This window comes from Sphingopyxis sp. EU05-FHT14B03, from assembly GCF_058790875.1.
In genome coordinates, this window is record NZ_JBYTDC010000005.1 from 1 (window position 1) to 54,249 (window position 54,249).

Sequence of the window (54,249 nt, forward strand, 5' to 3'; positions counted from 1 at the left end):
AACCAGCATCATATTATCCGAAAAGGGGGTCCCTCTTCGACGCCGATCGGGGGTCCCTTTTGAACGCCGTTTGACATGCAGGCAGCGCCCGATATTGCCATAATATGATCCGCCAAGGTCGACGTCCGCATGCGCAGGATCGATCACCTGCTCGATCGAAAGGCCTTTCAGGAAATATTGAAGGGCAGGGTCGATCGCTCCTGAATCGCGTTGGGCGAGGGCCAAGTGATGTGCACTCGAATAGCTCGTATCGACGCCGGATTCCTTGAGCTTTTCGCCTTCCACCCCCCATTTGATCGCGATCGGAAATTCGCCGTTCATCCAATGCAGATAGCATTGCAGGTCGCAGTAGTGGATGTAGCGCGCATCCTTGCCCTCGAGCGTCTCTTCATAGTCGGACAACGCTTCCGCCGCAGTCGCGATCTGGCCGAGGTTCGCGAGAAGCTCGACGTAATTTCCGTAGACATGGTCGAAATCCTGATGCTTCTTTAACGTGGCAAGGTCAGCCTGCGAGAAGAGCCGCTGCGCGATGCGAACGAATTCGCCGGGTGGCTCGCGCCAGCGCACCGTTTTGCACACCGTGCGCAGCCGTTCGAGAGCCTCTTCGGTGCGCTCGGCGTTGATGCAGAGTTCTGCCGCTTCCAGTGACCGGGCAACGGCCTCGGGCGCATTGCCCGATCCGAGTTCAGACAGGAAAGGGGCCAGCCATGCGACATATGTCTGCAGAATTGCGAGGATATAGGGAACTCGCTCTTGCCTGGGAAAGGTCATCTGGATGAATGTCCGGATGAGCGGATGCAGTTCGAACGTGTCGAGTTGACCCACGCGCGCTTTCAAAACTACGAGATTCAGATCGCGGAGCAGATTAATCGCCTTTGCGACCGCGTTGTAGTTGATCTCGCGGCGGACATAATCAGCCAGTTCCATTAATGTGGCGGGGCGCATCCCCTCGGCGAGCGCTTGCAGTGTTACCTGCTCGCGAGGACGCAAACTGTTCCAGATCGATCGCAGCGTTGCATCCGGGATTTCTCCCGTCCCCTCGGAGATCGACTGGAGAAGCTCGTCCAGCTCGACAACGGGTGACCGTTTCGCGACCTGAGCCGCGAGCAGATCGAGCCAAAATGCGTGCCCCTTGGTCGCGACATGCGCACGAGCAATTGCGTCTTCGCTTGAACCGGCGCGTCTTAGCGCAAACAGCTGCTTGGCAGCGTCGAGGTCGAGACCTTCCAGATGATGAGTAAGCATTGGTGCGGCATCTCCGCGAATGGGAGGGCGACAGGTTAGAATGAGCCGAGACGCGGTGTCGAGCGTCAGCAGTCGATCGATGAACTCGCCAGCCGATCCAATAAGCTGGAGCCGCTCCAGATCGACATAGTGATCGACGTTGTCGAAAATGATCAAAACCGGAGCATCCGCTGTCAATTGGACGAACAGTTCGGCCAGATCTTCCATTGGCTGCTTTGCGAGCTCGGCGCCCATTGCCTTTCCGGCACCGAGCGCTTCGATAATCGCGATGATCTGATCTTCAAACCGCGCGCTCCGCTCGCGGCAATCGCGCCAGATGCGCAGCGCAAATCCTTTCGTAGCGATGTCGTCTGCGAAATATTGTGCGACCAGCGCTGATTTTCCTTGGCCACCGAAGCCTGTTACGAACGCGACGCGGAACTCGGAGCTGCGGAGCAGCTCGATGTCGTCATCGCGCCCGACGAGGAATTCCACGACCGGCGGACTATCCTCGCGGACGATCTTTTCGACCAATGGACCTGTATAGCCGGACGCTTCCGCCGCTTTTTCCTGATCGGCTGGTTTGTTCGCTGAAGCGGTGTCAGCCGGTTGCTGTTCGCCTACAAGGTCATCGTCTCCGGCTTCCGGGGCGAGTGCGGGCATGACAGGCGCATCCCACGCGTCGGCGAGCGCGGGCAGGAAATTGTGGGCGTTCACCCCGGAGTAAAGTGTGACGCGGCCCCGTGTGATCCCCGGGCGGAGCATGGCGTCGAACTCGGGTGTCAGCGTCGGCTTGTCGTTATAGAAGCACCAGATGATCTCGGGGAACGAACTGTCTTCGAGGACGACACTCATCATCGCTTGAGTGAAAGCGTCGTCCCAGCCGCCGTACGCCATGACCACAACGATATGACCTCGTAACAGATGCGCAAGCGAAGCGCGAAGTTGAGGGCGCTCTTGGAGCAGTTGCTGCGGCGTGTGCAGCGTATCCGATCCATACCAATATCCGTGGAGATGCACGACGTGTGTGCCGGGACCGTCGATCTGATTGAGCGACCCGTCACGATAGAGGAAGGACCGGAAACTGCTACCACCGTGCGCAGCGATGGACGCGCCGATGAGCGGATCGAAATTGGTCGTGACCACCATTCGTCCGAAAGGAGACTGCGGCATCGCGGCGAGCCGCCCGAGCCCCTCGACGCCGGGCGTCAACAGCCAGCCGCTATGGTCGTTATCGAAGCCGCGACAACTTTCATCGGCCGTCGCCCCCGTAATCTCGTAACCAGCCTTGCCGTCGATGCCGGGCATGGGGCGCCGCGCATGAGCGACCGCTTTCTTGATGATGCCATTTGCTGCTTTTTGCCCGCGCTGACCAAGAAGGAACCGAAAGGCTTCCTGATACGGATTTGTCGCTTTCGCGATGGCGTCCTCCAGCTTCGCGCGCTCACGATCCTTTGTGAAAAGTTCGCGAATGAGGTCGATGACCCCGCCTACGCCGGGCACGCCGGGGCCTCCGGGCTCGGCTGGACAGGTCAAGCCCGAACCGACGACAAACACAACCGGCGTTTCCTGATCACTAACCGCGGTGAGCCGATCGAGAAGCGCTTCGCTATCATAAAAATCGAGTGTGTCAGACACCGCTATGCCCCGCTTAGCCGTAATTATTGGCCGAATGCGACCCGCCTACCGGATTACGGCACCTTTTCTCGACAAGGTACACACGCCGCTGCTGGAGGCGTAACTGCATACTATGTCAGGTAACTGTGCCCCCGCATTCCCCTCCCGATCGACTGGCACGCGAACGGCGAACGAGCAAGGATCGATTGACTTCAATCCGGTTCGTTCCCTCTTTTGCTTTAGATGGATGTTAACGCCACCAGGAGGGTGCGGAACATCGCATTTGAATGTGCAATAACGACTCTAGAGGCCAAAACCGCACAAGTACCAAGAACCCGATGCTACGCAGCCTCATGCTTACGGCTTTGGTCACGCTAGCCCGGAAATAATCCGGGCCTTACTCATTCACCGCCCGGACGAGCGAGCTTCCGCAACGGGACGGTCGGAATAATACATTCGCCTTCATCCTCTTTTCCTTCGCGGGTGAACACCGGGTAAGGCTCGTTCGTGATTCTTACCGGAGCGCCCATCCACTCGCACTCTGTGCAGAACGGTCGCTCCCATACTTCTTCTGGGGCGTTCGGGTTCTCTGCGCGAAGTGGGGTGAACCTATGGTCCCTGCACTGCGGACACTCATTGGGAACCTGTCGAAGATATAGCGTGGCTGCGTTTGTGCAGAGTGAAATGGCCGATTCCGTCGCCTGAACGCCGGCTTCGGCGTCGTGCCAGTTCGAGGAGTTGCTGTGGGTGAGCCAATTCACGAACGTCCAAGCCGCGTCGGCCTGCGTTTTGAAAAGCTGGCGGCGGTATTTGTTGCTCTCTCCTGCAAGGACGATCGAGCAGATATGTTCTACCCATCCTTTGAAATCCGCCTTCTTCGGCGCCTCGGCTTTCTTCTCCCAAGGAAGTGCAATCTGAGCGATTGCGACAAACGCCAGCAAAGCTTCGCGGCAACGGACGCCCACCGTTTGGTAGTCAGATACTTTGTGGGCTTGACCGAGCGCATCTTGCGCTGCGGCTGCTGCTTCGAAGGCTTTCATAAACGGCTCAATGCCTCCTTCAGCGATTGAAGGACGCTCCGAGCGCGGTAACCTCAGCATCAGTCCGATATGGAACGTGACAGCTAAATCCATGTTAGGGAACGTATCCTGAGAATACAGGTTCGTCGGATTTGTGATGACCCACCAGCGGTTTTTCGTAGTATGCACATCCCAGATATCGTGCTTGTGGCTAAGCACACTCTCGCTATAAATCTTCTGGCAGAACGTCACTTTGAGGTCTGGCGCCTGCCATTCTACATACTCGGTGATGGCCGAGATTTCTTCGTCGGTAGCTGGTAGCACGTCGAACCCTCACTTCTCTGGTAAGGCTTTAGAGCGTAAATCGGCGCAATGCATGGACTATCATCTAGCTTGACCCTTTCAGCTCCATAGCCGCGTAGTGTCTGCTTCTTATGACCGACGCCCAAAAGCAGACCGTCGGTAACCGGCCACACCGCGACGCGGTCAAATAGCTGCGAACGGCGATCTCGCGGCGGCCCGGAAAGTCAGCGTCCGGCAGGCTTGCACGATCCGGTAGAGATCGTTGGCGACCCGATCGCGTGATTATGTCGTTTTGAAATGCTCATGTCAGTCAAATCCAGAAGATAACCCGACGCTTTGACCTTGTTGACGAAGAGGAATGCCGGTCCTTCGGGTATGACGCCTCCGGGCAAGTGATATTCGCCAACCTCCGCGCCGGCATCAATTCTTATTTTCAGCGAGAATTGAACTGGTTTCTGCTTCCCGTTGCGGCTTTCAACGACATCGCATTTGAGGTCGAGCTTGATGGCTGTGGCAGCGGGCTGTGCAGCCACATGGGTCGCTGAGAGGGCGAGGGCAATCGTGGCGGCGACGCCAAAATGCCTGGAAAACCCGATATTCTTACGCACAATCATCGCTTTTTCCTTTCGCTGTGATTTCCGGCACCCCGAAGCACCTGGTCGGGACCTTGGCACTCATCGATTATGCCGTTCATGGCCCTGGCGGCTTGCAGGCGCTGATCTTCGGATAGTTGAGCGGAGAGGGCGAGATACTGCTGTTCTCCCCGACCAAGGAACAGCAGTCGTCCTTCCTTGTCGATTTCCGCCGACCTGAAACTGCCCATCGAGATCATACCGCCTTCGCGGGCTTCTCCGGACCAGTAGAGCATGCATGGGCCTCGCCAATAGCGGACGCGGAAAGAGCGGCTGGACGTCGCATGCCCGGTGTCGACAAAGGCTGTAAATGCTCCCTGTTCGCCAAGCGCTGTGATCGTGTCTCGCGCATTCCAGCCGCGCTCGCTGCCCCGGGCCGGATCGACATTGCAGGCAGCAATCGACAGGAGCAGAATGAGACTATGTCTCGATGTCGGCAGCATGACACAGCGCTCTGCTTAGGTCTGGATGAATGACAGATTGGCCGCGCGCCGGACAGCGGCCTGGCGGCGTGACATAGCTGAAGCGGTCATCCCCGGCGCCCGTGCGGATCGGGACGGGGCAGCTTGATCATCGGAACCCTGCCAATCGCGCAGCGATTTCGACCTGGCTTGTTACACGCATCTTGGCAAAAATACTTCGTACCTGACTGCGTACCGTCCCGACGCTGACCTGCCGCCCGGCGGCGATTGCGATCGCCGTATGGCCGAGCGCAAGCTGCGCTGCGATTTCGGCTTCCGCGAGCGACAAGCCAAAACAAAGCTGGGCGGCCGCTGCAACGCGCACTTCGTCGGCTGGTGGTTCATGGATGATCAGCAAGGCCGAGGAACCGCTCGACAGCGGGTGCGACGAGGGGATGATTGACGCTTCGGCCAAGCGAACATCCTCGCCGCAGCGCGAGCGGAGGGCGAGGGGTTTCATTGCGCCCGCGCCGCCACTTGCGGCATCCGCGAGCATCTGCTGCAAATCGGCGGTGCAGCTCATCGCAGCGGCTGTGAGCCGCCCTTTCTTCATCGTGAGAAAACGTGCCTCTGCAATCATTGCTTCGGCCGACGGCGTCATCCCGCGCAGTCTCCCTTCCGCACTACAGATGAAAGCGGTTGCCCGGACGGCGGCGAGCCCCGTGATGACGCCAGCAAGCTGCTCCCGTTCGAGCGCCAAAGATGTCCGCACTGCGCGGCGGGCATGCGGTGCGATTGCGGCAAAGGCGCGCTTCGCTTCCCGATCGATAGGTTCCGCGCGCGCGCCGCGCATGATCGCCATTCCCACGAGATGGTCATCTTCCTTGACCAACGTCGTGAGGCAGACATGGGCCATGTCATGACCGGTCACCCAGTCGCCATATTCGGGGTTGAGGCGCATGTCGGCGGCGGTGGTGAAATCCGTTTCATCCTTGATTTCGAGTTCGGCAGAGCGCGAGCCCACCCGCACGCGCGAATTGATGGCCGGGTCGCCGCCGCCTGCCGCCAGAAATTCAGGACCGGCCAAGGGATCAGCGCCCGTCATGATGTTGAAAGGGACCAGGCAGTCCGCGCCAAGCCCGATCAGTTCGCCGCTGCGCGAGCCTGTCGCAGTTGCGAGCCGCTCGACAGCAACCGCCCATGGCAACGCGTCCATGGCCGCAGCCTGAAAACCGGCGATGGCATCGGCAACCAGTGCTTCTTTCATCTTCCCCCCGGAAAAACGACCTGATGTGGCTATAGGTGCCGACGCGAACCCGCTCATCTACAAAATTGCAGATGCGCTTCGATAACAGGTCTTTCTATTCTGATTTCGCCGTAAGCGGAGAAATATGGGTGATCAGCTGTCGCCTTGACCGCTTCTTGGAGCGCGAAAGCAATAGTTGCCTATCCATCGATGCCATAGGGGGTAAAGTGAGGAAATTGGTCGTTCTGGCGTCGCTGCTGCTGCCTTTCTGTGCAGCGCATGCACAGCAGAAGGGGTGGCAAGCCGCCTACGACAAGGCGGACGCGCCGATGGAAAAATGCTTTGCGGACAGAAATCTGCGCGAATGCGACAAGATGGTTCGCGCCTATGCGGCAACGCTCGCCTCGCCCGATCTGGTGGAGGCCGGGGATCGGCGGATGGTTCTCAACGACTATCTCAAATGGACGGCGGCTTATGGTCGCATGCTCCGCAAGGACGGCGCGCTGCAGCAATCGAGCGATGTGCTGGCCAGGGCCTATCGCGACTTGCTGGCCGAGTATCAGCGGACAGGCAGGCCGCAGTCGTTGATAGACAATCTCGCGCTGATGAGCGCATTTTCCGAAACCTTGATTGAGGGTCAACTAACGGAGCAAGCCCATCAGATCGCGGGGCAGGTTGGACAGATCGCAGCCGCCTTGCCCCAGCTCAGGAACCTGAGGGCAAGCAGCCGAGAAGCCGAGGCGCTCTATTTCAGCCTCCTGTCAGGCAGTGAAGCCTTTGAAAATGAAGAGGCTGTTGGCTATTTCGCATTGGCCAGAAAGCCGGGAACCCATCCCACCGATGCGAGGGTCTATGTCATTCGCGGTACCGACGCGGCGGATCGCGCCATCGCTCACCTGCGTGAAGGGATCGCCAGCGGCTGGTCGGTATTCGGCTATGAGCGGCTGGAGCTGAGGCTCGCCCGATTGCTGGCCCAATCATCCGACATGCGGCTCAGGATCTTGGACGAGAAGGCCGAAGCAACGCAGGGCTATGCCGCCGCGCAGAAGATTGCATGCCCAATGGTGCAGCCGGAGCGTGCCAGCGCCGGGACCGCGCATCGGGCCTTTGCGGCGGAAGATCCGTTGTTACAGGAAATCTGCTTACGGGCCACGCTGGGATACCTTGAAGCGACCGGGCAACTTGCCGAGGTGCAAAGGCAGCTAGCCGAACGTCAGATGACAAGCCAACTGGACCTGCTGAACGTGCGGCTCACCCCCGAGCAGTTACGGTTCATCCAGGATTACAGATCCCCAGGAAAGTGATCTGAAAGCGAGGCTCCGCACCATATGCGACGCGTCTGCTCTTCCCTCACAATCGATCAGAAGCGGACAGTCCGCTATCGGCCAATCGCAACCGACTTCATTTCCCGCAGCGACTGAACGTTCATGCTGCTCTTTTGAAATGATGAGATCGCACTTGGCTCGCGGCGGACCGAGCTTGGATCAGGTGATAAGCCGGTCGACCTGCGCTTGCAGGCGCGGGCTTATCAGCAGGATGGCGGGTATGACGATTGCGTAGGCTGTTGCCCAAGAGCGCAACCAGATCGCCACAAAGTCGCTAGAAAGGCCGAGGTTGATCGCGACGAGCGAGAAGGAGATAATCCCGGTCGTCACAATACCCATCACAAGGGCGAACGCGATCTTGCGTCTCATCTGAAGGCTCATTGTCCGGCTCCCCGAAAATCGGCAGGGGCGACTTCAATCACCGCCTGGGCAAAGGCTTTGGGAGCCTCCTGCGGCAAGTTGTGGCCGATACCACCGCTGATATTGCGGTGAGCATACGGTCCGGAAAATCTCTTTGCGTAGACCGCCGGCTCGGGATGCGGGGCGCCGTTAGCGTCGCCCTCAAGCGTGATTGTCGGTATGGTAATTGCCGGGAACTTAGCAAGCCGCGCCTCCAGCGCATCATAGGCAGGTTCGCCCTTGCTCAGTCCCAAGCGCCAACGATAATTGTCGATGACGATTGCGACATGATCCGGATTGTCGAGCGCGCGGGCCGTCCGGGCGAATGTGGCTTCGTCAAATTGCCAGGTGGGCGAGGCCGTTCGCCAGATCAACTTTGCGAAATCGGCGCGATTAGCGTCGTATCCGACGCGACCCCGTTCGGTGGCGAAATAAAATTGGTACCACCAGGAAAGTTCGGCGGCGGGAGGCAGCGGCATCCTGTCGGCCTCCTGGCTGCCGATGAGATAACCGCTCACCGAGACGAGCGCTGCGCAGCGCTCTGGCCAAAGCGCCGCAACGATGCACGCGGTGCGGGCACCCCAGTCGCAGCCTGCGACGATGGCCTTGTCGATGCCGAGCGCGTCGAGCAACGCGATCACATCTGCGGCAAAAGCGGATTGCTGGCCATTACGAGTCTCGTCCTGCGACAGGAAAGTCGTCGTGCCGAACCCGCGCAAGTAGGGGACGATCACGCGGTATCCGGAAACGGCCAGCAGCGGGGTGACCCCCTCATAGCTGTGAATATCGTACGGCCATCCGTGCAGGAGGAGGACCGGAGGCCCGTCTTTTGGACCCTGCTCGACGAAGCCGATGTCGAGTTTGCCGGCACGGATTTGCTTGACCAGGCCGAATTCGGTCGCGGCCGCAAGAGGGTGGGCAGGCATTTGTGCCCGGCTGGACCCCCATGCCATTCCGGTGGCGGCGACGGCGAAGCCGAGGAAGTTTCGCCGATTATGTGCGTCCAGATATGGCATGGGAGGTCTCCTCACATTTCGGGATCAGACGAGGTTAATCTCGACATCGATATTGCCGCGGGTCGCTTTCGAGTAGGGGCAGGTCTGGTGCGCCATATCGACGATCGCCTGCGCCGCCTCGCGCTCGACGCCAGGCAAGCTGACATTGAGGCGTGCTTGGAGCAGATAGGCGTCGCCAGCCATTCCAAGATCGACCTCGGCATCGATCGCAAGATCGGCGGGAAGTTTTACATCGAGCTTCTTGGCGGCGAGACCCATGGCGCCTTCGAAGCAGGCGGACCAACCTGCGGCGAACAATTGCTCGGGGTTGGTGCCGCTGCCCGGCCCGCCGGGGCTCGACAGCTTCACATCGAGCCTGCCGTCCGAGCTTGCCGACTTGCCATCGCGGCCTCCGGTGGTGTGGGTCTTGGCGGTGTAGAGGATTTTATCGGGCTTGTTCATGATCATATTCCTTTGATGAGGTGGTGGTCGTTCGTTCACTTTTTCTCGCGCAGGGGGCGGAAGGCCGCGCGGATTTCGGCAGCGAACAGCTCGGGCTGTTCCCAGGCGGCAAAATGACCGCCCTTGTCGACCTCGTTCCAGTAGATCAGCTTTTTGAAGCTCTTCTCGCCCCAGCTGCGCGGCGCGCGATAGATTTCGCCAGGGAAGACGGTCACCGCGATCGGCACCTTGCTGATTTCGATCGCGTTGAACGGGCCGCCAGGGCCCTGCGCGGCATCCCAATAGCTGCGCGACGACGAGGTTCCCGTGTTGGTCAGCCAATAAAGGGTGATGTTGTCGAGGATCTCGTCGCGGGTCAGCACGCTTTCAGGATTGCCGCCGCTATGCGTCCAGGTGGCGATCTTCTCGTAGAGGAACGCGGCAAGACCGACCGGCGAGTCCGACAGACCATAGCCGAGCGTCTGCGGCCGTGTGTTCATCATCTCGGCATATCCGAAGCCTTTGCCGTAGAAGGTTTCGAGACCGGCATAGGCGATCTTCTCCTCAGCCGAGTAGCTGTCCGGAACCGGCTGTTTGGCACGGACGAGCTTGAGAACGTCCGGCGGCACCGTGCCGGGCATATTCGTGTGGATACCCAGCAGGCCTTCGGGCGCCTGTACCGCCATCACCTGCGAAATGATCGCGCCCCAATCGCCGCCCTGCGACACGTAGGTTTTGTATCCCAAGCGCTTCATCAGCACGTCCCAGGCACGGGCCACCCGCGCCGGATCCCATGCCTCGGTCGGTTTTCCGGAGAAGCCATATCCCGGATAGGTAGGCATGATCAGGTCGAACGCATCCTCGGCCTTGCCGCCATGCGCAGTCGGATCGGTCAGAGGTCCGACCGTTTTGAGCAGCTCGAACGGGGAGCCGGGCCAGCCGTGCGTCATCAGCAGCGGCATCGCACCCTTATGCTTCGAGCGGATATGGATGAACTGGATGTCCACGCCGTCGATCGTCGTGATGAACTGCGGCACAGCGTTGAGGCGCGCTTCGCCTTTGCGCCAGTCATAGTCGCTGCCCCAATAGCGAACGAGCGGTTCGAGACGGGCGAGCTGCACGCCCTGCGATGCGTCCGCAACCGTTTCACGGTCTGGCCAGCGCGTCTCCGCGATGCGCCGACGAAGGTCAGTCAGCGCTTCTTCGGGGATGGCCACATGAAATGGTCGGATGGACTCATCCTGTGGTGCCGTGGCGACCGCGGCGGCTTTGGCCGCGGAGGCCGACCCAGCGCTATTGGCAAGGCTGGGGCTGGCGACGAGCGCCATGCCAAAGGCTGCGGCCGAAAGGGCCGTGGCGGAAAGCAGGCGGCGAAGGGACGTTGAGTTCGGGGTCGACATCATCATTCTCCTGTTTTGGCGTGAAGGGCTTCGTCTAGGCAGCGACTGGGGTCCGATAACGGTCGGCCGGTTTGGTCAGCGACAGGTTGGGAAGCATTGCGACCCTTGCTGCCTCGAACGCTTCCCATGCGGATGCATCGGGAAGCGCGGGGATAGTGACGGTCTCGCCTAGGGCGAGCCCGGCCAGAGCGGCGTCGACCATCGCGTCGGCCGACATCACGATCTCCGCCGGAACGCCGGAAAGCGGCACGCCGGACAGATCCCAGAATTCGGTCGCGGTAGCGCCGGGCAGGACGACCTGAACGCGGACGCCCTTGTCGGCGAGTTCCGCGTGAAGCGATGCCGTTAGCGCGACGACGAAGGCCTTGGTCGCGCCATAGACGCCGTTGAGCATGAACTCGGGCGCGATGGCGACAGTCGATGCGATGTTGATGATCGTACCGCTGCCCATCGCCGCAAACCGCTGCGCAACCGCATAAGTGAGCCGGGCAAGCGCAGTGGCGTTGATGTCGATCATGGCCTCCATCTGGTCGACATCGGCCTGCCATGTCGGGACCGGGGCGCCGATCCCGGCGTTGTTCACCAACATCGTGATGCGACGATCATTGATGAGCCGCGCTTCGATCAGACGTAGTTCGCCGGGGTTTGAGAGGTCGGCCGGCAGGGTATCGACATTGCGGCCGGTGGCGTCACGTATCGCCTTCGCGACCTGATCGAGCTTGGCGGCGCTGCGCGCCACTAGGATCAGATCATAGCCCTGTCGTGACAGGCGGTCGGCATAGATCGCTCCGATACCGGTAGAGGCGCCGGTGATGAGGGCCGTGCCCTTTGCTTCGTTCATCGCTCTTCCTTTCGAGAAGGTTGGGATGCCGACCGACCGATACGATCGGGGCGACCAGAACGATTTAGAGGTTGGGGAGAATGCCGGTAGGAAGGGAAACCGAGAGCAAGCCTCTCATTCCGCGCATGTCGATCAGGCGCAGCCCAGGCCCGTACACGCCGCACGCAGGCGCGGCGCGGCCCAATCGATAAAGGCGCGCACCTTGAGCGGAAGCAGCCCTTGGCGCGGGTATACGATATGGACAGGACGAGGCTCGCCATCAAAGTCCGGAAGGAGACGTGTCAGCGTGCCCGACTGGATATGCTCCGACACCTGATAATCGAAGAGGCGCGCGACACCCACACCACTGAGCACCGCCGCGAGATTTCCGGCGGCACTGTTCACAGCGACCCGCGCACGCGGCATGCACATCACATCCTCACCGTCGACGCGATATCCCCAGAACATGGGGAGCGGCCCGAACAGGATACCGTCGTGGCTGGGGAGGTCTCCCGGAGCAGTCGGCGTTCCGCGCCTTCCGAGATAAGTAGGACTGGCGCACGTGATCAGACGAAACTCGCCTGCCTTGACTGCGAACAGCGCGCTGTCGGGCAGATGACCGAGTCGAATGGCGACGTCGACATGCTCGTCGACCATATGCACCAGACGGTCGGAGGTGAAGAGATTGAGTGTGACCTCAGGATATTCGTTCATGAAAGCGAGCGCGATCGGGATCACATGGCGGACTCCGAATTCGATCGGCATGGTGATCGACAATTCGCCGCGCGGGGTCTGATATTCGCCCGACGCCCGTCGTTCCGTTTCTTCCAGGTCGGCAATGATACGCCGCGCCGCCTCGACATAATCCCGGCCCGCGTCGGTCAACTGAATATTGCGGCTCGTCCTGACGAGCAGATTGGTCCCGAGATAGCGCTCGAGTTCCGCGACCTTGCGACTGACGCTGGGCAACGGAGAACCAAGCGCGCGGCTTCCCGCTGACAGGCTGCCGGCATCGACGACCGCCAATATGACCCGCATGGCGTCGAGCCGATCCATTTGCTCCTTCTCCCGCCCCGAGCAGCGGTGAATAGCCGACTTCTGGAAATCAACATAGCTTCATGCGTGGCGCCAAATTGACACGCGACCGCCTATATGGCCGCCCGTGAGCTGAGCGGCTTGCTCAATGTCCGCTTTTGACGACTTCACGCCAAAAGCCGCCTGTCCGCAATCGGCCAAGCGGCGCCGCGAGAAGCGCAGTTCGTTCGATGACGGCGAAATGCCGTCGCGCTCATCGTCCGCTGTAAGGCTCATCTCTTCGGGTTCGCGCGCCGATCAGCACCCGGGGCATGTTTCCTCGTTCCTGAACTGTTAGAAAGACGAGGTAGGGAAGCAGGAAACCCGCGCCTCCGAAAAAGGCGATGAGCGCGAGGAGCAGGGCGATCGCACTGAATCCATTCCGCCAAGCCGTCCAAAGCGCAGAGAGGACGAGAAAGCAGAGAAAATCGAGGTTGAACTGCCCGGGCCATCCCAGCTTCGCCACGTCTCCGAAAAAGATCGGTAACAATCCAAGGCCGTGGCGGGAAATGACTACAGCGGTGTAGGAGGCCAGCGCCAGCCAAAGGATGATCAAAAAAGCACGAAACGACCCCATGGACGACAATCTGCCAGGAGAATGCTGCGGCTGCAATCGCGGCTTTGAGTCCGCGACTGGATCATGCCAAATTTCTACTTTCATGCGACGATGGCTTACGCGCCGCTGCGCAACGCAGGTCTTGCCATCGGCAAGATGGATTTCATGCCGCACATGGCCTGTCACCAAGTCGCGCCCGAATACGACCGTCGAGCAGGCTCCGGCCTGTGACCGCGGGCTACCCCGTTATAGCGGCGATTGCCCGTTCGAGCTCGGCAATCCTGAAAGGTTTGCGAAGAACTGGCCGGCCATCAAATTCAGCCGCCATGATCGTCGCATCTCCGCTCGTCGCTATGAAAGCCTTCCCGGCATCGCTCAACGCGGCAGCGACCGCCTCGCTCGTTTTGCCATCGGCAAGGTGAACATCCAATATTGCGAGGTCGAAATCTCGCTTCGCGACGAGATCCAGCGCCTCCGCGACGGTCGCTGCGGCCGCCACGATCTCGTGTTCAAGCACGTCGAGATACCCCTCGAGCATCATCGCCACCAGCGGATCGTCTTCAACAAGAAGCACCCTTATCATCATCCGTCCCTCATAGATCCGAAATCTGTAGCGCCAGTGTCTTCGATCACACGTCCCGTGCCCCTACCTTTCGTCGCGCTCAAAGTTCCACGCCAAGATGCTGGGCCACGGAGAATATGTCCTTGTCCCCGCGTCCGCACATGTTGACGATGATGATACTATCTTTCGGCATCGCCGGCGCGATCCTGACAACCGCGGCGACGGCGTGACTGGGCTCAAGCGCCGGGATGATACCCTCTGTGCTGCAAAGTAGCTGAAAGGCGTCCAGCGCTTCGGCGTCGGTCGCGGAGCTATAGTCCACCCGTCCGATGTCCTTGAGCCATGCATGCTCGGGGCCGATGCCGGGATAATCGAGGCCAGCGCTGATCGAATGGCCTTCGACGATCTGCCCGTCGTCATCCTGCAGCAGATAGGTCTTGTTGCCGTGAAGAATGCCGGGACGCCCGCCGGCCAGTGACGCGGCGTGCGCCTCGTCGAGGCCATGCCCGGCCGCCTCGACGCCGAGCATCTTCACCATCGGGTCGTCGAGGAACGGGTGAAAGAGACCGATCGCATTCGATCCGCCGCCGATCGCGGCGACCAGGAGATCGGGCAGGCGGCCGGTACGGGCCAGCATCTGCGCCCGCGCTTCCCTGCCGATCACGCTCTGGAAATCGCGCACAAGCTCCGGATAGGGGTGGGGACCGGCTGCGGTGCCGATGATGTAGAAGGTGTCCTCGACATGGGCGACCCAGTCGCGCAGCGCCTCGTTCATCGCGTCCTTGAGGGTCGCGGCGCCGGCCGTGACGGGCACGACTTCGGCGCCCAGCAGCTTCATGCGGAAGACATTGGGCGCCTGGCGCGCGATATCGGCGGCGCCCATATAGACGACGCAGGGCAGGCCAAAGCGCGCGCAGACGGTTGCAGTAGCCACCCCGTGCTGGCCCGCGCCCGTTTCCGCGATGATGCGCCTTTTGCCCATTCGGATCGCGAGCAGGATCTGCCCGACGCAGTTGTTGATCTTGTGGGCGCCGGTGTGGTTGAGTTCGTCGCGCTTGAACCAGATCTGCGCGCCGCCGAGCGCGGACGTCAAGCGCGGCGCGAAGTATAGCGGGCTGGGACGGCCGACATAATGTTCGAGCAGGTCGTCGAACTCGGCCTGGAAAGCCGGGTCGCGCTTTGCGGCTCGATATTCGCGCTCCAGATCGAGGATGAGGGGCATGAGCGTTTCGGGGACGAAGCGGCCCCCGAATTTCCCGAAATGCCCCCGGTCGTCCGGCTGCCTGCGCAAGCTGTTCGGAACATGGCCAAGATCGTCGGAGGGTTGCGACCCCTGAGTCATGTCGATGCAACCCCGGCAGGAGACCGGCGCGAGGCGGCGGCGTGCAGGATCCCGGCGCGCGCCTCACGCCGGCAGATAAATCCCGCGAGACCGGTCCGGATTCTCGACCGGCGCATCAATGGCCCATCAGTGCCAGCACTTCCTTGCGGCTCCGCTGGTCGTCGAGGAAGCAGCCGAGGAGCCGGCTCGTGACCATGCCGACGCCGGGCGTGCGCACGCCGCGCCCGGTCATGCAGCCATGCTGGGCGTCGATCACCACGGCGACGCCGTGCGGACGGAGATTGTCCCAGATGCATCGGGCGACCTCGGCGGTCAGCCGCTCCTGCACCTGCAGCCGGCGCGCATAGCCGTTCAGCACGCGCGCGAGCTTGGAGATGCCGACGACGCGGTCGCGGGGTAGGTAGGCGATCGACGCCTTTCCGGTGATCGGCGCCATATGATGCTCGCAATGCGACTGGAACGGGATGTCGCGCAGCAAGACGATCTCGTCATAGCCGCCGACCTCTTCGAAGGTGCGCGAGAGATGCACCGCCGGATCCTCGTCATACCCCTGGCAGTAATCCTTCCAGGCACGCGCGATGCGCTTCGGTGTGTCGAGCAGGCCTTCGCGATGAGGATCCTCGCCGACCCAGCGCAGCAGCGTCTCCACCGACGCGAGAACCTCGGGGGGTATCGCGCCGTCAACGGTGGGACTGGAAGGGGGCACGTGAAGCATGGTCCTGGCCTCCTGACGGCGAAGGGTTAGCGGTCCGGGAGGGGAGGAGAGGGAGGTGGACCGCCGGATCGGCGCATGCCCGAGCGCAGCATGGCGTCGCAACATGTCCCTTGGGGCAGATCGTCGGTTGGAAGCGCGTTGGGTGCACGGACCTCGGGTGAGCCCCGGAATGCAGAAATGCCCTTCGCTCGCTTGACGAGGCTTGGCGCGGTGCGCGGTGGTTGGGTGAATAGGGCGGGTACGGAAATGCGGGGGCGGCGGTGGCCCCGCCGCCCCCGGCCTGTCAGAAGGCCATCGCCGGCATCGGCGCGGCCTTCTCCTCCTTCGGCAGTTCGGCGACGAGCGCCTCGGTGGTTATCGGCAGCGACGCGACCGACGCGGCATCCTGCAGCGCGGTGCGAACGACCTTGGCGGGATCGATCACGCCGGCCTTGACGAGGTCCTGATACTCGCATCCAGTCTGCCCCTTGGTGCAGCTTGGCGGCGCGGGACAAGTCGGAGACATGGGGTCAACATCGCGCGGCACGGTCGCCGCAAGGCGTCCTGTCCGCGGAGATTGCAATGAATGACGAAGGGCCTCTGGTAACGGCCAGAATCGGCGACCGTTACGAAGAAGCGGATCCCGCCCGATTGCCAACGGGTCACCCCGCCGTGCCGGTCGACCGCATCGGCGTGCTTCTCGTAAACCTCGGCACGCCCGACGCGCCGACGAGCGGTGCGGTGCGGCGCTATCTCGCGGAATTTCTCTCCGACCGGCGCGTGGTCGAACTGCCCTCGCTGATCTGGCAGCCGATCCTCCGCGGGATCGTCCTTGCCGTTCGGCCGCGGAAATCCGCGCGTGTCTACCGCGAAATTTGGACTTCAGAGGGCTCGCCGCTCGCCGCGATCACCCGCCGCCAGGCAAGGGCGCTTCAGGCTTCGCTCGGAGGTGATGCGGTGGTCGCGCATGCGATGCGCTATGGTAGCAGCTCGATCTCGGACGGCATCGACGCGCTTCTTGCGGCAGGATGTCGCCGCATTCTCGTTGCGCCTCTTTATCCTCAATATTGCGCCGCGACGACTGCAAGCGTTGGTGATGCGGTCCAGGCGCATATGGCGCGCCTGCGCTGGCAGCCGGCGCTGCGCATCCTTCCTCCTTATTATGATGACGATCGCCATGTCGAGGCGCTGGCGTCGTCGCTCGGACGTGCGATCGGCGGCCTCGCCTTTGTACCCGACACGATCGTCGCGAGCTTCCACGGCATGCCCGAGCGCACTCTGCATCTTGGCGATCCCTATCACTGCATGTGCCTCAAGACCGCGCGTCGGTTGGGCGAGGTCTTGGGGAAGAGTGTCGTTCCGAGCTTTCAGTCGCGCTTCGGCAAGGCCAAATGGCTGACACCGGCAACCGACATCACGCTCAAAACGCTCGGGCGCGAAGGCCGGTCGGTGGCCGTGATCGCGCCGGGGTTCGCCGCGGATTGCCTCGAGACCCTCGAGGAAATCGCCATCCGCGGCCGCGAGCAGTTCCTTGCCGCCGGCGGACGCCATTTCGCTTATGTGCCCTGTCTGAATGACAGCGATGTCGGGATGGATATGCTCGCCGCGCTGATAAGGAGCGAACTTTCCGGTTGGCTTTGAGGGCTTTTGATTATCGGGGCCGAGCTGCGCCAACAAGCGTCGCGCGGCCCCGATACCGTGTCAGGCGGGAAGCAGCACGCCGTCGATGACGTGGATCACGCCGTTCGACTGAAGAACGTCGGCGGGGCCGATCTTCGCCGTGCCGCCCTTGGCGTCGCTCACATACCAGCTGCCATCCTTCTCCCAGACGGTGAGCTTGGCGCCCTGCACCGTGGTGAGCACGGCCTTGCCGCCATTGGCTTTGGCCTGCGCGGCAATATCGGTCGCGGTCAGGCGGCCCGGCACGACATGGTACGTCAGGATGCCCGTCAGCATCGCCTTGTTCTCCGGCTTGAGCAGCGTGTCGACGGTGCCGGCGGGAAGCTTGGCAAAGGCAGCGTTGGTGGGCGCAAAGACCGTGAAGGGGCCCGCTCCCGAAAGAGTCTCGGCGAGGCCAGCGGCCTTGACCGCCGCGACGAGTGTCGTGTGATCCTTCGAATTGGCGGCATTTTCGACGATGGTCTTGGTCTCATACATCGCGGCGCCGCCGACCATCGGGTTCTTGGCGGCCGCGATGCCGCCGGCGAGCGCAAGCGCTGCTGCGGCGAGCGAAAGAGAGATACGGGAAATAGCCATTGGTCATTCCTTTTCGAATGTTCGTCCCGGGGGGATAGGACAGCTATGGAATTAGGCGCGCCGCTCCGCCGCGGCGACCTGTCCTTTGGGGCGGGTTATCCGGCCCGCTCGCGGTGGCCCATCGCCGCTAACGATAACGGCAGTTCCTTCTCCCATCGGCTGCAGGCAAATTGGCGGCAGGCTGGACCATCGACGCAGCCGGGCGAGAAGGGGGCTTCCATGCCGTTTGAGGGATCGTTCGCAGACCGGCTGGCGCTTCGCGACCTGCTCGACACCTATGCCGATGCGGTCAACCGTGCCGACAGCGAGGCTTGGGCGGCGACCTGGGACGAAGGCGGCCGATGGTCGCTTCCCGGGTTCGGAATATTCGAGGGCAAGGCGAAGATCGTCGACACCTGGCGCGCGGCGATGCGCGCCTTTCCCGACATCGTCTTTCGCGCTTGGCCGGGTTCGATCGAGGTCCATGGCGAGACCGCGGCCATGCGGTCCTACACCGAGGAAATCTTCCTGCGCGACGGCGCCCTTCACCGGACCCTTGGCATCTATGACGACGTCTGCCGCCAAATTGATGGTCGGTGGCTGTTTACAGAGCGGCGGTTTCGACCGTTGCCTCAGCTTTCAGCAAGCGAGGTGCAGGCATGAAGATCCTGATCCAGGCGGTCATCGATATCGATCCCGAGACGCGCGGAGAGGCGCTGGCGGGTGCGCGCGGCTGGATCGAAGGCGCGCTCGCCCAGCCGGGCTGTCTCGCTTACGCCTGGACCCTCGATCCGCATGTGGCGACGCGCATCCACGTGTTCGAGGAATGGGACGGCGAAGCTGCGCTCGCAGCGCATCTCGCCGGGCCGCAATACAGGGGAATGCTGGGGCATATAGGCGCATTTGGCGTGCGCGCGTCGTCGAGCCGCAAATTCGCGGTGTCGCGCGAAGGCCATGTTTACAACAGCCACGGCGTGGCAAGCGCCGCCTTCGACTAGCTTGGTGGGCCTGCTCGCTAGCTGCGCAGGGCTTCCCAAGCAGCGAGGGCCCGCGCCCTCGCCGCCTCATGACCGATCAGCGGCGCGGGATAGGCGGGCACCCGCGCATCCTGACCATGGGCGGCGGTGATCTCGGCGTCCGACAGATGCGAAACCTCCGGAACATAAGTGCGGACATAATCGCCCATCGCGAACCGCTCGCTCTGGAGCAGCGGCGACATGATGCGCGAGAAGACCGGCGCGTCGACGCCGGTGCCCGCGACATATTGCCAGTTCATTGCATTCGACCCGAGATCGGCGTCGAGCAGCGTATCCCAGAACCAGCGCTCACCGCGGCGCCAGTCGATCAGCAGATGTTTGACGAGGAAGGAGGCGGCGACCATCCGAACGCGGTTGTGCATCCAGCCCGTGTGCCAGAGCTCGCGCATGCCCGCGTCGACCACCGGGTAGCCGGTCCTTCCCCGGGTCCAGGCGGTGAAGTCCCGGTCGGCTTCGGGGCCGCTCCGCCAGCCGAAATCATCGAAGGTGGGGCGCCCGTTCCGATCGCCATAATCGGGCATCTGGTCGACGAGATTGATGCCATGTTCGCGCCAGCCAAGCTCCGACCGAAAGGTCTCGGCGCCCGCATCGTCGCGCTCGCCGAGCGCATGCCAGATCGACCGGGGGCTGATCTCGCCGAAATGAAGATGCGGCGACAGCCGCGATGTCGCGGGGAGCGAAGGAAAGTCGCGGCGGGCCTTGTAGTCGCCGGCAAGCGGCAGCCAGTCGCGCAGCGCGCGCCAGGCACCTTTCTCGCCCGGGTGCCAGTCGTCAAATCCCGAGGCCCAGTCGGGGCTGGTCGGGGTCAGACCCCAATCGGCGAGATTGTCCGACGTCGGCCAGACGTCGGGAGCCGGAATATGGTTGGGCGCGGCATAGGGAAGGGCGGGCGGCATGCGTCCCAGGAGCGCGCGATACCATGGCGTGAAGACGCGGTAGCGCGCGCCTTGCGCATTGATGATACTCTCGGGCGGCGCAAGATAATTGCCGTCATGGAGCCGCAGCGCAAGCCTGGCGTCCAGCGCGTTTTCGTAGCGCCGCCGCCAGGGCTCGTAGCAGCGGGTCGCGTGAACCCTTGTGCTCCCGGCATCCGCCGCGACGCGTTCGACTATTTCGGCGGCAGGGCCGCGGCGCAGGACGAGCCGGCTGCCGCGTTTGCGAAGGCTCGCATCGAGCGCGGCGAGGCTGTGATGGAGCCACCAGCGCTGCGCGCCGCCGATCGCGCGCGTTTCGGGGCTCTCGTCGTCCAATATGTAGAGCGGAATGACCGGACCTTCGGCGATCGCCGCGAGAAGCGCCGGATGGTCGGTGGTGCGGAGGTCCTGACGGAGCCACAAGATGGCGGGCGGCATGGCGGCGTTTACCTTTTTGGTGGGCTATGGTGCGGGCGAGCGCGGGGTTCCTCATCTGGCAGGCTCCGACCTCCGCAAAAGATGACCTTTCGGGAAGTTCAAGCCATGCAGAACCGCATTGGCGGGCGTGTATATGCGGGGATTGGGCGGTGCGACGTGGCGTCGCACCGCCCGGCGTTGAGCAATCACCGCCCCCCGCCGCGGCCAGGCGTGGGTCGCAAGGCGCTGGCCGCCGGCAGAATCGGAACGTCCGTGCGATCAGCTGGACGAGGCATCTCCTGCCGCTTCATTGGGCCCGGAGACTATCCGGTCGCGAGCGCACGGATCGCGGGCTGCCGCAGTTCTGATGCCGAAGTCGCCGAGAATGAGGCTCGCCGTCGCCTTCGCGCTTGCGACGACCCCCGGAATACCAGCGCCGGGATGCGTGCCCGCGCCGGTAAAATAGAGGTTCTCGATGCGCGCGTCGCGGTTGTGCCCACGAAAATAGGCGCTCTGCAGCAGTGTTGGCGTCAGGCTGAAGGCGCTCCCGAGATGCGCGGCGAGATCCCGCTCGAAGTTCGGCGGCGCATATTGGATTTGCGTGACGATCCGCTCGCCAAGGTCAGGAATCAAGCGCCGTTCGATCTCGGCGATGATGCGCTTCGCCAATTTCGGCCCTTCGACCTCCCAGTCGAGCGGGGCGTGGCCGCGATGGGGAACCGGAGCGAGCGCGTAGAAGCTGCTGTGACCCGCGGGGGCCACGCCCGGATCGCTTGCGCTCGGGTGATGAAGGTAAAGCGAGAAATCCTCGGCGAGCGTCCCGTTCCGGTAGATGTCGTCGAGAAGCCCGCGGTAGCGTGGACCGAACAATATCATATGGTGGGGTATCTCGGGAAAGGCGCCGCGAACCCCCAGATGGAGGACGAAGAGGCTCGGCGACCAGCTCTTGCGCGCAAGGCGCTTCGCCTCGCGCTTGCCGCGCGGATGCGCGAGCAGGTCGCGGTAGCTGTGCATGAGATCGGCGTTCGAGGCGACAAGATCGGCGCGCGCGGTAAACCCGCTCCGCGTTACGATGCCCGTCACCCGGTCGCCCTCGGTTTCGATGCGGGCAACCGGATCGCCGAGCCTCAGCGTACCGCCGAGACGCGCGAACAGCGCGGCCATGCCGGCGACTAGCCGGTTGGTGCCGCCGCGCGCATACCAGATGCCGCCATCCTGCTCGAGCTTGTGGATGAGCGCATAGATGCTGCTCGTCGCCATCGGGTTGCCTCCGACGAGCAGGGTATGGAAGGAGAGCGCCTCGCGCAGCTTCTCGCTCCGAACATAGCTCGCGACGGTTTTATAGACCGAGCGCCAGGCACGGTGCCGCAAAAGAGCGGGCGCCGCCTTCAGCATCGAGCGGAAATCGAGGAAGGGCACGGCGCCGAGCTTCACATAGCCTTCCTCGTAAACCGACGCGGAATAGCTGAGAAAGCGCTCATATCCCGCCACGTCGGCGGGATCGAGCGCGGCGATCTGACGGGCGAGCGCCTCCTTGTCATTGCCATAATCGAAGGTCGATCCGTCGGGCCAGCTCAGCCGGTAAAAGGGCGACACCGGGACGAGGTCGACATCGCGCTCGAGCCGCTGGCCGCTGAGCTCCCAGAGCTCGGCGAGGCAGGCCGGGTCGGTGATCACCGTCGGCCCGGCATCGAAGGTGAAACCATCCTTCTCAAAGACATAGGCGCGGCCGCCCGGCCGGTCGCGCGCTTCGACGAGCAGCGTATCGAGGCCCGCCGACTGGAGACGGATGGCCAGCGCAAGGCCGCCGATGCCGGCTCCGATCACGATCGCGCGCGTCATCGCGGCGCCTCTGCCGCAATCGCCGCGCCGAGTACATGGCCCGACAGCCACGCATATTCGGCAAAGCCGTGATAGAGCCAGTCTCCGCAAGCGCCGAGGCCTATGGCAGGGTTCCAGAGCAGCTTCAGATCCTGTCCCGAGGGCTGCGAGAATAGCCAGCGATGGGCGGCGATATGGCTCGGGGCGGGCAGGTCGCGGCCCGCGACCTTTCCCAGCTCGGCGAGAAGCGCTGGCGCCACGCTCGCGCTGTCGGAGGCGAGGTGCGTCTGCGACCAGGTCCAGTCGGCTTGCACGACCCACCGCTCGCCCGGCGCGCGGCCGGGCTTCGCGCTGTCGCGCGCAGCGGTCACGATGGCACCCGAGCCGCGGAGGAAATCGGGGAGCTCCTCGATCCGCTCCTCAAAGGCGAACATCGCGGTCCAGCATGGGTTATAGCGCGCCGCCATTGCGGCGCGCGCCATCTCGAAATCATGCAGCGACAGAAGCGGAGCCGCCTGTTCGGCCGGAATGGCGATTACTGCCGCATCATATTTGCCGAGCCGTTTTGCCTCGCTGTGTAGCGTCCAGCCGGCACGCGATTTGGTCAGGGCCGTGACCGGTCGCGACAGGCGGACATCGAGATCGCTCGCGAGCGATTTCAGCGGCGCGGTCATTGTCGGCGTGCCGACCCAGCTGTCCGCGCCCGCGGCCGGCCAACGCGCCGCGAGACCTGCCTTCTCCCAAGCAGCGAGCAGCCTGGTAAAGCCTTCCGAGCGCGCCGTGAAATGCGTGGCGCCATGATCGAATGCGACCCCCGGAGTGCCCGTATCCGCGCGGCGGGTCGCGAGGCGGCCGCCGAGGCCGCGGGATTTGTCAAAGAGTGTCGCCTCAATCCCGGCGTCGTGCAGCCGCCGTGCACAGGCGAGCCCCGCAATGCCGGCTCCGATGATCGCGACCCGCATCAGACCATGGCCTCGCGGTCACCAAGGGGGCTCGCACAATGTCCTACGCCCGCCCGTAGGCATGACTGTTCCGTCAATCTGCTGGGCGTCATACGTAATTTTTCCGGTTCGTCGCAATTGTCATCGACGCAGGCTTGCATGAGCGAGGGGAAGTGTCGCAACATGTCCCTTGGGGCACCCAGGGGAGAGCAGGCAGATACTATGTCATTGAAGACAATGATCGCGGCCAGCCCGATCGCCGCGGTGATCAGCGACCCGCGTCTGCCTGACAATCCGATCGTCGAGTGCAACGCTGCCTTCTCGGCGCTCACCGGCTATGGGTCGGACGAAATTCTTGGACGCAATTGCCGCTTTCTCGCCGGGCAGGGCACCGAGCCCGAACTGACCGAGACCTTGCGCGCCGCCATCCGGGAGCAGAGGCCGGCGCTCGTCGAGATCCTCAACTACCGGAAAGACGGAACGCCCTTCCGCAATGCCGTGCTGGTCGCGCCAATCTTTGGCCCCGGCGGCACTCTCGAATATTTTCTCGGCTCGCAAATCGAGGTCGACGAGACCGGCGAGGCGGTTGGAGGACGGAGCACGCGAGCGCGCGCCCATATTGAGGCGCTCTCGCCGAGGCAGCGCGAGGTGTTGAAGCTGATGGCGAGCGGACAGCTCAACAAGCAGATTGCCTTCACGCTGTCGCTGTCGGAGCGGACGATCAAGATGCACCGCGCTGCGCTGCTGCGCGCGCTCGGCGTCGAGACCACGGCCGATGCGATCCGGCTCGCGGTCGAGGCCGGCTTCTAGGCACCGCTCCAGCTTCCCTTTGAGGCATATGGGATATCGCGCCGCCGCCGTTTAAGCTTCAGGCAGCCGGACCGGCTTTGTGGCCGTGAGGAGCAGGCATTTGAACGGCAAGCGCGCCTTGGTGATCGGAAGTGGCGGCGGTATCGGCGCCGCGCTTGTCGAGCAACTTGTCGCATCGGGCCGATTTGACCGCATCTATGCCGGGACCAGGCGGCCCGATGCTTCGCGTCATCCCGATGTGACAACGCTGACGATCGACATATTGGACGACGGCACGCTTGCCGAGGCAGGTCGCCAAATTGCCCAGGATGGCGCGCTCGACTTGTTGATCGTGGCGACGGGGCTGCTGCATCGCGGGGCTGAGATCCGTCCTGAAAAGAGCCTTCGGCAGCTCGATGCATCGGTTATGGCCGAAGTATTCGCGGTCAACAGCATCGGGCCCGCGCTCGCCGCAAAGCATTTTCTTCCACTGCTCGGCCGAAGACACCGGGCCGTCGCCATATTTCTTTCTGCTCGCGTTGGTTCGATTGCGGATAACAGACTTGGCGGATGGCACAGCTACCGCGCTTCCAAGGCGGCGCTCAATGCTCTGGTGCGATGCTTCGCGATAGAGCTCGGCCGCAGCAATCCGGAAGCGATAGTCGCGGCACTGCACCCCGGAACAGTCGACACGCCGCTCTCGGAGCCGTTTCAGGCGCGAGTAGCTGAATCATCGCTCTTTAGTGCGAATAATAGCGCGATGCACATTCTAGGCGTCATCGATCAGCTATCGTCAACGGATAGCGGCGGGTTCTACGGCTGGGATAGAAGGCCTATCCCGTATTGACGAGCCAGCAGGCGCTTCAAGAGGCTCCGCCTCTTTGCCTGTCCGCTTTAGCGAATATTGTGCCAGAAGCAGACCGACGGCAAGCGGCCAAGCGGCGCCGCAAGAAACGCAGTTCGTTCGATGACAGCGAAATGCCGTCGCGCTATATCTGGAAAATCGGAGGCGGCGAGCAGCGCAGCTTATAGCGCACCGTTACACAGCGGCATCAAAACAGCGTTGCGACTGGGCGAGCAACACGTGTGCATGCCAATTCAAACCATGATTTCGCGTATCCGGTGCGCGAGCGCGTCCATCGCAAAAGGCTTGGTAATGAGCGCCATGTTAGGCGCGAGCCTCCCGCTTCCGATGACAGCATTCTCCGCATAGCCCGTGATGAAAAGAATTTTCAGGCTAGGGCAAAGGCTGAGAGCGGCATCGGCTATCTGCCGTCCGTTCATGCCGCCGGGTAGACCGACGTCGGTGATCAGAAGATCGATGACCTCCTTTGCCTGCAGGACCCGCATCGCGCTCGGCCCGTCGAACGCCTCGAGAACCTGATAGCCCAATTCCTCGGCCACTTCGGCGACGAGCATGCGGATCGTCGGCTCGTCGTCGACGACCAGCACATTGCCGCGTGCCGGCCCGGGGCCATCGATCGACGTTGGCGCGGGCGGATCGGGATCGACCGTGTCGGGCTCCTCAGCGCTCAGGTAGCGCGGGAGATAGATGCACATGGTCGTTCCCATCCCGACCTCGCTGTAGATACGAACCTGTCCCCCCGATTGACGAGCAAACCCGTAAATCATCGACAGGCCGAGGCCTGTTCCTTCGCCAAGTGGCTTGGTCGTGAAGAAGGGATCGAAAGCGCGCGCGGCGACCTCGTCGGTCATGCCCGTCCCGGTGTCGGTCACGCAGAGGGACACATATTGGCCGGGTTCGAGATCGCGCTCCCTTGCGCCGCGTCCGTCGAGCCATTTGTTGGCTGTCTCGATCGTGATCCGTCCGCCCTCGGGCATCGCGTCGCGCGCGTTGATGCACAGGTTGAGAATAGCGTTCTCGAGCTGATTGGTGTCCACCAGCGTCGACCACAATCCCGCCTTGCCAACCGTCTCCACCGTGATCGAGGGGCCAACCGTTCGGCGCACCAATTCCTCGATGTCGAAGATCAACCGGTTCACGTCGCACGGCTTGGGATCGAGCGTCTGACGGCGCGAGAAGGCGAGAAGGCGGTGCGTGAGCGCAGCGGCGCGCCGGACCGCGCCCTGCGCGGCGACCGAATATTTGTCGATCTCGGCGACGCGCCCCTGAGCGATGCGGATCTGCATCATTTCGAGCGACCCCGAAATGCCGGTCAGCAGATTATTGAAGTCATGCGCGATGCCGCCTGTGAGTTGGCCGACAGCTTCCATCTTCTGCGATTGCCTGAGCGCCTCTTCGGCACGATCGCGCTCGGCGGCAGTCTCTCTGACCTCTTCAACCAGCCGCATGCGCTCCTGCTGAAGCCGGCGCTCTACCGATTTGCGAGCCGATACATCAAGCATTGCGCCCACCATCCGGATCGGCGCGCCATCCTCACCGCGAATGACATAGCCCCTGTCGAGAATGTCGGCGTAGCTGCCGTCCGCACGGCGAAAGCGATACTCGTCAGTCCAATCGCTCGCGCCTCCGTCGATCACATGATGGATACTCGCATCGATCCGCGCGCGGTCTTCAGCGTGGATCTGCGCAAGCCACCATTCGCCGGTCGGCACAACGTCGTCGGGCCTGTGACCGTAAGCGCTTTCGAGAGCGGCATTCCACGTCACATGATTGGTGCGAAAATCCCAGTCCCAGATCGCATCGTTCGTGGCGCGTCCCGCGAGACGAAGGCGCTCCTCGACCTCGCGCAGCTTGGCGCTGGCCTCGCGGTCGCGCGTAACATCTTGCACGGTGCCGATGAGCCGAACAGGCTCTCGGCCGTCGAAAAATGCGAGGCCTTGCGCACGAATGTGACGAAGAACCCCGTCTTCGATGCCGACCGTGCGATACTCGACATCGAACCGGTGACTTCCATCGGGATCGAGAGCCGCAGCGACGGCGCGGTTTGCGCGCTCGCGATCATCGGGGTGAAGGCCGGCGAGAAATGCGCTTTCGTAGCTGACCGGAACTCCCGGTGACATCCCGAAGAGTGCACGGCACCGGTCATCCCAGGATAGACTCATCTCGCGCGGGCGATAATCATAACGACCAAGCTCGGCGGCGCGTGTCGCGAGCTCGAGTTCTTCGCGACTGGCCTTGAGCGCCGCGTCGCTGCGCGCACGATCGACCGCCTCGCGAATGCGAAGCGCGACATCCTCGACGAGCGCGATTTCGCCCGTCGTCCATGCGTGCGGCGCGTCCTTTTCGACGTAAAGCACCGATTCCAGCACGCCTTCGCGTGTCATGGGACAGAGAATCTGTGCCGCAATGTCGTGCCGCGAATGGTCATCGGATTTGTGTCCTGTCGTGACTACGGTGTCACCTTGGGCGAGCTCGCCGTTCGTCGCCCCCTGCAATCGTGAAACCTCGCCGCTGCGCGACGCGCCGTCTTTCGTCCATTCAGACGCGATTCTCATGCCGGCCTCGCCGGCGTTCGAAGCGAATCCGCACCGTGTCGCGCCGAGATGAGTGCCGAGCCGCGTGGCCGCTGCCGCGAGGATCGCCACGGGGTCCGCGAGATCGCGCAGCTCTGTAAGCAGGGCGAGTTGAAATGCCTGACGCTCGAGCAATTCCTCGCGGCTTAGCTGATCGGACCGTGGCATGCGTCTCCCGTTCGCATGGGACGATCCGCCACCTTGGCCGACCCTTGACAATTTCCCCGCGGATGAACGTCATAGGGACGATTTCGTTCCGGCAAGAGCCACGCTACGGTGCAACAAAATCGGCACGGGGGCGTATGGGTATCACGATGTTAGCCGCCCGGTAAGCGGGCGAGATGGAGGCTGTTGACCGCGTGACAGATCATGAGGAGCTCGACGCCGGAGCGAGCGGGACCGAACCTTCGGCTGGGGCCACTCTTGGCGATCATCGACGCGAAACCACGCTGACCCATTCAGGCCTCGACGAGCGAAGCAATATCTTCTTCGCCGCGATCGAGATGACCAGGATGCCGATGATCCTGACCGATCCGAACATTGCCGATAATCCGATCGTCTTCGCGAACAAGGCCTTCCTCGATCTGACCGGCTATGAAGAGACCGAGGTTCTCGGGCGGAACTGCCGTTTCCTGCAAGGGCCGCAAACCGATCGCGAGCTTGTCGCGGACCTCCGGTCTGCAGTCGCGAACCGCCAATCGATCGCCCTCGAGATATTGAACTACAAGCGCGATGGGACGCCGTTCTGGAATGCGGTCTTTATCGGACCGGTTTATGACACTGGCGGCAAGCTTCTGCATTTCTTCGCAAGCCAGCTCGATGTGACGCGGCGGCGAGAGAGCGAACAGGCGTCGCAGCAGGCCCAAAAGATGGAGGCAATCGGTCAGCTCACCGCCGGGCTCGCGCATGATTTCAACAATCTGCTTCAGGTCGTGAACGGCAACCTCGAATTGCTCGGGAGCCGTATCGAGGATGCAAAGCAGCGAGGCTATCTGGCACGCGCGCGGGGCGCAGCGGAGCGTGGCGCCAAGCTCACGGGCCAGCTCCTCGCGTTTGCGCGCAAGACGAGGCTGACGCCCAGGGCTGTCGATGTGAACGATTGCATCAATGGCTTCGCCGACATGCTTGAGGCTTCGCTCGGCGGCCGCATCGAACTGCACCTGTCGCTCCGGCGCGGCCTTCCAAAGGCGGTCGTCGATCCCGAGCAGCTCGAAATGGCGATCCTCAATATTGCGCTAAACGCGCGCGACGCGATGCCGGGAGGTGGCGTCCTGACGATTGCAACGGCGAAGGTCCATCTGAACGGCGATGCACCGGCCCGGGGACTTTCTCCGGGTGACTATATCTCGGTCGAGCTAGTCGACGAGGGCGAAGGCATGGCGCAGCATGTGATCGCGCGGGCGGTGGAGCCGTTTTTCACGACCAAGGCTACCGGGAAGGGGACAGGGCTGGGCCTCGCGATGGCGAGCGGCTTCGTCCTGCAATCGCGGGGGCGGCTCGAAATCGAGAGCGAGGTCGGCAAGGGCACCACCGTACGCATTCTTTTCCCAGTCTCCACATCTGACGAACCCGATGTGCCGGTTGTGGGTCCAAAAAAGTCTGTCGAACGCGGCGAGGCCCATATTCTCCTGGTCGAAGACGATGCCGAAGTCCGCGCGCTGGCGCGCGAAAATCTCGAGGACGCTGGTTATCGCGTAACGGTCGCCGAGAATGGTGACGCGGGTCTCGTGGCGCTTGAGCACCTGCTTGCCACCGACATGGTGGATCTAGTCTTCACCGACCTGGTGATGCCCGGAAACCTGGATGGCATTGCGCTCGCGGAAGCAGTCCGGCGGCTCGCACCTCAAGTGCCCGTGTTGATGACCACGGGCTATAACGAGGACTTAGTCGTCGAAGGACCACTTCGCAGCGAGCGTGACGTGCTTGGCAAACCCTATCGCCGGGCCGACCTGCTCGATCGCATCGCACAGGCGCTGGCGCACAGGGATGAAAATTCTGCTCGGCGACGCCCGTCTGACTTCGGTGCTGCCGAGGAATGATCGTTTCAATCGCCCGGTGGGAAAACGGCCTGTTGCACTTCAGAAACCAAGCCCCCGGTCTCGGTCAATGCCTCAACGGCTGACGTTGCGACCTCGCACCCAAGCGCACTTGCAGTGTCGCACCTGTAAATTGTCCAGACCGCGGGACCGTGGCTGACCATTCTCGCCAACGAAGCCGGAGCTGCAATCTGCCGCAACGGACCTAATGGCAGCTCCTTGCATTCTGATGCCATCAGCAGACTGTCTCCGGTCGGCCACAACGAACGATTTGCCGAAAAAGAACACCCGCCCGATCGAAATCGGACGGGCGTAAGATAAAGAGCTGAGTTTCCTGAAAGGAAGAGCTCTCTTGGGTCGCATGGCGCGCCTAGCTTCGCTGGTAGACCTGATATTGTACCGCGACGCCAAAAAGGGAGCAGCTCTCGCGCCTCAGGGCTTGACCGCAACCGGAAGACGGAATGGTGCGCCAAGCCTGTTGAAGGCGTTCATCGCCGCGATCGCGATCGTCAGGTCCACGAGGTCTTTCGGCTCGAATGCCTCGGCTGCTGCTGAATAGGCCTCGTCGGAAGCGTGGGTCTCGCTGACACGCGTGACTTCCTCCGCCCAGGCCAAAGCCGCGCGATATTGGTCTGGGAACAGATGCGGGACTTCATGCCACACCGGAAGCAGCGCGATCTTGTCGATCGGCATGGTCTTGAGAAGGTCCCGGGTATGCAGATCGATGCAGTGAGCGCATCCGTTGATCTGCGAGACGCGGAGGAAGACGAGGTGAATCAGTTCTTCAGGCAGGCCCGTGCTGGTGGTGACATAATGGTGCACACCGTAGAGCGCCTTCGCTCCAGCGGGAGCCACTTCGGACCAATTCAACCGGTTCATCTGATCTTCCTTTCTTCCTGAGCCAAAATCGGCGTCACCATGCCTGACGAGCGGGATTCTTCTGCTGTGACATCCCGCGCAAAAAATGCCGGTGGACCGAATGCTGTCGAATGGGATCGGAAGAAAGGTCCGAGATTGATCTAGCGCAGTGTACCGATCAGGCCGCGCCAAGAAACGAGGGGCCACGGCATTGTCGTACTGCGACGGAATGTCCGCATATCTGGAATTGGAGTTGAAAGCCGCCCGACCCAATCGGCCATTCCAATCGCCAACCGGCAAGCGCCAAAAAAGACGCCCGCGCGGCCGAAACCGTGCGGGCGTCAGATGAAGATCTCGGTTTCCTGAAAGGACGAGGTCTCCTGGGTCGCACGGCGCAGATAATGTCGAGGGCCGGGTAATTATTGTACCGCTGCGCCAAAAGAGCTGCCCTGGCGCGCATTGGACGTCGACCACCGGTTGCTTCAGATAGGAATCGTTCGGTAGGCAATCGGCCGCTCATGCGGTTTGTTCAGCCGGTGTTCGGCTGCGCGCCGCTACGTCCGGTGCCTGATTGAAGGAGACGGGTCATGAAAAAATATATCGCCGCTGCGGTCCTCGCTGCGCTCGCCGTTCCCGCCGGCCCGGCGCTGGCGGATCCGCCGCCCTGGGCGCCGGCGCACGGCAAGCGCGCCAAGGATCGTGGCCTCTATGACGGATATGGGCGCTATTACGAGCCTCGCCGCATTTCGCACAATGATCGCATTTGGCGGAGCAAGGATGGCCGCTACCACTGCCGCCGCGAGAATGGCACGACCGGATTGATCATTGGCGCCGCCGTCGGTGCGCTCGTCGGGCGCGAACTCGATGGCGGGCGTGATCGCACGGTCGGCACGATCATCGGCGCGGCCGGCGGCGGGCTGCTCGGGCGGGCTATCGATCGCGGCGAACTGAAATGCCGCTGATGTGAAAGGACGGCGCGAGAGGGACCAGTCTGCTCGCGCCGTCCCCTTGGACACCGCACGCAGTGGGGGTGCGGGCGGTGGCGAAGAATCTATCCGACAGTCTGATGCCGCGGGCGAGGTGCCTTCGTCACGCGCAGACCGGCTATGCCCGCGCGGTCGATAGTGCGGCGCCACGATTCCAGCTCTTCGCCGCTGAGGCGGTATCTTGCGCAGGCGTCGGCCAGCCCGATCAGTCCGCCATCGATCGCGGCAAGCAACTCCGCCTTGCGGCGCGCGACCCAATAGCCTGCCGTCGATGAAGGCAGATCGTCGATTGTCAGCGGCCCCACCGGCCCGGCGACCGATGTCGGCCTCGTCGTAAATTCGAGCACTGCGAACTCTCCATTCGCTCGGCTGCTGCCGTATGAGTGCCCCCCGCGGCAAAAATGCGGTTTCGAGGTTAACAAAAGGTTGCGGAGGAGCATTGGCTGCGGCCAACCGTTCGCCGCTCATGGGAGGCGACGGGCCAAATTGTGTGTCGAAGGAAGCGCTGCGACCCTTTCAATGATCGCCGCTATTGCCAGGCTGGGCGGAATGCTGCAGCCTCAATCCTGTAACGGGGGAAAACAGATGCGAACTGCGAATATGATGGTGGCGTTGGCGCTGATGGCAGTACCGGCGCAGGCTCAGACGGTGCCTGACTTGCCGGCAAATCCGGTCAAGGCGATCGATGGCGAATGGTACGGCGTTGACCACAAGATCAAGCTGTCAGTGGCAAATGGCGTTGTGACTATCGTGGAGAACGACACCGCTGATCCCTACCTCAAGAAGATCGCGGCACCTGCTGGAACCGTCATCGCTCGCATCACGGGCGTGGAATCGACTGGACCCAAGTCGGCACGGTTCGTCGGACAATGCCTGGAATTGATCGACACCTCGCGGTCGGACACCATAGCTTGTCCTGGCCACGCTTTCGTGCAGTCGGCAGCCTACGGCGGCAAGCCGGGATTGACGATCAATTTCTGGACCGCCGCTTTCCTTCGCAAGGGCAATATTCCCGAGTATCAATGGCAATATCGCAAGTGAGCGATGAAGGAAGCGAAGGCTAGTCGCTGCGCAGCAAAACGATAGCGCTCACGTCAAATCCGGCCTGATTTTTTTGCACGGGAGTTCTCGCCGCAAAACAGGCGAATCAGCTTGCTCCAATGAAAGGTTTCCGATCTTTTTGTTCTGTCGGCCCGCGATGCGAGAAGCGGGCGCGGGTGAGGGAACCAGGGCAGTACGATCATGGGGGATCGGTGATGAGAATGGATGCGCCGCAGCCGGGCGGGAAAAAGGCTCACCTTGTGAGGCATCAGGCGAAGCGAGGCGCGACCCATTGCCGGCATGTCATCGCCGGGTTCCTCCTCGCGGTCATCGGCCCTTCCGTGGCAGTCGGTGCTTCCGTGCCTCCAGCCGTTGACGGCAGCCAGGCCGACAGGGATGCCGCCGCCGCTCGGATCGCAGCGCAAGCGATCGACGCGGGTCACCCCGCCGAAGCGGCGGGCATCCTCGAAACGCTGGTGGCCCCGCGCCATCATATGCTCGCGATCCTGCCTGAGTGGCATCGCGATCTGGCACGCGCTTACGTCGCGCTCGGCTTGCCCGATGGTGCCGAGGGGCAGTATCGGCTAGCATTGGCAGGGGCTTCTGATGACGAAGCCAGGGCGCTCGGCAAAGAGCTTGAAGCGCTTCTTGCGAAAGCTGGGGTTGCCGTTGCCGTGCCGGACACACTGGGTCCGAACGGCGCCAAATATTTCGATCTCCATTGGGTCGACCGCGGCAACGCGACGCTCGATTTCGCGGCCGCCTTCACGCTGCCGCAGGATGATGCCGACGGCGCGGCGTTTACGACGGCGACCTATCGTGCCGACTGCCTTACGCTCAAGTCGCAGCTGCTCGGGGGCGCCGCCTTCTCGAGTTCAGGCGCGAAGCTGCGGTCGTTCGGCGAGGGTGAGGCCGCGAAGCCGGCTAACGACCTTGCAGACCATAGTCTGAGAATGATCTGCCGTCGCGATCCAGCCCGGCAGGTGAAGCATGTGGCCGCAATCGACGGCCGCACGCTGCTCGCGCGCTACCGCGCGCAACGCGCGCAGCGGACCGCTTGGGCGCCATCCGGCAGCGAGAGCGGCGCCCACGAGGCCGTCTGCCGCGCGCATGTGGAAATGTTCGTCGGCCAGCTCGCCGCCGAGGGACAGGTATCGGGGCCGAGCTGGCAGGTGCGCGACTGGTGGAACATCCGGACGGAGGATTTCTCCGAGGAACGCCGCGCCGCGGCCACGTCGGCGGTCACGGCGCTCGCTCGCGCCGATCCGGGCGCCGCACGCGCTTTCCAGCAGGCCTGCGTGCAAGAAGCGCTGACGGGCGGAGCCGTACCCGGAATGTAGCCGTCTGCCGCTGCCTAGCTTGCACATATCGGTTGCGGGTGTTCGAAAAACTGCTTTGGCGCCCGAGGCGGCGATCGCGAGGCCGGTAAGGCGCAGCGATCTTGCTTGCGTCCTCCGCGCGCCGCGGTAGGTCGGTCAGGGGTCGCGCTAGGGCAGGGGGCGTGCAATTGATCCGGTGCAAATCATGGTTGCTCTTCGCGGCGCTTGCCTTGGCCGCGCCCGAGGTTTCCGCCAAGCTGTCCGTCGACCCCGTTCCCGCGAGTGCCGAGCTGAACGATGCGCTCGCCGCCAAACGCTATGACGAGGCGATGACTTTGGCACGCCGCGAGCATGAAGCTTGCGTCGCGGGCAAAGGGTCCGATCCTTGCGTCGGACTGCTCGCCTTGCAAAGCGATGCGCTGACCGCCTGGGCGGTGGATCATGGTGATTTCGATCGCGACGAAAAGGGCGAAGGTATGGCCCTTCGCACCGCGCGCCTCCTTCACGCCCAGGTGAACAGGCTAAAGGGCTTCGATGGGCCGATCTTCGCGTCGGCGTTCGGCAACCTCGGCGAGATGCTGACGCTCTACGGCCGGCCGGTGGAAGGCGAGCAGTTTTTGCGGGACGGGCTGCGATACAACATCGTGCGGGCAATGGAGTTCCAGGGAACCGAGCGGCTCTCCGATGCGGCGCTCCGCATGTCGCTCCTGCGGCTGACCCGCAACCTTGCGCTGCAGGGCCGCAATGAGGAGGCGCGCGGTTATCTCGCCGCCGCCGACAGCCTGCTCTCGACGTTGGCAATGATGGGCTCCCCCGAAGCTAAACGCGCGCTCCCCGATTTTCTGGCGGTTGCGGCGTTGGTGCCGGGCGAAGCGGCCGGTGGCGCTGCGGATTATGTCGAGGCGGCGGCCGGGTATGAATGGGAACGCGAGCATAACGGCGAGGGATGGGACCCCGATGACTGGGCGGCAGTCCGGGGTCGCCTCGCCCGCGACGAGATCGCTTTTCTCGCGCGGAGCGGGAACATGGCAAAGGCGGTGGCGCGCTTCGATGCCGAGCCGGACCTGCTCCGCGGCGGGCGGGGCGCGTCGCGTCTCGAATTTCTGACCCGGCTCGGCGCTGCGCTCGTCGCTGAGGGGCGCGCTAACGAAGGCGCCCCGATTCTCGCCGAGGCAATGCCGGTCGTCGATACGACCTGGGACAGGAGCGACGACCGGCGCATCGATGCGCATGCGGCGCGCGGCGCTGCCATCCTCGCACTCGATCCGGCGCAGCGCGCCGATGCCGCGGCCGAATATCGGCAGGCCGTCTCAGGCGCGGTGGCGCGGGTCGAGGCGGCCGACACAACCGAGGGGCTTGTGCGCGCCGTCCGGCGCTACCGTCCCGTCTTTGAGGGACTGCTCGGCGCCCTTCTTCCCGAAGCGGCGAGCTCGCTCACGCGCGGAGAAGCGTTCGAGGCGGCCCAATGGTCGTCGATCGGCGAGACCGCGGCGACACTCGCCAAGGTTTCGGCACGCACATCGCGCAGCGACGGCCCGGTCGCGGAAAGGGAGCGGTTCCGCGAGGAGGTGCGCGCGAGCGTTGCGTCGCTCAACCGCGAGATCGCGCAATGGCTATCGGTTCCCGGCAGCCCCGATACCGATCGCGAGTTGCTCGGAAGATTCTATTTGCGCGACGTTGATGCCGTGATGGACGAGATGTCGACCGAGGAGATCGCCGCGATCGACCCCGCCTATGATCAGCTCGTCAAGCCTCGGCCGATCGCCGCCGAACGGGTGCAGGCGCTGCTCGACAAGGACGAGGCCGTTCTCTTCTTCCTTTCTGACGAGCGGGGCACGTCGGTCTTTGTTCTGACGCTCTCGGGATTTACATGGCATCGTTCGACCCTGACCCGCGATGCCTTGGCGAAGAGCGTTGAGCGGCTGCGCGGTCAGATCAAGCGCGACCTTCGCGAGCGCTGGGCCGGGAGCGTCGACAATTTCGACGAGCAGCTTGCGCGCAATCTGTATCAGGAGCTCATTGCGCCCATCGAAACGTCCCTCGGCGGCGCAACACGTCTGATGACCGTGACGCCAGGTCCGCTGAGCAGCCTGCCGTTGACCTTGCTCGTCACAGCCGGCGCCGACACGCAGAAGCCGCAATTTCTGATTGATCGTTACGAGATTTCGACGCTGCCGTCGGTTTCAAGCCTTTACTCGTTGCGTTGCCTGCTTCGGCCTGCGGGTGATCGCCCGGCCGGTTGCGGCCCTGGACCCGGACGCAATCGTCCGTCATCGCAGACGATCCTGTTCGCTGCGGGCGATCCGGCGCTCAAGGGTCATCCAGGCGACGACCGGGGTATCGTGGAATATTCGGAACTGTTCCAGCGTGGCATAGCGGACCCGGCCCGGATCATGGCGATGCCTTCGCTTCCAGGCACGCGCCGCGAGATCGAGGGCGTGCGATCGATGTTCGATCTTGGACAGACTGTTGCTCTTATGGGCTCCGCGGCGACCGAGGGATCGGTCAAGTCGAATCCCGGGCTGGCCAATGCACGCTATGTCCTTTTTTCGACGCACGGTCTGCTGGCGAGCGAGACGGGGCTCGACGGCGAGCCCGGTCTCGTCTTCACGCCGCCATTAGCGGGGGCGCAGTCCGACAGGGACGATGGTCTTCTCACCGCTTCGGAAGCTGCGCAACTGAAGCTCGCAGCGGATATCGTTGTACTGTCGGCGTGCAACACGGCAAGTTCGAACGGCAGCGCCGAAGCGGACGGGCTGTCGGGCTTGGCGCAGTCTTTCTTCTATGCTGGCGCGGGTTCGCTTCTGGTGTCGCACTGGCCGCTCGACGATGAGGCCGGGGCCGAGATCGTCACGCATCTCTTTGCAGGCATCGAAAAGCATCCCGGCGCTCCGGGGGCTGCGTACCGGCAGGCGATACTGGCGCTTCGTGCAAAAGACGATACCTCGTCTCCGGCGGTTTGGGCGCCGCTCGTGTTTGTCGGGACCACCGACCGGGGCGTGCGGTAGCGGGAGTTCGGGTGCTCGCAGTGCGTTATGAGTTCAGGTCGCCCTCCAAACGTCCGCTGAGAGCAAATTTGGTCTTGAATCCGCCCGTCTGCTACCGGCCAGGTCCAGCGTCGGCGCTGGCTCGCAGCGAACAGGTGGCTGAATGGGATGGCAAGCGGATGCAACAGTCGGCCGCTCAAGAGCGAGTTAGCCTCGTTCCAGAAAAATAGCCTCCGGTATCTCTGGGGCCGACCACAGAGCGCCATAACTAATCATATTCATCAGAGCGATCTGGTCTTGGTCGAAATGGAACGAGTAATAAGCGTGGACCGTGACGAACGGATTGCACTCATTCTCGGGCGTCGCTTCAATTCCTCGTGCGCGCGCGATCACCAGATCGCCCACCGGCGTGGCTTCCAGCAGTTGGGACGGTTGCGGAGCGGGCCACCGAAAACTGGCCCGTCGCATGCTCTCGGTCGAGCGCTCGATTTCTTCGAACGACCCCGCTTGACCGATCTTCTCAAAAAACCTTTCGACGAGTCTCAAACGTTTTTCTTGCGCCTGCCTATCAAATACAGGGTCTGGGCGAGGCGATGATATCTCACAAGACATTGCCGTTCCCGGCATAAACGTGGCGCACGCCACCGCTGTGATTGCCTTCCGCCTGCCGATCATCGGTCGCTCCCCAAACATATAGTGGAGGATACATACAAAGCCGGTGTCCGCAATCGGTCGCTTCCGGTCGTGGCTATCCGGCGCGCCGCGGATGTCCGCCTCTCTCGGTCTCCCGCCAAAACCGGACCGTTCTTAAATGGCTACAAGCGGTTAACGCGCCAAAGAGCGCTTGCTGATTGTCTCGTAGCATGTGCGGGCCAAGGCAGCAGGATAGGAGGTCGGACGGCTCGCGCGATCGACCTGCTCAGCCAGGATAAGGTGATTCCCTCAATAGTCGGGCAAGATGCGTGGCATTAGCGGCCACCATTTTGGCGGTCTCGGTTACTTTGCTGGGGCGATGCTGAAGATCCTTGAAATCGACTGAACCCATCGCCTCACCGACCCAGTAGCAGGCGGCCACGGCGGGAATCGTCCATCCCACATCGTTCAGCGCCTGAAAGATTTGCGACGAAGCATTATGCGCGCCGTCTTCATTGCCGACGATCGCGGCAACAGCCACTTTCGAAAAGCTTGGCATCCGCCCCTTGTCGTCGGTCTCCGACAGGAAGGCATCCATTCGTTCCATCACAAGCTTGGCGACGCTTGATGCTTGACCCATCCAGATCGGTGTGCCGAAGATGAGAATATCGGAGGCGAGGATCGCCTCGCGAATTTTCGGCCATTCGTCGCCAGCACCCTCGTTCGAGGTGACACCCCATTTGATGCTGTGCGCGGCGATACGGATGGGCTTGCCGACACGGACGCCTTCCGCCTCGAAATATTCGGTAAGCACCGCAAGCATGGCATCGGTCGAACTCTTGCGGCCACGCGCCGACAGCGAGCAATTGATCGCGGTAGCGGTAATCGAGGCCATATCGTCTCCTTTACCCCGCCGGGGTGAAGCGCGCGCCGGTCGCGGTCGGTTGCGATGTTATACTGGCGGCGTACTCGAAATGACGATGAGCGTCCGCTCTCGACGCGCCTTGGGCGAGTTCCGACAGGGAATTCATGTTGAAAATATCGGTGCCGCCGAGCGCGAGCAGCAAGAAGGGGCCGCCAAAGCGGCCCCTTCCTGTCGGCTTGCCGGGTCAGTCGAGCTTGGGACTGACGACGCCCGAGCTGTAGCGCAGATTGTTCTGCACATGTTTGACGCCGGTGACGTCGTCGGCGACATCTTCGGCGCGGCGCTTCGACCGGCGATCCTCGACCGTGCCGGAGAGCGTGACTTCGCCATCTGCGACGCTGACCTCGATCTCGGAGGCGTCGATCCAGACATCCTCGGTAAGACGGTCGTTCACGTCCTCGCGGATGCGTTCGTCGGAGCGGATATAGCTTTTGGGACCGCGGCCGCGATGATCGAGCTCCCGGCGACGGCGCGCGTCGCGATCGCCGAACCAGGAAAGCACTTCGTCGCCGGCGCGGTCGAGGAAGCCGCGTTCGTCCGGGTCATAATCGGGGCTGCGCGTCCGCGGATATTTGCCGTAAGGCGAATAGCCCTCGACCGGGAGATAGCCGAACTCGCTCGGCCAGTAGTTACCGCCGCGCGAACGATCCTCGCCTCGGGCTTCGCCGGCAGCATCGTAATAGGCGTCGCGGCGGGGCGTGCGGTCGTAACGGGGCCAATCGGAGCGCTCAGCGCGGCGGACCGGCCGGCGATAGTCGCCCGCGCGCTCATCCTCCCAATTATCGCGGCGATATTCCTGCTCGCGATAGGCGCGGCGCGGGCGGCGCTGCTCGCGCTCGTCTTCCTCGATCGCCACATAAGCGCGCGACGCATCCTCTGCGCGGCCGCGGTTGTAGCGACCCGGCGATGCGCCGGTGTCGGGGCTGCTGTTGTCGCTATAATCCCAGAGCGGGGTGCGGTCGTCGAACCTGTCCATGATCCATCTCCATTTGTTGAGGGTGGCGGGCAGGTTGCCGGGAAGGGAGGCAACCCCCCGTCCCGCCGAACCGACGCATGGAGTGGGGGCAAGTTCCCGAACTGGGCGCAATATGTCGCGCTGCGACGTCAACGCATCGACGAATGTGACCCGATCTCTCCAATGGGCGGCAGGCGTCGCCGGCGCTGCCGAATTCTCATGGAGAATCAAATCTGGAAAGGATCATACCCAGTGGGCCGCGCGCGCGCCGGGGCCGTCGAACTTGCCGCTGGGGAACCGGATCTCTCCAACGCATCTTTCCAAAGCCTTCCCAGCTCGACGTCGATCCAGTCGGCTGCAAAAGGATCGAGGCCAGAGCCGGGATAAAGGCAAAACTCGCCGAAAAGCGGTTGGCAGTCGATTTCGTAAAAATCGACCCGAACGAAGGCAAGGTTCCCGGCAAGCGTCTCTGCAGCTTGCAGCATCGCCCCGAGGGAGGAGGGCCTGGAAGGTCGATCGGCGGCAGGCACGAGCTGCCGCCAATTGCGGTCATGCAATATCCAGCGGTGACGGACACCGCGCCCCAAATGTACCTGGACGTGCGTCGCGACACCGCCAAAGACATAGATCTTGTAGTCGATGGGGAGAGGACGTGCGCCGCCGAGCAACGGCTCGGCGAAAACGCCACGCGGCACATTGCGATAAGCCCATTCGTCGAGCCAGCGACCGTACTCCCGGCGCTGCCACCGGCGCGCGGCTCGCTGGACCTGCTTCCAGCGTTCGCAATCCGGAAACGTATCCAGGATTTGATACTGGTTACACCCATGACGCGCCTTGACGATTGATGGGAGGGCGAACGGAATGAAGCGCGGCAGCATCTGGCCCTGCCAGAGCGTTGGTACGATCCAGTTTGCACCGAGTTGCTCCGAGGCCAAGCGTTTTGCCTCAAGTTTATCCAGCAGCGTCGTTTGCAACGGTGACCGATCATTCAATTTGCGGAGCTGGACGAGCTCGGTGAAGCGCGTCGGATTGAGCAAGTCGGGCAGGCGTCGATGACGCAAGGCGTAGAGAAGGGCAATCCGGTGCGCGGCTCTCGAGGAGCCGACATTGCCCACTTTCGCCGGGTCTTCCGAGGCGCGCGAGAGTTTCATGCCATGTCGGTCTCACGGCTGAGCGACGTGTGGCCGCTATCGCGGAAGCTCGGCCGATCCAGGTTTATATCGCGGCAAAGCTGCATGCGGATACGAACGACCCGGCACAGAAAACGCTCCCGGCAATATCATCGACCGACCTCCGATCACCTAGGCAGCGCTCAGGCGCTCGGGTGCGACCAACCGGTGAGGAACGCGTGATCGCGCGCGCCGCTGCGGATCGCGTGCAGCATCGCACGTCTCAACCTAGGATCTTCATGAACGGGCAAAGGAAGATTGCTACCGGTCAGCCTATTCGAGCGAAGTGGGGGAAGTGGGGAGGGGAAGACCCCGGCGTGACTATACCCAAACAGAAAAAATGCTGACCGTGTATCCGATGATTTGATTGGAGCATCCGCTTGCCTCAAACATTAGGCGCGTAGCACACTCCGACGGCCAAGCTGAGCGATATGTCGTTGAGTCGGATATGCGCGCCGATATTCGGACAACGTTGGGGAGCGGCGCGGACGACGATTGAATGCGTACGCCGACGGCAATTCGACTGAGACGTGGGATCGAACAGCCGCGGCGATACGCGAAGCGATGCACATGGCGGCGGCAGACCGACCGATCACCGTCGAAGCCCGTGCGCCGTTCAAATGCAGTTGGCGAAGAAAGGTTGCAATGATGGGACGCACGGTCGCCGCCATTCTGGAAAATTGTCGAGGCTGCCCTCTACGCGATCGCGGCCTCAGGCATCGGTGCGGCCATTGTCGATAGCGGAGGACGAAGAGCAGCGCGCGCTGGCAAGGGCGGGAACGACGATAGCCGCGGCGCATTGGTCATGGGACAGCAAAGGAGCTTTCCGATGACCAAGGACAATATACTCGCCGGCTGCAGAATACTGATCATGGCGACAGATGGCTTCGAACAATCCGAACTCGAAGTGCCGCTTCAGCGTCTGGAGGACGCGGGCGCGGAGGTCGAAATCGCATCGATCGACGATGACGATATCACCGGCTGGGACGAAGACGATTGGGGCGACGAGGTCGAAGTCGATCTCAAGATCGCCGACGTCGACACCGACTGTTATGACGCGCTCGTCCTGCCGGGCGGCCAGATCAATCCCGACTTGCTGCGGGTTGAGGACAAGGCGATCTCGATCATTCGGGCCTTCGCAGGTGCTGGCAAGCCGGTTGCCGCGATTTGCCATGCGCCGTGGCTTCTTGTGGAAGCCGGGCTCGCATCGGGCAAGCGAATGACGAGCTACAAGTCGATCCGCACCGATGTTGCCAATGCCGGCGCGCAGGTGGTCGAAGAGAGCGTCGTGGTCGACGGCAATATCATCACCAGTCGCTGTCCCGACGACCTGCCCGACTTTTGCGATGCGATCGTCGCAGCGGTGGCCGACCGCAGGGCGCGGGCGTAGCTGTGCCGAGCTCAATACGGGACTGTTGAGTTGTGGAAAGGCGATCGCGTGCGGGCACGGCGGTTCTTGCGGTAAGCTGTTGAAAGCGGCGGGAACTCGCTGCTTTATGGCGCGTCGTTTCCAAGCCTGCCGCCCAAGCAGTTTGGAAAGAGGATGACCCACATGGGACAGAACAACCAGCAGGGCGGCCAACCCGATCGCAATCCGAACGAGAACCCCGGCCAGCAGGAACAGCAGGATCAGCAGCGTCGCCAGCCCGGTCGGGACAATGACCAGGACCAGGGCAACCAGGCCGGCCGCGACGACGAGAATCGTCAGAACCGCTGACGTCGGAAAGAAGAGTGACGCCGAGGCACCCTCTCGGGGCAGGGCCGCACTTCGATGCGGCCCGGCCTTTTCTATTCCCCGGTTGCGCCCATTCCAGGTGCAACCTTCCTAACACTTTGGCATTCTCCCTTCATCGATCGCGGACAGCGGAATGGGAAGGAGAGGCCCGTGCGAACGATTGAGATATGGCCCGACGAAATCGAGGGCGGCGACACCGAGCGAGAGGGTGTCTTCTACGCGACTATGCGCTTCATCGACAGGGAAGCTGAAACAGCCGTCGTGATCTATCTGCAACCCGAGATCGAGCGAGGCATGATCGCCGATCTTTACGGCTGGGCGCAAAGCCGCGGCATGACCGGCCGAACGAACTGAATAGGAAGCATGGGTTGGCAAGCGGTCGCCCGCCCGGATCGGAGCGCCCCTTGGCGGCCACCTTTTCAATGCGGAGACGTGGTTCGATGCAAGTCAGTCAGCACGGCGTTCCAGAATGCGATCTCTTCGTCATTGCCGCGGTCGCGCGACCATTGCACCTGCCTGGAGACGATGAAGTCGGCCTGTTTGCCATGCCGCAGCTTGATCTCCGACACACAATTTCGAATATTATGACCTCCGAACGGCATTGCCGATCTCCTTGATGCTCCGCACAGAAACAGGGCAGGTGAGGGCGGCGGTTTCCCGCCGCCCTCGATATGTCAGAAGTCCATCGCCGGCATCGGCGCGGCCTTCTCCTCCTTCGGCAGCTCGGCGACGAGCGCCTCGGTGGTGATCAGCAGCGACGCGACCGACGCGGCATCCTGCAGCGCGGTGCGTACGACCTTGGCGGGGTCGATCACGCCTGCCTTGACGAGGTCCTGATACTCGCCGGAGGCGGCGTTGAAGCCCCAGCTATACTCCTCGCTTTCGAGGAGCTTGCCGACGATCCATGCGCCGTCCTCGCCGGCATTGTCGGCGATCTGGCGCGCCGGGGCGCGGAGTGCGCGGCGAACGATGTCGATGCCCGACTGCTGGTCGTCGTTCGCGGCCTTGAGGCCCTCGAGCGCCTTTAGCGAGCGGAGCAGCGCGATGCCGCCGCCCGGAAGAATGCCTTCTTCCACGGCCGCGCGTGTCGCATGGAGCGCGTCGTCGACGCGGTCCTTCTTCTCCTTCACTTCGACCTCGGTCGCGCCGCCGACACGGATCACCGCGACACCGCCCGCGAGCTTGGCAAGCCGCTCCTGAAGCTTCTCGCGGTCATAGTCGCTGGTCGTCGTCTCGATCTGCTGGCGGATCTGCGCGATACGGCCGTCGATATCCGACTTCGCGCCGACGCCGTCGACGATCGTCGTATTATCCTTGTCGATGACGACCTTCTTCGCGCGGCCGAGCATATTGATCGTGACGCTCTCGAGCTTGATGCCGAGTTCCTCGCTGACGACATTGCCGCCGGTGAGCACCGCGATATCCTCGAGCATAGCCTTGCGGCGATCACCAAAGCCCGGCGCCTTGACGGCGGCGACCTTGAGCCCGCCGCGCAGGCGATTGACGACGAGCGTCGCAAGCGCGTCGCCCTCGACATCCTCGGCGATGATGAGCAGCGGCCGACCCGACTGGACGACGCTCTCGAGGAGCGGCAGCATCGCCTGCAGGTTCGAGAGCTTCTTCTCGTGGATGAGGATATAGGGGTCGTCGAGTTCGACCTTCAGCTTCTCGGCATTGGTGATGAAATAGGGGCTGAGGTAGCCGCGATCGAACTGCATGCCCTCGACCGTCTCCAGTTCGGTCGCAAGGCTTTTGGCCTCCTCGACGGTGATCACACCCTCATTGCCCACCTTCTCCATCGCCTCGGCGAGGATCCGGCCGACCTCTTCGTCGCCATTCGCCGAGATCGTCGCGACCTGCGCGATCTCGCTATTCGCCTCGACCGACTTGGCGTGAGCCTTGAGATCCTCGACGACCCTGGTCACGGCGAGATCGATGCCGCGCTTGACGTCCATCGGGTTCATCCCCGCGGCGACCGCCTTCGAGCCTTCGCGGACGATTGCCTGCGCGAGCACGGTCGCGGTGGTGGTGCCGTCGCCGGCCTTGTCGTTCTGCTTGCTTGCGACCTCGCGCAGCATCTGCGCGCCCATATTCTCGAACTTGTCGGCAAGCTCGATTTCCTTGGCGACGGTGACGCCGTCCTTGGTGATGCGCGGTGCGCCGAAGCTTTTGTCTATCACGACGTTGCGGCCCTTGGGGCCCAGCGTGACCTTCACTGCATTCGCAAGCGTATCCACGCCGCGCAGCATGCGATCACGCGCGTCCGACGCAAATTTCACTTCCTTGGCAGCCATTTTTACCTCCTTCTTGCTGTCCTTTCAGTGGGTGATGAATGGGCGTTACGCCGCCTGCTTGAGCGCCTCGGCCTGCTCGATGACCCCGAGAATGTCGCTCTCCTTCATGATGAGCAGTTCCTCACCGTCGATGCGGACCTCGGTGCCCGACCATTTGCCGAACAGGATCCGGTCGCCGGCCTTGACGTCGAGCGCGGTGACCGTGCCGTCCTCGGCGCGGGCGCCCGGGCCGACGGCGACGACTTCGCCTTCCTGCGGCTTTTCCTTGGCGGTGTCGGGGATGATGATGCCGCCCGAGGTCTTCTCCTCGGCTTCGATGCGGCGGACGACCACACGGTCGTGCAAGGGACGGAAATGCATGCATAACCTCCATGTTGCATAGCGATATGATAAGCCGGCGCGCCTGTCCGGGACGCGCGGCGCCGATGAGCTAGGAAGCGGAATTTTTTGCTTCAAGAGGGTCGACGAAAATTTTTTCGCATTCGCGCCAGCGCAAAACAAATGCCCCTTATCAAGGGGCTGACACCTCTTGACTCGACTCGCTTCGCTCCCAAAATCTGTCTCTGCGGCACCTTGCCGCACGACGAGAAAGGAAAGGCTACAAGGAAGGAGGCACGATCATGTCCGAGCCATTTTCCCGTTTTCTTCACCCCTTCGACGTGGCGCGTCACCCGAGCCTCGAGCCCGAGGTCAAGCGCGCCCTCCTTGCATCTTGGGCATCGGACCGCTCGGCGGTCCGCAACAAGCCCGCGCTCCGAAAACCGCCGGGCACGAAGCGCGCGGTTCCGGTCGACGATGTGCTCGCGGCGCTTCGGTCGCTCGACGGCGGCGAGACGCGCGCGCCATGACCGATCGCGCGCTGATCGCGCAGCTGGATGGCTATGGGCTGACGACCGCCGAGATCCATTATTACCGGCCCGATCATCCCTCGCTGCTCCAGCTCTTCGTCTGGCAGGATTATGATCTGCCGCCGGATTTCCCGGTGCTGTTCGACTTTCTTGCCATGTGGCGGCGGCAGATCGAAGCCGCGCTCCATTCGGTGCGTATCGCGCACGATATGCTGATCGGACCCGCCGAGTGGAGTGCGGCAGATATCATTCGCTCGCTCGATTGAGATCGGGGCTGCGGCCGCCACCGTCCGGCGTTTAAATGCAATTTGATATTGAAGGGCGGGGCCAACGCTGAACGGCGGCCCCGCCCGTTGTTACGCTTTTTCGAGCGTCTTTTCGTTCGACGATCCGATCCGGCGCGGCTCGGTGTCGCCGCCGCCGATCTCGATCTTGCGCGGCTTCATCGCCTCGGGGACGACGCGGCTGAGCTCGATCGAGAGCAGCCCGTCGGCGAAGCTCGCGCCGCCGACCTCGATATAGTCGGCGAGCTGGAAGCGGCGCTCGAACGCGCGGCGCGCGATGCCGCGGTGGAGATAGACGAGCTTGGCGTCTTCCTCGGCGGGCTTGCCCGTGACACTCAGTTGGTTCTGCTGCGCGACGATCTCGATCTCGTCGGGCTTGAACCCGGGGATGGCCAAGGTGACGCGGAAGCGGTCATCGGCATCGCGCACGATGTCGAAAGGGGGAAAGCCATCGGACGTTTCGCCGCGCTGCCCCTTCTCGAGCAGGTCGAAGAGATGATCGAAGCCCACCGTCGAGCGGCGGTAGGGGGTGAAGTCAAAATCGGTTCTCATTTCCAAATCCTCCTGATTGAAGCAATTCGGGCATGAGATGCGCCGGGACTCAGAGCCGGCGCTCTCTATGTCCTCAGGACCCGGAAAATCCGGCATCCGGGAAAAAATTAGGAAGCCATTTTTTCGATTTCAAGAGGTCGCGCGCGCGAAGATTCTGGATGCGCCATGTTCCGAAAATCCGCAGCGCCAAAGTGCGGAGCCGCAACGCGCGCGGCTCCGCGATCGGGTCAGGCGACGCGACTGTCGCCGGTATCGCGGCTCCATGCCGCGATCTGGTCCTTGATCGCCAGCTTCAGCTTCTTGAGCCGCGCAATCAGGACTTCGTCGGGCTGGCGGCGCTGCGCCTCCCGATCGATCTCGGCGTCGAGGCGGGCATGCTCGCGCCGCAGATAATCGATATGTTTGCTGGACATCTTCTTCTCCATGCCAAGTTGAGGATGTTGCAGCCCGAGCGGCTGCGGCGTGGATGTAGGAAAGCTATGGTCAGGATTTCAAGGGGTTGAAGTGTCCGCCTGTGGGAGATGTCGGAAGCTGTGAAGAGCATCGCGCGGCGCCCCGCAGGGAAGGCACGACAGGCGGCATCGGGAAGCAAAGATGTAGAGGCCTTCGGCGCGCTACAGCTAAATCGTCACAACATGGGTTAGTCGCTGCAACCCGGCCCGGCGACCATTGTTTCGGTAGCATGCCAACTCGCGAGCAACAACTTTACCCGCTCTTCCGGCGCGTCGCCGACGCCATTTGCGCTGTCCGCCTTCCTGGCCGCGCCTGGGAATATGCGCTGCGCCGGAGCCAGCCGGCATATGCTTCAGAATGGGAGTGATGGATGTGACCATGAAAGCACAAAAGCTTGATACGATCTGGGTCGAGAAACCCTGGGGCGTCGATCGGCTTCCCCCGCCCTTCGATGCACGGACTGGTGGTCGCGTCGGCGAAATCTGGTTTCGTCCCCCCAAATCCAATCCGCTGCTCGTGAAATATATCTTCACGAGCGAGCGCTTGTCTATCCAGGTCCATCCCGACGACCGGCAGGCGCAGGCGCGCGGACTTCCCGCAGGCAAGGAGGAATGCTGGTATATTCTGGGTGCCGAACCGGATGCTATGCTCGGGATCGGTACGCGTCGTTCGCTCAGCGAGCGCGAACTCGCCGAAACCGCCCGCTCAGGCGCTATCGAGGCGCTCATGGAGTGGCATCCCGTGCGGGCGAACATGTTCTTTCATATTCCGCCCGGAACCGTCCATGCAATTGGTGCCGGGGTCACGCTCGTCGAAATCCAGCAGAATGTCGATGTCACCTATCGTCTCTACGATTACGGCCGCCCGCGCGAGCTGCACCTCGCCGATGGGACGGCGGTCGCGAAGGCCGCGCCAATGTCACGCGATCTCTGCCGCCAAGTCGATATCGCAGAGAGCGCGTTGTTGCTCGACAGCCGCCATCTCGTGGTCGCGCACCTGAACGCCAACGACCTTTCGCCGCTTGCCGATGCGAGGGATGGGGCGATGATCGTCCCGCTCAGCGGCACGGTCGCAGCTGACGGCGTGACCGCGCAGGCGGGCGAGTGCCTGTGGACCGAGGACGTCGCTACCATCGAGGCCGGAGCCGGCGCGCGTTTTCTGGCGGGTTGGCACAAGCCTTGACGCCCTGCGCGACCTTGGCGCGTCACCGATGGAGGGCGATCCGCCTGCGCCAACTGGCCTGGCACCGTCCTGCCGCCCGAGACGCCTAGCGAGGCGCGTCGGCTGCCGCGCATGTTACAGGGTTGATCGGCTATCCGCCCGAGGCTTTCTCTACGGCGCTTCCCATCTCCTCTCCGAGGCGCACCGGCCGTTCGGGAAACCAATCGGGGTTGAACGCGATCGCTTGCTTCTCGAACAGCATCACGACCGTGGAGCCGAGGAGAAAGCGACCCATCTCGTCGCCCTTGCGCAGCGAGACTTCATCGGGGGCGTAGGACCATGAGGACATCTTGCCCGATCGCTTTGCATTCACCACGCCATGCCATGACGTTGCGATGCTGCCGACGATGGTCGCACCTACGAGTATCATCGCAAAATGGCCGTGAGTGGGGGACTCGAACAGGCATATGACCCGCTCGTTGCGCGCGAAAAGGCCGGGCACCCCGCGCGCGGTCGTCGGGTTGACGGAAAAGAGCGAGCCCGGGACGTGGATCATGCGTCTGAGCTCCCCGTCGCACGGCATGTGCAGCCGGTGATAGTCCTTGGGCGAAAGATAAAGGTTGGCGAAGCTGCCGTCGCGATAAGTCTCGGCGAGCGCGGTGTCGCCGCCCAGGAGTGCGGCGGTGGTGAACCCATGGCCCTTGGCCTGGACGATGTGATGATCGTCGATGGCGCCGAACTGGCTGATGGCACCGTCGACCGGACAGATGAAATCGGCCTCCGCCCGCGGGCGAGCGCCGGCTTTCAGCGGACGCGTGAAGAAGTCGTTGAAGTTTGCATAGCTGCGGATGTCGGGATTTTCCGCTTCGCTCATGTCGACGCCATATTTGGCGACGAACCATTGGATCAGTCGCGGGGTCAGCCGGCCCGACGATGCGGCAACACGGCCGGCGAATTCGGTCAGCCGCCGCTTCGGCATCGCATGCTGGGCAAGAATTGTCAGGCGCTCGAACATGATATCATCCGTTGGTCGATCCTTCGGAGGGAAAGCCGATCGCCTGGGGAGAGACGACGGCGCCCGCCTCTTCGTTCCGGCGGTGATGCTTTATCCCGATGTCGTGGGGCAAGGGAAGGCGCATGGCCGGGAGCGGAAAATAATCGGGTAGGGCGCGCGCTCAGTCTCGCCGGGCCTTTGGCGCCCCTCCCGCCGAACGGACGAAGCGGTAACTCTTCTGCTCATAGTTCCGCGCGCGCAGGAAGTTGTGGGCGTTGTTGATCATGATGTCGCTCATGATCTCGATCGTGCCGCATCCGCCCTTGGCGAGAGCCGTTTCGGCGGCGGTCAGGAGCGCCGTCCCGATGCCGCGGCGCCGATGGTCGCCGTCGACCAGCAGCAGGGTGACGCGGCCGACGAGGCCGTGCTGCAAGGTCGGAACGACGCCCCAGGCGCAGCATCCGACCAGCCCGCCGGCATCGGCGACGAGAAGCCCGGCCTTCGCTTTGCCGATCGCCTCGATATTCGCATCGATCGATATGCGCTTGGGCGGCTCGGCAAGCTGGGCGAGCAGACGGGCGAGAGCTTTTCGGTCCTTGCCCGTCGCGGGCCGCAGGCTGAGCTCGGGTTCCGGCAGGACTTCGGGTTTGACGATCCTCAGCACCGGCTTGGCTTTCGGCGGCGGCGGCGGATCCTGCCGCCTTCGTGCAGGCTCGGGTGACGGTGGCGGACTCGTTTTTCCGCGTCGGCGGATAGGCGAATGCTCCTCGATGGGTTCGGCGGCTTTGGGTGCCTTCTTGGCAGGCTTCGCCGCGGGTTCGCGTTCGGCCGAGAGTTTCCAGCTGTCGGCCGCGCCGCCGCGAAGATAGTGCGCGATGTCGGCGGCGCTTGCCATGAGCCCTTGTTCGCCGATCCCGAGGAGCGGCTTGCCCGCCGCATCGGTGAGGCCGAACTTCCCATAGTCGCCGACGCCCGGCGTTCGCTTTCGCGACCGGACGAGTTTCATCCCGCGGTGTTCGGCGATTGCGCGAAGCTCGTCGGCTGTCGGCTCGGTTGTCATCGATCAGGGCCGGAGAGGAGAGGCGGGGCGGGTCTGCGGGGAGGGGGCGCTCGCCCGGACCGGCGGCGCGCGCTCGCCTGCGCCCTGGTGGGAACCTGTGCGGCTGCGACGCGCTCTGCCCCTATGCGCGCGCGCCGCTTCACCCGCTCGACCATGATCGACCATGTCGCCTTTGACGAGGCGGCGTCGGTGCTTTCCATCAGCTTCCGGGACAGCGGCAAATATCTTTATCATGGCGTCCCGCGCGCGATCTACGACGGGCTGTGCGCTGCGGAATCGCTCGGCGCCTATTTCAACGCGCATATCAAGGATCGTTTCCGGTGCGAGCGCGACCCGGCGCGCCGGCGGTTCGGTCCCGGTGCCTGAGCGCCCGACTGCGAATGCGGGCATTGTGAAGGCGCGGCTCATGCGCGCTTGCGCGCGGCGGTCTTGGTCGGCGCCTTTTTCGTCGGCGTCTTTTTCGCCGGCGCCTTCTTGGCGCTGGCGGCCTTGGCCTTCCCGCCGCCGTCGCCGATCGATTTCTTGAGCGCCGCCATCAGGTCGACGACGTTCGATCCGCTCGGCGCCTTCTCGTCCTTCCCGTCGTCGAGATTGAGCGTCTTGCCCTTCTTCTTGCGCTCGATAAGGTCCTTCAGCGCCTCGACATAGCGATCGTGAAAGTCGCTCGCGTCGAACTTGCCCGTCTTCTTGTCGATCAGCGTCGTCGCGAGGTCGAGCAGGTCTTCGTCGGGATCGCTGTCGGCAATGTCGCGGAAATAGCTCGCCGCCTTGTTGACCTCGTCGGCATAGCGCAGCGTCTCCATGACGAGACCCCGGCCGCACGCCTTGATGCTGACGACATATTCACGGCCGCGCATCGCGAGCTGGCCGAGACCGACCTTGCCCGTGCGGCGCAGCGCCTCGCGCAGCACGATGAACGCTTCCTCGGCAAGGTCGTCGGCGGGGACGACATAATAGGGCTTCTCGAAATAGATCTCGTCGATATCCTCGGCCTCGACGAACTGGGTGAGCTCGAGCGTCTTCTTGCTCTCGAGCTTGACCCCTTCGATCTCCTCGTCGTCGAGCAGCACATATTGGTCCTTGGCATATTGGAATCCCTTGACGATCTCGTCGACGTCGACCGGGCCGACGCCGGGGACGACCTTTTCATATTTGATGCGCTTGCCGGTCGGCTCGTGGATCTGGTTGAACGCGATCGTCGCCCCGCTCTTCGTCGCCGAATAGATCTCGACCGGGATCGAAACGAGCGCCAGGCGGATCTGGCCTTTCCAATATGGGCGCGCAGCCATCGTCACTCACTCCTTTGCCAATGCTCCTTCAATGCGCGCGGTCGCCGAGCGTTCCGCGCCGGCGATGGGAAGGGAAGCCCGATCGCCGCAACGGGATCGAAAGCGGGAGCTGGAAATGGCCGGACAGTCGCGAACGCGCGCGCCTGCCGTTTTCGCGGTCCGCGACCTGCCGATCTGAGCTTGTCAGACCGTCCAGCGCGCGGGCGCGAGCGCGATGGGGATCGGAGGATGCACCCGCTGCCATTTTGTTGCGGCGAGCACGTCGTTGCTCTCCTTCGCCTCGCGGCCTGGCCCAAGCGACCAGGTGATATGATAATGGCTACCGTCGCCGCGATCGGTGGCGCCGCCGATGCGCACGACGAGCGCCTGGACGCCCGCGCCGTCGTCGACTTCGCCGACGATCTCGCCCGCGTGCGCGGCGGGTAGGGGCGTGTCCTCGGCGGTCCCGAAGCGGAGCGTCACATGATCGGCAACCAGATCCGGATAGCGCGGTTCGAACCGTTCGAGCAGCTGGTCGCGCTCGGCTGGTGGCAGCTTCCAGCCGGCGATGGTGCGCGTCATGACGCCTTGCGCTTTCGCTTTGTGGAGCCCGCGCCAAGTTCGATCCAGGCGGGCGCATGGTCGCTCGTCTTGTCGAGCGCCCGCGGGCGGGTGTCGACGCCGGCTGCCTCGAGCCGCTTCGCCGCGGGCTTGTTCAGCAGCAGATGGTCGATGCGGATGCCGGCATTGCGTTCGAACGAGCGCCGCCAATAGGCCCAGAAGCTGTAGATGCGCTCCTCGGGATGCAAATGGCGGATCGCATCGGTCCAGCCCTGGTCGAGGATGCGCCGGTAGGCGTCTTTGGCTTCGGGCGCGAAGAGCGCGTCCTTCTTCCAATTCTCGGGCTTGTACACATCGAGGTCGGTGGGAATGACGTTGAAGTCGCCGCAGATGACGACGGGGGCATCGAGGTCGAAGAGCGTTGTCAGATGCGCGTCGAGCCGCGCCATCCACTGCATCTTGTAATCGAATTTCGGACCGGGCCAGGGGTTGCCGTTGGGAAGATAGAGGCCGGCGACGAGGATGCCGCCGACCGCGGCCTCGATATAGCGGCTCTGCTCGTCGCCGGGATCGCCGGGGAGCCCGCGGCGCGTTTCGTGGATTTCGCCGACGCGGCTCAGCATCGCGACGCCGTTCCAGCGGCTCTGGCCGTGCCAGATCACGTCATAGCCCGCGTCGCGGATCGCCTTCTCGGGGAATTTCTCCTGAGGGGCTTTCAATTCCTGCAGGCAGACTATGTCGGGCTCGGCCTGCGCGAGCCAGCCGAGCAGAATGTCGAGGCGGCCGGCGATGCCGTTCACATTATAGGTCGCGATCTTCACAGGTCGGGCAGCGTCTGGTCGGCGCGGCCCCAGCCTTGCAGCGCCTTGAGGCCGGCGCGCTTCAGAAGCTCCTTCGCGTCGGTAATGCGGAAATGCGACGGCTTGTCGATCGTCTCCATTTCCTTCCAGCTGATGGGCGCAGCGACCGGCGCGCCCTCGCGGGCGCGCGCCGAATAGGGCATCACCGCGGTCGCGCCGCGCTGGTTGCGGAGATAATCGACGAAGATCCGGCCCTTGCGCTGCGCCTTGGGGAGGGCGGCGGTGAAGCGGTCGGGATCCATTTGCGCGACGGCGCGGGCGAGCCGGTGCGCGAAGTCCTTGACCTCGGGCCATTCGGCGCGCGGCACGAGCGGGGCGATCACATGGACGCCCTTGCCGCCGGTTAGCATTGGAAAGGTCTCGAGGCCCATCTGCTTCAGGATGTGGCGGAATTGGAAGGCGGCGCTGCGCACCGCCTCGAAATCGAGACCGACGGCGGGATCGAGATCGAAGACGAGCCGATCGGCCTTCTCGACATCCTCGATGCGCGCGCCCCAACCATGGAATTCGATCGTGCCCATCTGGACGCAGGTCATCAAGCCCTCGGGCGTGTCCATGTAGAGATAGGGCTGGTTGTCGCCATCCTTCTCCTCGATCGCGACCTGCTTCACCGAATCGCCAAAGCTTCCGGCATCATGTTTCTGGAAGAAGCATTTCTTGGCGCGGCCCTGCGGACAGCGCACGAGGCTGATCGGGCGCGAACCCGCCCACGGCAGCATGATCGGCGCGACCGCGGCATAATATTCTGCAAGCTCGCCCTTCGTGAGCCCCGCCTCGGGAAAGATGACGCGGTCAGGGTTGCTGATCGGTACCGGCGAGGCGTACGTCACCTCGGCGACCGGTGCTTCGCTCTCGATCACGACCGCTTCGGGATTCTTGTCCTCGCGTAGGCCGAGATAGCTCGGGTGGCGGAGCGTGCCCTCGTTTGTCATCTCGGTAAAAGCGATCTCGGCGACGAGCTTCGGCTCGATCCAGTGCGCGCCGCGCGTCTCGGTGCGGGGCGCCTTCACCGTCGGCTCCTTTCGTTCGAGCGGCTTCATCATCGCCTGGAGGCGGAAGAGCTCCTCGGTATCGAAACCGGTCCCGACCTTGCCCGCGTAGCGCAGCGCGCCCTTCTCATGGACGCCGAGCATGAGCGAGCGGAACGCGCGCGACTTGTCGGAAGGCGTCCAGCCGACGATGACGAACTCCTGCCGCTTGATGCACTTCGCCTTGAGCCAGCTTCCCGCGCGCGAGCCGACATAGCGCGCGTCGGCCTTCTTCGAGATGACACCTTCGAGACCTGCGGCGCAGAAGCTTTCGAGCAGCTTCTCGCCGCTGCTCTCGATATGGTCCGAGAAGCGGATATGCCTGGAGGCCTTGGGAAGAATTTTGGCAAGATGCGCCTTGCGGTCGAGGAGGGGGAGGGCGGTCAGATCCGCGCCGTCCAGCGCGAGCAGATCGAAGGCGAAATAGTCGATGCTATCGGGCGCGGACTTCAGGGCATTTTGCAGTGACTGGAAGCTTGAGCGGCCTTCAGCATCGAGCACGACCGCTTCACCGTCGATCAGCGCGCTGTCTACCTTCAGCTTTGCGGCCTCGGCGAGGAGCGGCGCGAAGCGCTCCGACCAGTCGAGACCCGAGCGCGT

At 63.0% G+C, this 54,249-nt stretch carries 58 protein-coding genes and 1 pseudogene (1 of these 59 only partly in view); 19 read left to right on the forward strand and 40 right to left on the reverse strand.

Going from position 1 to position 54,249, the window contains the following annotated elements:
- The 5 genes from AC3WS4_RS22870 to AC3WS4_RS22890 all read right to left on the reverse strand — a co-directional run.
- Positions 1 to 2,862 (reverse strand): SIR2 family protein (locus AC3WS4_RS22870; RefSeq protein WP_492740773.1); only part of this gene is annotated, 2,862 nt, incomplete at its 3' end.
- Positions 2,863 to 3,242: 380 nt separating this feature from the next.
- The gene (locus AC3WS4_RS22875) at positions 3,243 to 4,184 is read right to left on the reverse strand and encodes a hypothetical protein (RefSeq protein ID WP_492740772.1); all 942 of its coding nucleotides are present in this window, start codon (positions 4,182 to 4,184) and stop codon (positions 3,243 to 3,245) included.
- A 203-nt stretch (positions 4,185 to 4,387) separates the two neighbouring features.
- Positions 4,388 to 4,777: a hypothetical protein gene (locus tag AC3WS4_RS22880; RefSeq protein ID WP_492740771.1), complete on the reverse strand. Its 390-nt coding sequence runs from the start codon at positions 4,775 to 4,777 to the stop codon at positions 4,388 to 4,390.
- Positions 4,774 to 5,238, reverse strand: coding sequence for a hypothetical protein (locus tag AC3WS4_RS22885; protein WP_492740770.1), 465 nt, complete (start codon positions 5,236 to 5,238; stop codon positions 4,774 to 4,776). Before AC3WS4_RS22885 ends, AC3WS4_RS22880 begins: the two co-directional genes overlap by 4 nt.
- Positions 5,239 to 5,365: 127 nt before the next feature.
- Complete coding sequence (locus tag AC3WS4_RS22890; RefSeq protein ID WP_492740769.1) at positions 5,366 to 6,463, reverse strand: helix-turn-helix transcriptional regulator; 1,098 nt, start codon at positions 6,461 to 6,463, stop codon at positions 5,366 to 5,368.
- A 71-nt stretch (positions 6,464 to 6,534) separates the two neighbouring features.
- On the opposite strand from AC3WS4_RS22890, the gene AC3WS4_RS22895 reads away from it, so the two are divergent.
- Entirely contained in the window at positions 6,535 to 7,746 is a 1,212-nt protein-coding gene (locus tag AC3WS4_RS22895) for a hypothetical protein (protein WP_492740768.1), read from the forward strand.
- A gap of 180 nt (positions 7,747 to 7,926) precedes the next feature.
- Here AC3WS4_RS22895 and AC3WS4_RS22900 read toward each other — a convergent pair whose 3' ends face one another.
- The 7 genes from AC3WS4_RS22900 to AC3WS4_RS22930 all read right to left on the reverse strand — a co-directional run bounded on the left by AC3WS4_RS22900 (position 7,927) and on the right by AC3WS4_RS22930 (position 13,473).
- Positions 7,927 to 8,148 (reverse strand): DUF2798 domain-containing protein, encoded by a 222-nt coding sequence (locus AC3WS4_RS22900; RefSeq protein ID WP_492743007.1) that lies wholly within the window; start codon positions 8,146 to 8,148, stop codon positions 7,927 to 7,929.
- Positions 8,145 to 9,182, reverse strand: coding sequence for an alpha/beta fold hydrolase (locus AC3WS4_RS22905; protein WP_492740766.1), 1,038 nt, complete (start codon positions 9,180 to 9,182; stop codon positions 8,145 to 8,147). The genes AC3WS4_RS22900 and AC3WS4_RS22905 overlap by 4 nt, the downstream gene beginning before the upstream one ends.
- A gap of 24 nt (positions 9,183 to 9,206) precedes the next feature.
- The gene (locus AC3WS4_RS22910; protein ID WP_492740765.1) at positions 9,207 to 9,623 is read right to left on the reverse strand and encodes an organic hydroperoxide resistance protein; all 417 of its coding nucleotides are present in this window, start codon (positions 9,621 to 9,623) and stop codon (positions 9,207 to 9,209) included.
- A 35-nt stretch (positions 9,624 to 9,658) separates the two neighbouring features.
- A complete protein-coding gene (locus AC3WS4_RS22915) occupies positions 9,659 to 10,819 on the reverse strand; it encodes an epoxide hydrolase family protein (RefSeq protein WP_492743008.1) in 1,161 nt (386 codons plus the stop codon).
- Positions 10,820 to 11,036: 217 nt separating this feature from the next.
- On the reverse strand, positions 11,037 to 11,843 hold the full coding sequence (locus tag AC3WS4_RS22920; RefSeq protein WP_492740764.1) for an SDR family NAD(P)-dependent oxidoreductase: 807 nt from the start codon (positions 11,841 to 11,843) through the stop codon (positions 11,037 to 11,039).
- A gap of 132 nt (positions 11,844 to 11,975) precedes the next feature.
- The gene (locus tag AC3WS4_RS22925) at positions 11,976 to 12,878 is read right to left on the reverse strand and encodes a LysR family transcriptional regulator (RefSeq protein ID WP_492740763.1); all 903 of its coding nucleotides are present in this window, start codon (positions 12,876 to 12,878) and stop codon (positions 11,976 to 11,978) included.
- Between the two features lie 232 nt (positions 12,879 to 13,110).
- Positions 13,111 to 13,473: a hypothetical protein gene (locus tag AC3WS4_RS22930; protein ID WP_492743010.1), complete on the reverse strand. Its 363-nt coding sequence runs from the start codon at positions 13,471 to 13,473 to the stop codon at positions 13,111 to 13,113.
- A gap of 63 nt (positions 13,474 to 13,536) precedes the next feature.
- Between AC3WS4_RS22930 and AC3WS4_RS22935 the strand changes: the two genes are divergently transcribed.
- Complete coding sequence (locus tag AC3WS4_RS22935; RefSeq protein ID WP_492740761.1) at positions 13,537 to 13,683, forward strand: DUF1993 family protein; 147 nt, start codon at positions 13,537 to 13,539, stop codon at positions 13,681 to 13,683.
- 7 nt (positions 13,684 to 13,690) lie between these two features.
- Here AC3WS4_RS22935 and AC3WS4_RS22940 read toward each other — a convergent pair whose 3' ends face one another.
- The 4 genes and pseudogenes from AC3WS4_RS22940 to groEL all read right to left on the reverse strand — a co-directional run.
- Positions 13,691 to 14,035 carry a response regulator gene (locus tag AC3WS4_RS22940; RefSeq protein ID WP_274520228.1) on the reverse strand — a complete coding sequence of 115 codons (345 nt, stop codon included), beginning with the start codon at positions 14,033 to 14,035 and terminating at the stop codon, positions 13,691 to 13,693.
- Between the two features lie 79 nt (positions 14,036 to 14,114).
- A complete protein-coding gene (trpB, locus tag AC3WS4_RS22945) occupies positions 14,115 to 15,356 on the reverse strand; it encodes a tryptophan synthase subunit beta (RefSeq protein ID WP_492740760.1) in 1,242 nt (413 codons plus the stop codon).
- 115 nt (positions 15,357 to 15,471) lie between these two features.
- Positions 15,472 to 16,071: a GTP cyclohydrolase I FolE gene (folE, locus tag AC3WS4_RS22950; RefSeq protein ID WP_056350172.1), complete on the reverse strand. Its 600-nt coding sequence runs from the start codon at positions 16,069 to 16,071 to the stop codon at positions 15,472 to 15,474.
- Between the two features lie 283 nt (positions 16,072 to 16,354).
- A pseudogene (groEL, locus tag AC3WS4_RS22955) lies at positions 16,355 to 16,519 on the reverse strand (chaperonin GroEL); the annotation flags it as partial.
- 113 nt (positions 16,520 to 16,632) lie between these two features.
- On the opposite strand from groEL, the gene hemH reads away from it, so the two are divergent.
- Complete coding sequence (hemH, locus tag AC3WS4_RS22960; RefSeq protein ID WP_492740759.1) at positions 16,633 to 17,691, forward strand: ferrochelatase; 1,059 nt, start codon at positions 16,633 to 16,635, stop codon at positions 17,689 to 17,691.
- A 60-nt stretch (positions 17,692 to 17,751) separates the two neighbouring features.
- Here the strand turns inward: hemH and AC3WS4_RS22965 are convergent, their stop codons facing one another.
- Entirely contained in the window at positions 17,752 to 18,306 is a 555-nt protein-coding gene (locus AC3WS4_RS22965; protein ID WP_492740758.1) for a fasciclin domain-containing protein, read from the reverse strand.
- Between the two features lie 219 nt (positions 18,307 to 18,525).
- Between AC3WS4_RS22965 and AC3WS4_RS22970 the strand changes: the two genes are divergently transcribed.
- Both AC3WS4_RS22970 and AC3WS4_RS22975 read left to right on the forward strand, forming a co-directional pair.
- The gene (locus AC3WS4_RS22970; RefSeq protein WP_492740757.1) at positions 18,526 to 18,948 is read left to right on the forward strand and encodes a nuclear transport factor 2 family protein; all 423 of its coding nucleotides are present in this window, start codon (positions 18,526 to 18,528) and stop codon (positions 18,946 to 18,948) included.
- Positions 18,945 to 19,283, forward strand: a complete 339-nt coding sequence (locus AC3WS4_RS22975) for a putative quinol monooxygenase (RefSeq protein ID WP_411338937.1) — start codon at positions 18,945 to 18,947, stop codon at positions 19,281 to 19,283. The genes AC3WS4_RS22970 and AC3WS4_RS22975 overlap by 4 nt, the downstream gene beginning before the upstream one ends.
- Before the next feature lie 17 nt (positions 19,284 to 19,300).
- On the opposite strand, the gene AC3WS4_RS22980 is transcribed toward AC3WS4_RS22975, so the two are convergent.
- The 3 genes from AC3WS4_RS22980 to AC3WS4_RS22990 all read right to left on the reverse strand — a co-directional run bounded on the left by AC3WS4_RS22980 (position 19,301) and on the right by AC3WS4_RS22990 (position 23,436).
- Positions 19,301 to 20,674, reverse strand: a complete 1,374-nt coding sequence (locus AC3WS4_RS22980) for a cryptochrome/photolyase family protein (protein WP_492740756.1) — start codon at positions 20,672 to 20,674, stop codon at positions 19,301 to 19,303.
- 258 nt (positions 20,675 to 20,932) lie between these two features.
- Positions 20,933 to 22,495, reverse strand: coding sequence for a phytoene desaturase (locus tag AC3WS4_RS22985; protein ID WP_082545158.1), 1,563 nt, complete (start codon positions 22,493 to 22,495; stop codon positions 20,933 to 20,935).
- On the reverse strand, positions 22,492 to 23,436 hold the full coding sequence (locus tag AC3WS4_RS22990; protein WP_056350182.1) for an NAD(P)/FAD-dependent oxidoreductase: 945 nt from the start codon (positions 23,434 to 23,436) through the stop codon (positions 22,492 to 22,494). Before AC3WS4_RS22990 ends, AC3WS4_RS22985 begins: the two co-directional genes overlap by 4 nt.
- Positions 23,437 to 23,637: 201 nt before the next feature.
- Here AC3WS4_RS22990 and AC3WS4_RS22995 point away from each other — a divergent pair, with 201 nt between their 5' ends.
- Together AC3WS4_RS22995 and AC3WS4_RS23000 are read left to right on the forward strand one after the other, a co-directional pair.
- Entirely contained in the window at positions 23,638 to 24,225 is a 588-nt protein-coding gene (locus AC3WS4_RS22995; protein WP_062179426.1) for a PAS domain-containing protein, read from the forward strand.
- Positions 24,226 to 24,325: 100 nt separating this feature from the next.
- Positions 24,326 to 25,051 (forward strand): SDR family NAD(P)-dependent oxidoreductase, encoded by a 726-nt coding sequence (locus AC3WS4_RS23000; protein WP_062179430.1) that lies wholly within the window; start codon positions 24,326 to 24,328, stop codon positions 25,049 to 25,051.
- 251 nt (positions 25,052 to 25,302) lie between these two features.
- On the opposite strand, the gene AC3WS4_RS23005 is transcribed toward AC3WS4_RS23000, so the two are convergent.
- On the reverse strand, positions 25,303 to 27,810 hold the full coding sequence (locus AC3WS4_RS23005; protein ID WP_492740775.1) for a hybrid sensor histidine kinase/response regulator: 2,508 nt from the start codon (positions 27,808 to 27,810) through the stop codon (positions 25,303 to 25,305).
- A 173-nt stretch (positions 27,811 to 27,983) separates the two neighbouring features.
- Between AC3WS4_RS23005 and AC3WS4_RS23010 the strand changes: the two genes are divergently transcribed.
- Positions 27,984 to 29,681, forward strand: coding sequence for a histidine kinase famiy protein (locus AC3WS4_RS23010; RefSeq protein ID WP_062179435.1), 1,698 nt, complete (start codon positions 27,984 to 27,986; stop codon positions 29,679 to 29,681).
- A gap of 429 nt (positions 29,682 to 30,110) precedes the next feature.
- Here AC3WS4_RS23010 and AC3WS4_RS23015 read toward each other — a convergent pair whose 3' ends face one another.
- Entirely contained in the window at positions 30,111 to 30,557 is a 447-nt protein-coding gene (locus AC3WS4_RS23015) for a carboxymuconolactone decarboxylase family protein (protein WP_062179438.1), read from the reverse strand.
- 566 nt (positions 30,558 to 31,123) lie between these two features.
- Here AC3WS4_RS23015 and AC3WS4_RS23020 point away from each other — a divergent pair.
- Positions 31,124 to 31,498, forward strand: a complete 375-nt coding sequence (locus AC3WS4_RS23020) for a glycine zipper 2TM domain-containing protein (protein WP_058538768.1) — start codon at positions 31,124 to 31,126, stop codon at positions 31,496 to 31,498.
- Positions 31,499 to 31,587: 89 nt separating this feature from the next.
- Here AC3WS4_RS23020 and AC3WS4_RS23025 read toward each other — a convergent pair whose 3' ends face one another.
- Positions 31,588 to 31,869 (reverse strand): DUF1153 domain-containing protein, encoded by a 282-nt coding sequence (locus AC3WS4_RS23025; protein WP_062179441.1) that lies wholly within the window; start codon positions 31,867 to 31,869, stop codon positions 31,588 to 31,590.
- A gap of 172 nt (positions 31,870 to 32,041) precedes the next feature.
- Between AC3WS4_RS23025 and AC3WS4_RS23030 the strand changes: the two genes are divergently transcribed.
- Together AC3WS4_RS23030 and AC3WS4_RS23035 are read left to right on the forward strand one after the other, a co-directional pair.
- Positions 32,042 to 32,563 (forward strand): hypothetical protein, encoded by a 522-nt coding sequence (locus AC3WS4_RS23030; RefSeq protein WP_152682326.1) that lies wholly within the window; start codon positions 32,042 to 32,044, stop codon positions 32,561 to 32,563.
- Between the two features lie 221 nt (positions 32,564 to 32,784).
- On the forward strand, positions 32,785 to 33,903 hold the full coding sequence (locus AC3WS4_RS23035; RefSeq protein WP_492740755.1) for a hypothetical protein: 1,119 nt from the start codon (positions 32,785 to 32,787) through the stop codon (positions 33,901 to 33,903).
- Positions 33,904 to 34,085: 182 nt separating this feature from the next.
- On the opposite strand, the gene AC3WS4_RS23040 is transcribed toward AC3WS4_RS23035, so the two are convergent.
- Positions 34,086 to 34,388, reverse strand: a complete 303-nt coding sequence (locus AC3WS4_RS23040; protein ID WP_492743012.1) for a hypothetical protein — start codon at positions 34,386 to 34,388, stop codon at positions 34,086 to 34,088.
- A 69-nt stretch (positions 34,389 to 34,457) separates the two neighbouring features.
- Here AC3WS4_RS23040 and AC3WS4_RS23045 point away from each other — a divergent pair, with 69 nt between their 5' ends.
- Positions 34,458 to 36,890, forward strand: coding sequence for a CHAT domain-containing protein (locus AC3WS4_RS23045; RefSeq protein WP_492743014.1), 2,433 nt, complete (start codon positions 34,458 to 34,460; stop codon positions 36,888 to 36,890).
- Positions 36,891 to 37,076: 186 nt separating this feature from the next.
- Here AC3WS4_RS23045 and AC3WS4_RS23050 read toward each other — a convergent pair whose 3' ends face one another.
- From AC3WS4_RS23050 to AC3WS4_RS23070, 5 genes are all read right to left on the reverse strand, one after another.
- On the reverse strand, positions 37,077 to 37,544 hold the full coding sequence (locus tag AC3WS4_RS23050) for a hypothetical protein (RefSeq protein WP_492740753.1): 468 nt from the start codon (positions 37,542 to 37,544) through the stop codon (positions 37,077 to 37,079).
- A gap of 244 nt (positions 37,545 to 37,788) precedes the next feature.
- Positions 37,789 to 38,397: a flavodoxin family protein gene (locus AC3WS4_RS23055; RefSeq protein WP_492740752.1), complete on the reverse strand. Its 609-nt coding sequence runs from the start codon at positions 38,395 to 38,397 to the stop codon at positions 37,789 to 37,791.
- A 10-nt stretch (positions 38,398 to 38,407) separates the two neighbouring features.
- Positions 38,408 to 38,569 carry a hypothetical protein gene (locus AC3WS4_RS23060; protein ID WP_492740751.1) on the reverse strand — a complete coding sequence of 54 codons (162 nt, stop codon included), beginning with the start codon at positions 38,567 to 38,569 and terminating at the stop codon, positions 38,408 to 38,410.
- Positions 38,570 to 38,611: 42 nt separating this feature from the next.
- Positions 38,612 to 39,403: a BON domain-containing protein gene (locus AC3WS4_RS23065; protein ID WP_492740750.1), complete on the reverse strand. Its 792-nt coding sequence runs from the start codon at positions 39,401 to 39,403 to the stop codon at positions 38,612 to 38,614.
- 206 nt (positions 39,404 to 39,609) lie between these two features.
- Complete coding sequence (locus AC3WS4_RS23070; protein WP_492740749.1) at positions 39,610 to 40,533, reverse strand: ATP-grasp fold amidoligase family protein; 924 nt, start codon at positions 40,531 to 40,533, stop codon at positions 39,610 to 39,612.
- Positions 40,534 to 41,380: 847 nt separating this feature from the next.
- Here AC3WS4_RS23070 and AC3WS4_RS23075 point away from each other — a divergent pair.
- From AC3WS4_RS23075 to AC3WS4_RS23085, 3 genes are all read left to right on the forward strand, one after another.
- Entirely contained in the window at positions 41,381 to 41,941 is a 561-nt protein-coding gene (locus AC3WS4_RS23075) for a type 1 glutamine amidotransferase domain-containing protein (protein ID WP_062179457.1), read from the forward strand.
- A gap of 162 nt (positions 41,942 to 42,103) precedes the next feature.
- A complete protein-coding gene (locus AC3WS4_RS23080) occupies positions 42,104 to 42,268 on the forward strand; it encodes a hypothetical protein (protein ID WP_193749127.1) in 165 nt (54 codons plus the stop codon).
- Between the two features lie 168 nt (positions 42,269 to 42,436).
- A complete protein-coding gene (locus tag AC3WS4_RS23085; protein WP_054727962.1) occupies positions 42,437 to 42,640 on the forward strand; it encodes a hypothetical protein in 204 nt (67 codons plus the stop codon).
- Between the two features lie 65 nt (positions 42,641 to 42,705).
- Here the strand turns inward: AC3WS4_RS23085 and AC3WS4_RS23090 are convergent, their stop codons facing one another.
- From AC3WS4_RS23090 to groES, 3 genes are all read right to left on the reverse strand, one after another.
- The gene (locus AC3WS4_RS23090) at positions 42,706 to 42,888 is read right to left on the reverse strand and encodes a hypothetical protein (protein ID WP_137892609.1); all 183 of its coding nucleotides are present in this window, start codon (positions 42,886 to 42,888) and stop codon (positions 42,706 to 42,708) included.
- A 72-nt stretch (positions 42,889 to 42,960) separates the two neighbouring features.
- A complete protein-coding gene (groL, locus tag AC3WS4_RS23095; RefSeq protein ID WP_492740748.1) occupies positions 42,961 to 44,580 on the reverse strand; it encodes a chaperonin GroEL in 1,620 nt (539 codons plus the stop codon).
- Positions 44,581 to 44,625: 45 nt separating this feature from the next.
- A complete protein-coding gene (gene groES, locus AC3WS4_RS23100; RefSeq protein WP_056350212.1) occupies positions 44,626 to 44,940 on the reverse strand; it encodes a co-chaperone GroES in 315 nt (104 codons plus the stop codon).
- Between the two features lie 260 nt (positions 44,941 to 45,200).
- On the opposite strand from groES, the gene AC3WS4_RS23105 reads away from it, so the two are divergent.
- Together AC3WS4_RS23105 and AC3WS4_RS23110 are read left to right on the forward strand one after the other, a co-directional pair.
- Positions 45,201 to 45,428: a hypothetical protein gene (locus AC3WS4_RS23105; protein WP_492740747.1), complete on the forward strand. Its 228-nt coding sequence runs from the start codon at positions 45,201 to 45,203 to the stop codon at positions 45,426 to 45,428.
- Positions 45,425 to 45,694: an usg protein gene (locus AC3WS4_RS23110; RefSeq protein WP_062179463.1), complete on the forward strand. Its 270-nt coding sequence runs from the start codon at positions 45,425 to 45,427 to the stop codon at positions 45,692 to 45,694. The genes AC3WS4_RS23105 and AC3WS4_RS23110 overlap by 4 nt, the downstream gene beginning before the upstream one ends.
- Positions 45,695 to 45,784: 90 nt before the next feature.
- Here the strand turns inward: AC3WS4_RS23110 and AC3WS4_RS23115 are convergent, their stop codons facing one another.
- A complete protein-coding gene (locus AC3WS4_RS23115; protein WP_252170990.1) occupies positions 45,785 to 46,264 on the reverse strand; it encodes an Hsp20 family protein in 480 nt (159 codons plus the stop codon).
- Between the two features lie 227 nt (positions 46,265 to 46,491).
- Positions 46,492 to 46,677 (reverse strand): YdcH family protein, encoded by a 186-nt coding sequence (locus tag AC3WS4_RS23120; protein WP_054733396.1) that lies wholly within the window; start codon positions 46,675 to 46,677, stop codon positions 46,492 to 46,494.
- A 406-nt stretch (positions 46,678 to 47,083) separates the two neighbouring features.
- On the opposite strand from AC3WS4_RS23120, the gene AC3WS4_RS23125 reads away from it, so the two are divergent.
- On the forward strand, positions 47,084 to 47,899 hold the full coding sequence (locus AC3WS4_RS23125) for a class I mannose-6-phosphate isomerase (RefSeq protein WP_492740746.1): 816 nt from the start codon (positions 47,084 to 47,086) through the stop codon (positions 47,897 to 47,899).
- Positions 47,900 to 48,029: 130 nt separating this feature from the next.
- Here the strand turns inward: AC3WS4_RS23125 and asd are convergent, their stop codons facing one another.
- Together asd and AC3WS4_RS23135 are read right to left on the reverse strand one after the other, a co-directional pair.
- Positions 48,030 to 48,893: an archaetidylserine decarboxylase gene (gene asd, locus AC3WS4_RS23130; RefSeq protein ID WP_492740745.1), complete on the reverse strand. Its 864-nt coding sequence runs from the start codon at positions 48,891 to 48,893 to the stop codon at positions 48,030 to 48,032.
- 160 nt (positions 48,894 to 49,053) lie between these two features.
- Positions 49,054 to 49,878 (reverse strand): GNAT family N-acetyltransferase, encoded by an 825-nt coding sequence (locus tag AC3WS4_RS23135; protein WP_492743016.1) that lies wholly within the window; start codon positions 49,876 to 49,878, stop codon positions 49,054 to 49,056.
- A gap of 177 nt (positions 49,879 to 50,055) precedes the next feature.
- Between AC3WS4_RS23135 and AC3WS4_RS23140 the strand changes: the two genes are divergently transcribed.
- Positions 50,056 to 50,298, forward strand: a complete 243-nt coding sequence (locus tag AC3WS4_RS23140; protein WP_310254648.1) for a KTSC domain-containing protein — start codon at positions 50,056 to 50,058, stop codon at positions 50,296 to 50,298.
- Positions 50,299 to 50,336: 38 nt separating this feature from the next.
- On the opposite strand, the gene ku is transcribed toward AC3WS4_RS23140, so the two are convergent.
- The 4 genes from ku to ligD form a co-directional block, all read right to left on the reverse strand.
- Positions 50,337 to 51,221: a non-homologous end joining protein Ku gene (ku, locus tag AC3WS4_RS23145; RefSeq protein ID WP_492740743.1), complete on the reverse strand. Its 885-nt coding sequence runs from the start codon at positions 51,219 to 51,221 to the stop codon at positions 50,337 to 50,339.
- 183 nt (positions 51,222 to 51,404) lie between these two features.
- A complete protein-coding gene (locus AC3WS4_RS23150; RefSeq protein ID WP_492740742.1) occupies positions 51,405 to 51,782 on the reverse strand; it encodes a hypothetical protein in 378 nt (125 codons plus the stop codon).
- Positions 51,779 to 52,582, reverse strand: coding sequence for an exodeoxyribonuclease III (xth, locus tag AC3WS4_RS23155; RefSeq protein WP_492740741.1), 804 nt, complete (start codon positions 52,580 to 52,582; stop codon positions 51,779 to 51,781). Before xth ends, AC3WS4_RS23150 begins: the two co-directional genes overlap by 4 nt.
- On the reverse strand, positions 52,579 to 54,249 hold the 3' portion of the coding sequence (gene ligD, locus AC3WS4_RS23160) for a DNA ligase D (protein ID WP_492740740.1). Its footprint extends 213 nt past the window's final position; 1,671 of the gene's 1,884 nt are visible here — the last part of the coding sequence; its start codon lies beyond the right edge, outside the window; it ends in the stop codon at positions 52,579 to 52,581. The genes xth and ligD overlap by 4 nt, the downstream gene beginning before the upstream one ends.

Excerpts from the sequence above, each read along its gene's own strand:
- AC3WS4_RS22880 (WP_492740771.1), bottom strand. The coding sequence starts at position 4,777 with ATGATTGTGCGTAAGAATATCGGGTTTTCCAGGCATTTTGGCGTCGCC.
- AC3WS4_RS22885 (WP_492740770.1), bottom strand. The coding sequence starts at position 5,238 with ATGCTGCCGACATCGAGACATAGTCTCATTCTGCTCCTGTCGATTGCT.
- AC3WS4_RS22890 (WP_492740769.1), bottom strand. The coding sequence starts at position 6,463 with ATGAAAGAAGCACTGGTTGCCGATGCCATCGCCGGTTTTCAGGCTGCG.
- AC3WS4_RS22895 (WP_492740768.1), top strand. The coding sequence starts at position 6,535 with ATGCGCTTCGATAACAGGTCTTTCTATTCTGATTTCGCCGTAAGCGGA.
- AC3WS4_RS22900 (WP_492743007.1), bottom strand. The coding sequence starts at position 8,148 with ATGAGCCTTCAGATGAGACGCAAGATCGCGTTCGCCCTTGTGATGGGT.
- AC3WS4_RS22905 (WP_492740766.1), bottom strand. The coding sequence starts at position 9,182 with ATGCCATATCTGGACGCACATAATCGGCGAAACTTCCTCGGCTTCGCC.
- AC3WS4_RS22910 (WP_492740765.1), bottom strand. The coding sequence starts at position 9,623 with ATGAACAAGCCCGATAAAATCCTCTACACCGCCAAGACCCACACCACC.
- AC3WS4_RS22920 (WP_492740764.1), bottom strand. The coding sequence starts at position 11,843 with ATGAACGAAGCAAAGGGCACGGCCCTCATCACCGGCGCCTCTACCGGT.
- AC3WS4_RS22925 (WP_492740763.1), bottom strand. The coding sequence starts at position 12,878 with ATGGATCGGCTCGACGCCATGCGGGTCATATTGGCGGTCGTCGATGCC.
- AC3WS4_RS22930 (WP_492743010.1), bottom strand. The coding sequence starts at position 13,473 with ATGGGGTCGTTTCGTGCTTTTTTGATCATCCTTTGGCTGGCGCTGGCC.
- AC3WS4_RS22935 (WP_492740761.1), top strand. The coding sequence starts at position 13,537 with ATGCCAAATTTCTACTTTCATGCGACGATGGCTTACGCGCCGCTGCGC.
- AC3WS4_RS22940 (WP_274520228.1), bottom strand. The coding sequence starts at position 14,035 with ATGATAAGGGTGCTTCTTGTTGAAGACGATCCGCTGGTGGCGATGATG.
- trpB (WP_492740760.1), bottom strand. The coding sequence starts at position 15,356 with ATGACTCAGGGGTCGCAACCCTCCGACGATCTTGGCCATGTTCCGAAC.
- folE (WP_056350172.1), bottom strand. The coding sequence starts at position 16,071 with ATGCTTCACGTGCCCCCTTCCAGTCCCACCGTTGACGGCGCGATACCC.
- hemH (WP_492740759.1), top strand. The coding sequence starts at position 16,633 with ATGAATGACGAAGGGCCTCTGGTAACGGCCAGAATCGGCGACCGTTAC.
- AC3WS4_RS22965 (WP_492740758.1), bottom strand. The coding sequence starts at position 18,306 with ATGGCTATTTCCCGTATCTCTCTTTCGCTCGCCGCAGCAGCGCTTGCG.
- AC3WS4_RS22970 (WP_492740757.1), top strand. The coding sequence starts at position 18,526 with ATGCCGTTTGAGGGATCGTTCGCAGACCGGCTGGCGCTTCGCGACCTG.
- AC3WS4_RS22975 (WP_411338937.1), top strand. The coding sequence starts at position 18,945 with ATGAAGATCCTGATCCAGGCGGTCATCGATATCGATCCCGAGACGCGC.
- AC3WS4_RS22980 (WP_492740756.1), bottom strand. The coding sequence starts at position 20,674 with ATGCCGCCCGCCATCTTGTGGCTCCGTCAGGACCTCCGCACCACCGAC.
- AC3WS4_RS22985 (WP_082545158.1), bottom strand. The coding sequence starts at position 22,495 with ATGACGCGCGCGATCGTGATCGGAGCCGGCATCGGCGGCCTTGCGCTG.
- AC3WS4_RS22990 (WP_056350182.1), bottom strand. The coding sequence starts at position 23,436 with ATGCGGGTCGCGATCATCGGAGCCGGCATTGCGGGGCTCGCCTGTGCA.
- AC3WS4_RS22995 (WP_062179426.1), top strand. The coding sequence starts at position 23,638 with ATGTCATTGAAGACAATGATCGCGGCCAGCCCGATCGCCGCGGTGATC.
- AC3WS4_RS23005 (WP_492740775.1), bottom strand. The coding sequence starts at position 27,810 with ATGCCACGGTCCGATCAGCTAAGCCGCGAGGAATTGCTCGAGCGTCAG.
- AC3WS4_RS23010 (WP_062179435.1), top strand. The coding sequence starts at position 27,984 with ATGGAGGCTGTTGACCGCGTGACAGATCATGAGGAGCTCGACGCCGGA.
- AC3WS4_RS23015 (WP_062179438.1), bottom strand. The coding sequence starts at position 30,557 with ATGAACCGGTTGAATTGGTCCGAAGTGGCTCCCGCTGGAGCGAAGGCG.
- AC3WS4_RS23020 (WP_058538768.1), top strand. The coding sequence starts at position 31,124 with ATGAAAAAATATATCGCCGCTGCGGTCCTCGCTGCGCTCGCCGTTCCC.
- AC3WS4_RS23030 (WP_152682326.1), top strand. The coding sequence starts at position 32,042 with ATGATCGCCGCTATTGCCAGGCTGGGCGGAATGCTGCAGCCTCAATCC.
- AC3WS4_RS23035 (WP_492740755.1), top strand. The coding sequence starts at position 32,785 with ATGGATGCGCCGCAGCCGGGCGGGAAAAAGGCTCACCTTGTGAGGCAT.
- AC3WS4_RS23045 (WP_492743014.1), top strand. The coding sequence starts at position 34,458 with ATGCTGACGCTCTACGGCCGGCCGGTGGAAGGCGAGCAGTTTTTGCGG.
- AC3WS4_RS23050 (WP_492740753.1), bottom strand. The coding sequence starts at position 37,544 with ATGATCGGCAGGCGGAAGGCAATCACAGCGGTGGCGTGCGCCACGTTT.
- AC3WS4_RS23055 (WP_492740752.1), bottom strand. The coding sequence starts at position 38,397 with ATGGCCTCGATTACCGCTACCGCGATCAATTGCTCGCTGTCGGCGCGT.
- AC3WS4_RS23065 (WP_492740750.1), bottom strand. The coding sequence starts at position 39,403 with ATGGACAGGTTCGACGACCGCACCCCGCTCTGGGATTATAGCGACAAC.
- AC3WS4_RS23070 (WP_492740749.1), bottom strand. The coding sequence starts at position 40,533 with ATGAAACTCTCGCGCGCCTCGGAAGACCCGGCGAAAGTGGGCAATGTC.
- AC3WS4_RS23075 (WP_062179457.1), top strand. The coding sequence starts at position 41,381 with ATGACCAAGGACAATATACTCGCCGGCTGCAGAATACTGATCATGGCG.
- AC3WS4_RS23080 (WP_193749127.1), top strand. The coding sequence starts at position 42,104 with ATGGGACAGAACAACCAGCAGGGCGGCCAACCCGATCGCAATCCGAAC.
- AC3WS4_RS23090 (WP_137892609.1), bottom strand. The coding sequence starts at position 42,888 with ATGCCGTTCGGAGGTCATAATATTCGAAATTGTGTGTCGGAGATCAAG.
- groL (WP_492740748.1), bottom strand. The coding sequence starts at position 44,580 with ATGGCTGCCAAGGAAGTGAAATTTGCGTCGGACGCGCGTGATCGCATG.
- groES (WP_056350212.1), bottom strand. The coding sequence starts at position 44,940 with ATGCATTTCCGTCCCTTGCACGACCGTGTGGTCGTCCGCCGCATCGAA.
- AC3WS4_RS23105 (WP_492740747.1), top strand. The coding sequence starts at position 45,201 with ATGTCCGAGCCATTTTCCCGTTTTCTTCACCCCTTCGACGTGGCGCGT.
- AC3WS4_RS23110 (WP_062179463.1), top strand. The coding sequence starts at position 45,425 with ATGACCGATCGCGCGCTGATCGCGCAGCTGGATGGCTATGGGCTGACG.
- AC3WS4_RS23115 (WP_252170990.1), bottom strand. The coding sequence starts at position 46,264 with ATGAGAACCGATTTTGACTTCACCCCCTACCGCCGCTCGACGGTGGGC.
- AC3WS4_RS23120 (WP_054733396.1), bottom strand. The coding sequence starts at position 46,677 with ATGTCCAGCAAACATATCGATTATCTGCGGCGCGAGCATGCCCGCCTC.
- AC3WS4_RS23125 (WP_492740746.1), top strand. The coding sequence starts at position 47,084 with ATGGATGTGACCATGAAAGCACAAAAGCTTGATACGATCTGGGTCGAG.
- asd (WP_492740745.1), bottom strand. The coding sequence starts at position 48,893 with ATGTTCGAGCGCCTGACAATTCTTGCCCAGCATGCGATGCCGAAGCGG.
- AC3WS4_RS23135 (WP_492743016.1), bottom strand. The coding sequence starts at position 49,878 with ATGAAACTCGTCCGGTCGCGAAAGCGAACGCCGGGCGTCGGCGACTAT.
- AC3WS4_RS23140 (WP_310254648.1), top strand. The coding sequence starts at position 50,056 with ATGCGCGCGCGCCGCTTCACCCGCTCGACCATGATCGACCATGTCGCC.
- ku (WP_492740743.1), bottom strand. The coding sequence starts at position 51,221 with ATGGCTGCGCGCCCATATTGGAAAGGCCAGATCCGCCTGGCGCTCGTT.
- AC3WS4_RS23150 (WP_492740742.1), bottom strand. The coding sequence starts at position 51,782 with ATGACGCGCACCATCGCCGGCTGGAAGCTGCCACCAGCCGAGCGCGAC.